Annotated in this window: 44 protein-coding genes and 1 pseudogene (1 of these 45 cut by a window edge); 24 read left to right on the top strand and 21 right to left on the bottom strand. The window is 68.5% G+C overall.

Going from position 1 to position 57,671, the window contains the following annotated elements; all coding sequences use genetic code 11:
- Window positions 1-58: 58 nt before the first annotated feature.
- The 3 genes from NF4_RS21405 to NF4_RS21395 all read left to right on the top strand — a co-directional run bounded on the left by NF4_RS21405 (window position 59) and on the right by NF4_RS21395 (window position 1,641).
- Window positions 59-442: an MFS transporter gene (locus NF4_RS21405; protein ID WP_063129132.1), complete on the top strand. Its 384-nt coding sequence runs from the start codon at window positions 59-61 to the stop codon at window positions 440-442.
- A complete protein-coding gene (locus NF4_RS21400) occupies window positions 432-1,241 on the top strand; it encodes an MFS transporter (protein WP_063129131.1) in 810 nt (269 codons plus the stop codon). The genes NF4_RS21405 and NF4_RS21400 overlap by 11 nt, the downstream gene beginning before the upstream one ends.
- 64 nt (window positions 1,242-1,305) lie before the next feature.
- Window positions 1,306-1,641, top strand: a complete 336-nt coding sequence (locus NF4_RS21395) for a hypothetical protein (protein ID WP_157120484.1) — start codon at window positions 1,306-1,308, stop codon at window positions 1,639-1,641.
- Between the two features lie 348 nt (window positions 1,642-1,989).
- Here NF4_RS21395 and xylB read toward each other — a convergent pair whose 3' ends face one another.
- From xylB to eltD, 9 genes are all read right to left on the bottom strand, one after another.
- Window positions 1,990-3,435, bottom strand: coding sequence for a xylulokinase (gene xylB / locus NF4_RS21390; RefSeq protein WP_063129218.1), 1,446 nt, complete (start codon window positions 3,433-3,435; stop codon window positions 1,990-1,992).
- Between the two features lie 71 nt (window positions 3,436-3,506).
- Window positions 3,507-3,968, bottom strand: coding sequence for a ribose-5-phosphate isomerase (locus NF4_RS21385; RefSeq protein ID WP_063129129.1), 462 nt, complete (start codon window positions 3,966-3,968; stop codon window positions 3,507-3,509).
- Window positions 3,965-5,683 (bottom strand): dihydroxyacetone kinase family protein, encoded by a 1,719-nt coding sequence (locus tag NF4_RS21380; RefSeq protein ID WP_063129128.1) that lies wholly within the window; start codon window positions 5,681-5,683, stop codon window positions 3,965-3,967. Before NF4_RS21380 ends, NF4_RS21385 begins: the two co-directional genes overlap by 4 nt.
- Window positions 5,684-5,693: 10 nt before the next feature.
- Window positions 5,694-6,815: an ABC transporter ATP-binding protein gene (locus tag NF4_RS21375; RefSeq protein ID WP_063129127.1), complete on the bottom strand. Its 1,122-nt coding sequence runs from the start codon at window positions 6,813-6,815 to the stop codon at window positions 5,694-5,696.
- Window positions 6,812-7,945 carry an ABC transporter ATP-binding protein gene (locus NF4_RS21370; RefSeq protein WP_063129126.1) on the bottom strand — a complete coding sequence of 378 codons (1,134 nt, stop codon included), beginning with the start codon at window positions 7,943-7,945 and terminating at the stop codon, window positions 6,812-6,814. The genes NF4_RS21375 and NF4_RS21370 overlap by 4 nt, the downstream gene beginning before the upstream one ends.
- Window positions 7,945-8,811, bottom strand: a complete 867-nt coding sequence (locus NF4_RS21365; protein WP_063129125.1) for a carbohydrate ABC transporter permease — start codon at window positions 8,809-8,811, stop codon at window positions 7,945-7,947. Before NF4_RS21365 ends, NF4_RS21370 begins: the two co-directional genes overlap by 1 nt.
- 3 nt (window positions 8,812-8,814) lie before the next feature.
- Window positions 8,815-9,774 carry a carbohydrate ABC transporter permease gene (locus NF4_RS21360; protein WP_063129124.1) on the bottom strand — a complete coding sequence of 320 codons (960 nt, stop codon included), beginning with the start codon at window positions 9,772-9,774 and terminating at the stop codon, window positions 8,815-8,817.
- 31 nt (window positions 9,775-9,805) lie between these two features.
- A complete protein-coding gene (locus NF4_RS21355) occupies window positions 9,806-11,212 on the bottom strand; it encodes an ABC transporter substrate-binding protein (protein WP_439956765.1) in 1,407 nt (468 codons plus the stop codon).
- 31 nt (window positions 11,213-11,243) lie between these two features.
- A complete protein-coding gene (eltD, locus tag NF4_RS21350; RefSeq protein ID WP_063129123.1) occupies window positions 11,244-12,320 on the bottom strand; it encodes an erythritol/L-threitol dehyrogenase in 1,077 nt (358 codons plus the stop codon).
- A gap of 118 nt (window positions 12,321-12,438) precedes the next feature.
- On the opposite strand from eltD, the gene NF4_RS21345 reads away from it, so the two are divergent.
- Together NF4_RS21345 and NF4_RS21340 are read left to right on the top strand one after the other, a co-directional pair.
- Window positions 12,439-13,431: a sugar-binding transcriptional regulator gene (locus NF4_RS21345; protein ID WP_063129122.1), complete on the top strand. Its 993-nt coding sequence runs from the start codon at window positions 12,439-12,441 to the stop codon at window positions 13,429-13,431.
- Window positions 13,428-14,189 (top strand): SDR family NAD(P)-dependent oxidoreductase, encoded by a 762-nt coding sequence (locus tag NF4_RS21340; protein WP_157120483.1) that lies wholly within the window; start codon window positions 13,428-13,430, stop codon window positions 14,187-14,189. Before NF4_RS21345 ends, NF4_RS21340 begins: the two co-directional genes overlap by 4 nt.
- Here the strand turns inward: NF4_RS21340 and NF4_RS21335 are convergent.
- Entirely contained in the window at window positions 14,182-15,660 is a 1,479-nt protein-coding gene (locus tag NF4_RS21335; protein ID WP_063129121.1) for an FGGY-family carbohydrate kinase, read from the bottom strand. The genes NF4_RS21340 and NF4_RS21335 overlap by 8 nt on opposite strands.
- A gap of 190 nt (window positions 15,661-15,850) precedes the next feature.
- Between NF4_RS21335 and NF4_RS40070 the strand changes: the two genes are divergently transcribed.
- Window positions 15,851-16,231: a transposase gene (locus NF4_RS40070; RefSeq protein WP_369690944.1), complete on the top strand. Its 381-nt coding sequence runs from the start codon at window positions 15,851-15,853 to the stop codon at window positions 16,229-16,231.
- Between the two features lie 86 nt (window positions 16,232-16,317).
- Here the strand turns inward: NF4_RS40070 and ligA are convergent, their stop codons facing one another.
- Window positions 16,318-18,309, bottom strand: coding sequence for an NAD-dependent DNA ligase LigA (gene ligA, locus NF4_RS21330; RefSeq protein WP_063129215.1), 1,992 nt, complete (start codon window positions 18,307-18,309; stop codon window positions 16,318-16,320).
- Between the two features lie 131 nt (window positions 18,310-18,440).
- Window positions 18,441-19,361 carry a zinc-binding dehydrogenase gene (locus tag NF4_RS21325; protein WP_232330585.1) on the bottom strand — a complete coding sequence of 307 codons (921 nt, stop codon included), beginning with the start codon at window positions 19,359-19,361 and terminating at the stop codon, window positions 18,441-18,443.
- 126 nt (window positions 19,362-19,487) lie between these two features.
- On the opposite strand from NF4_RS21325, the gene NF4_RS21320 reads away from it, so the two are divergent.
- Window positions 19,488-20,117, top strand: a complete 630-nt coding sequence (locus tag NF4_RS21320) for a TetR/AcrR family transcriptional regulator (RefSeq protein WP_063129119.1) — start codon at window positions 19,488-19,490, stop codon at window positions 20,115-20,117.
- A 124-nt stretch (window positions 20,118-20,241) separates the two neighbouring features.
- Here NF4_RS21320 and NF4_RS21315 read toward each other — a convergent pair whose 3' ends face one another.
- Window positions 20,242-22,074 (bottom strand): helix-turn-helix domain-containing protein, encoded by a 1,833-nt coding sequence (locus NF4_RS21315; RefSeq protein WP_232330584.1) that lies wholly within the window; start codon window positions 22,072-22,074, stop codon window positions 20,242-20,244.
- 190 nt (window positions 22,075-22,264) lie between these two features.
- On the opposite strand from NF4_RS21315, the gene NF4_RS21310 reads away from it, so the two are divergent.
- The 6 genes from NF4_RS21310 (at window position 22,265) to NF4_RS21285 (ending at window position 29,126) form a co-directional block, all read left to right on the top strand.
- Window positions 22,265-23,752 carry an aldehyde dehydrogenase gene (locus NF4_RS21310; RefSeq protein WP_084533305.1) on the top strand — a complete coding sequence of 496 codons (1,488 nt, stop codon included), beginning with the start codon at window positions 22,265-22,267 and terminating at the stop codon, window positions 23,750-23,752.
- A gap of 96 nt (window positions 23,753-23,848) precedes the next feature.
- On the top strand, window positions 23,849-25,258 hold the full coding sequence (locus NF4_RS21305) for an MFS transporter (RefSeq protein ID WP_063129212.1): 1,410 nt from the start codon (window positions 23,849-23,851) through the stop codon (window positions 25,256-25,258).
- Window positions 25,255-26,445, top strand: coding sequence for an FAD binding domain-containing protein (locus NF4_RS21300; protein ID WP_063129118.1), 1,191 nt, complete (start codon window positions 25,255-25,257; stop codon window positions 26,443-26,445). The genes NF4_RS21305 and NF4_RS21300 overlap by 4 nt, the downstream gene beginning before the upstream one ends.
- A 29-nt stretch (window positions 26,446-26,474) precedes the next feature.
- Complete coding sequence (locus NF4_RS21295; protein ID WP_063129117.1) at window positions 26,475-26,936, top strand: cupin domain-containing protein; 462 nt, start codon at window positions 26,475-26,477, stop codon at window positions 26,934-26,936.
- Window positions 26,933-27,919, top strand: coding sequence for an amidohydrolase family protein (locus NF4_RS21290; protein ID WP_063129116.1), 987 nt, complete (start codon window positions 26,933-26,935; stop codon window positions 27,917-27,919). Before NF4_RS21295 ends, NF4_RS21290 begins: the two co-directional genes overlap by 4 nt.
- Window positions 27,920-27,971: 52 nt before the next feature.
- Window positions 27,972-29,126 (top strand): NADH:flavin oxidoreductase/NADH oxidase, encoded by a 1,155-nt coding sequence (locus tag NF4_RS21285; RefSeq protein WP_063129115.1) that lies wholly within the window; start codon window positions 27,972-27,974, stop codon window positions 29,124-29,126.
- A 68-nt stretch (window positions 29,127-29,194) separates the two neighbouring features.
- Here NF4_RS21285 and NF4_RS21280 read toward each other — a convergent pair whose 3' ends face one another.
- Complete coding sequence (locus NF4_RS21280; protein ID WP_063129114.1) at window positions 29,195-29,842, bottom strand: LysE family translocator; 648 nt, start codon at window positions 29,840-29,842, stop codon at window positions 29,195-29,197.
- 59 nt (window positions 29,843-29,901) lie between these two features.
- The gene (locus NF4_RS21275) at window positions 29,902-31,005 is read right to left on the bottom strand and encodes a GGDEF domain-containing protein (protein ID WP_063814663.1); all 1,104 of its coding nucleotides are present in this window, start codon (window positions 31,003-31,005) and stop codon (window positions 29,902-29,904) included.
- 308 nt (window positions 31,006-31,313) lie between these two features.
- Here NF4_RS21275 and NF4_RS21270 point away from each other — a divergent pair, with 308 nt between their 5' ends.
- Window positions 31,314-32,180, top strand: a complete 867-nt coding sequence (locus NF4_RS21270; RefSeq protein ID WP_063129112.1) for a universal stress protein — start codon at window positions 31,314-31,316, stop codon at window positions 32,178-32,180.
- Between the two features lie 110 nt (window positions 32,181-32,290).
- On the opposite strand, the gene NF4_RS21265 is transcribed toward NF4_RS21270, so the two are convergent.
- Window positions 32,291-33,286 carry a zinc-binding alcohol dehydrogenase family protein gene (locus NF4_RS21265; RefSeq protein ID WP_063129210.1) on the bottom strand — a complete coding sequence of 332 codons (996 nt, stop codon included), beginning with the start codon at window positions 33,284-33,286 and terminating at the stop codon, window positions 32,291-32,293.
- Window positions 33,287-33,297: 11 nt separating this feature from the next.
- On the bottom strand, window positions 33,298-33,735 hold the full coding sequence (locus tag NF4_RS21260; protein WP_063129211.1) for a pyridoxamine 5'-phosphate oxidase family protein: 438 nt from the start codon (window positions 33,733-33,735) through the stop codon (window positions 33,298-33,300).
- Between the two features lie 446 nt (window positions 33,736-34,181).
- Here NF4_RS21260 and NF4_RS21255 point away from each other — a divergent pair, with 446 nt between their 5' ends.
- Window positions 34,182-34,826, top strand: coding sequence for a response regulator (locus NF4_RS21255; RefSeq protein ID WP_063129111.1), 645 nt, complete (start codon window positions 34,182-34,184; stop codon window positions 34,824-34,826).
- Between the two features lie 68 nt (window positions 34,827-34,894).
- A complete protein-coding gene (locus NF4_RS21250; protein WP_063129110.1) occupies window positions 34,895-36,634 on the top strand; it encodes a sensor histidine kinase in 1,740 nt (579 codons plus the stop codon).
- 446 nt (window positions 36,635-37,080) lie between these two features.
- Here NF4_RS21250 and NF4_RS21245 read toward each other — a convergent pair whose 3' ends face one another.
- Both NF4_RS21245 and NF4_RS21240 read right to left on the bottom strand, forming a co-directional pair.
- Entirely contained in the window at window positions 37,081-37,488 is a 408-nt protein-coding gene (locus tag NF4_RS21245) for a DUF302 domain-containing protein (RefSeq protein WP_063129109.1), read from the bottom strand.
- A gap of 349 nt (window positions 37,489-37,837) precedes the next feature.
- Window positions 37,838-38,254, bottom strand: coding sequence for a DUF7144 family membrane protein (locus NF4_RS21240; protein WP_063129108.1), 417 nt, complete (start codon window positions 38,252-38,254; stop codon window positions 37,838-37,840).
- 291 nt (window positions 38,255-38,545) lie between these two features.
- On the opposite strand from NF4_RS21240, the gene NF4_RS21235 reads away from it, so the two are divergent.
- Window positions 38,546-39,256: a class I SAM-dependent methyltransferase gene (locus NF4_RS21235; RefSeq protein ID WP_232330583.1), complete on the top strand. Its 711-nt coding sequence runs from the start codon at window positions 38,546-38,548 to the stop codon at window positions 39,254-39,256.
- Window positions 39,257-39,269: 13 nt separating this feature from the next.
- Here NF4_RS21235 and NF4_RS21230 read toward each other — a convergent pair whose 3' ends face one another.
- Window positions 39,270-40,877 (bottom strand): carboxylesterase/lipase family protein, encoded by a 1,608-nt coding sequence (locus tag NF4_RS21230; RefSeq protein ID WP_084533303.1) that lies wholly within the window; start codon window positions 40,875-40,877, stop codon window positions 39,270-39,272.
- A 241-nt stretch (window positions 40,878-41,118) separates the two neighbouring features.
- On the opposite strand from NF4_RS21230, the gene NF4_RS21225 reads away from it, so the two are divergent.
- The 3 genes and pseudogenes from NF4_RS21225 (at window position 41,119) to poxB (ending at window position 44,286) form a co-directional block, all read left to right on the top strand.
- Window positions 41,119-41,589, top strand: coding sequence for a MarR family winged helix-turn-helix transcriptional regulator (locus tag NF4_RS21225; protein ID WP_198165400.1), 471 nt, complete (start codon window positions 41,119-41,121; stop codon window positions 41,587-41,589).
- A 380-nt stretch (window positions 41,590-41,969) separates the two neighbouring features.
- On the top strand, window positions 41,970-42,302 hold the full coding sequence (locus NF4_RS21220; RefSeq protein WP_198165399.1) for a glycine zipper domain-containing protein: 333 nt from the start codon (window positions 41,970-41,972) through the stop codon (window positions 42,300-42,302).
- 247 nt (window positions 42,303-42,549) lie between these two features.
- Window positions 42,550-44,286: pseudogene (poxB, locus tag NF4_RS21215) on the top strand (ubiquinone-dependent pyruvate dehydrogenase).
- A gap of 72 nt (window positions 44,287-44,358) precedes the next feature.
- Here poxB and NF4_RS21210 read toward each other — a convergent pair.
- Window positions 44,359-46,149, bottom strand: coding sequence for a bifunctional 3'-5' exonuclease/DNA polymerase (locus NF4_RS21210; RefSeq protein WP_232330582.1), 1,791 nt, complete (start codon window positions 46,147-46,149; stop codon window positions 44,359-44,361).
- A 45-nt stretch (window positions 46,150-46,194) separates the two neighbouring features.
- Between NF4_RS21210 and NF4_RS40065 the strand changes: the two genes are divergently transcribed.
- The 4 genes from NF4_RS40065 to NF4_RS21195 form a co-directional block, all read left to right on the top strand.
- Window positions 46,195-46,692, top strand: a complete 498-nt coding sequence (locus tag NF4_RS40065; protein WP_084533301.1) for a TetR/AcrR family transcriptional regulator — start codon at window positions 46,195-46,197, stop codon at window positions 46,690-46,692.
- Window positions 46,577-47,062 (top strand): nuclear transport factor 2 family protein, encoded by a 486-nt coding sequence (locus tag NF4_RS21205; RefSeq protein ID WP_063129104.1) that lies wholly within the window; start codon window positions 46,577-46,579, stop codon window positions 47,060-47,062. The genes NF4_RS40065 and NF4_RS21205 overlap by 116 nt, the downstream gene beginning before the upstream one ends.
- Before the next feature lie 39 nt (window positions 47,063-47,101).
- On the top strand, window positions 47,102-47,530 hold the full coding sequence (locus NF4_RS21200) for an alkyl sulfatase C-terminal domain-containing protein (RefSeq protein ID WP_063129103.1): 429 nt from the start codon (window positions 47,102-47,104) through the stop codon (window positions 47,528-47,530).
- Between the two features lie 633 nt (window positions 47,531-48,163).
- Window positions 48,164-57,671 carry the 5' portion of a non-ribosomal peptide synthetase gene (locus NF4_RS21195; RefSeq protein WP_063129102.1) on the top strand. The gene runs 7,643 nt beyond the window's last position, so the window shows 9,508 of its 17,151 coding nt (coding positions 1-9,508); the start codon lies at window positions 48,164-48,166; the stop codon falls past the right edge of the window.

The following is a 57,671-nucleotide window of genomic DNA, read 5'->3' as shown; positions in this document are numbered from 1 at the left end:
GCGGTGTGGGATTCATCGGCAGGACGAGCAGCTGCTGGAGGATCACTCGGCGCTGTCGGTGTCGGCGTTCCTGTTCGCCAGTCTGGTGCCCGGTGTCTTCCTGGCTCCGCTGCTCGCGCCCGCGGTGGATCGTGTCGAATCGCGCCGGCTGCTCACCGTGACGCTGCTCGGTCAGGCGGTGATCACCCTGGGCATGGCGGCGTCCGGCTCGTTGCCGATCGTGGTGATCCTGGTCCTGGCGTTCACGGCCAGTTGCCTGGCGGCCTTGAACGCGCCGGCGATGATGTTGCTCGCCGAAAAGGCCGACGAGACAGCCGCAGCCAACCCGGCGCGCACGTACTCGACGCTGGACGCCGCACGCATGACCGGGATGCTGGCCGGCCCGGCACTGGGGGGGCGCCGCGGTCGGGTTGCTCGGGTTCTCGTTGACCATGGTGGTTGATGCCGCCGCGACCTGTGTGCTCGTCGCGCTTCTGGCGGTCCTGCGGTTGCGGCGCACCCCGCCCGAGAGCCGCGAGCAACGGCCTACCTGGTGGAAGCAGGTCGCCGAAGCGCCGGTGCTCCTCGCCTCCGATGTGGTGGTTCGGGCCGCGATGGCCTCACTGGCCGTGGCCATCGTCTTCACCGCGATCTTCACTGTGGCCGAGGTCTTCTACGTCCGCGACACTCTCGGCGCGACACCGCTGCTGTTCGGCGTGGTGACCACCGCGTTCGTCATCGGCAGGCTCGTCACCTCCTCCTGGATCGCCGGCCGGATCCCGCCGGGTCGGCAGGCCGAAACGCTGGTGTTCGCCGGCCTGTTGATGGGGTTGGGCCTGGCCGGTGCGGGGTTGTCGCATTCGCTGGCCGGTGCCACGATCGGATTCGCCGCGGCAGGCGCCGCGAACTCCCTGCAGGTCTCCGCCATCAGCGTCCTCATCAGCACCCATGTCCCGGCCGAGGTCAAGGGCCGCGCGTTCGCGGCGATGGGATCGTTCAACAGCGCCGCCACGGTACTGGGCACAATCCTCGGTGCGCCGGCCGTCGCCGCGGCAGGACCAGCCGGAGCGCTGGTGCTCGCCGGCGCAGGCACCTTCGCCGCGACCACACTCGCCACGCCCGTCCTGCTCCGCCGGAAACGCGGACCCCAAGACACGACGCACAGCAGCAGCGGAGTCGATCTGGAAAAACAGCCGCGCCGCGCGCACGAGTGGCCCTCGAAGGCGGAACCGATCGGGGCGAAGCAGCGTCCAAGCTCGTGACGGGCGCGCTTCGGGCTCGTCTTCGAAACACATCGAATCAGGGGGTACCGGAATGAATATGTCGATGAACCGGATGGTGATCAGAGCGCTCGCCGCAGTTGCCGTCGCTATGGCCGGTCTGGGTGTGATCGCCGTCGACCCGGGCCCCGCGGCGGCCACGGATGCCGACGGCGGAAGTTGCCTCGCCGACGCTGTCTTCGACCAAGGCAGTGACTCGAACCGGTACGAAGTGTATGCGTGCGTCACCGCGACCAGGGAAGAGTGCACGGCGTGGGCAGCGCGGACAGCCGCCGCGGTCGGTGGGCGGGTCGTCGACCAGACATGCGCACACGTCCGGGAAGGCCAAGGCGGGTGGGCGCACCCGGCCGGGTTCTACGGCGCTGTCACGCGCAGCAAGTAGCGAGGCGGAGACACCCCGTCGTGGCGTCGCTGGATCGGCTCGGTCGAACCTGAAGGACCGATCGTGGCCGACCCGGCAGCGCCGCGCGGTCATCAGGGCTTCCGGTCGGTAACCGGCGGGTGGATCGGGTTCGTGCACCTCGCGATCCCGACCGGCAACCGCGGCGGTTACATCGAAGCACGGCAGTGGTGCCCCGCGCACGCACTGACGAGGAACGACACAGCACGTTCACGAGCAGTGCGCCGCCCCGAACACAGGCACACCGACGACTTCGTCGTCGCGCTCGTGAACAACATCCGGGAAGGAGTCCGCCCGAAGCAGGGTGGTCCGACATCGCTCGACAACGCCCTAGGAACCGGCGACCTCGGCGGCCACTCGTCGATACCGGGCGAGCACCCCCGAGTTCCGCTGCGCGGTGTAGGTGCCGATGTCGGACACCGGCCAGGTCGGTGGTCGGTGCCCACCGGACAATATCCACGCCGCTTGCCGTGCGGCACCGTCGGCAACATATTCGCCGGGTTGCGGAACATGCACGGAGACCCCGAGTACGGACGGGGCGATCTCACGAACCGCGGCCGACCGGGCGCCACCGCCGACCAGAGTGATCTGCTCGATCGAAACGTTCTGCTCACGAACAGCTTCCAATGCGTCGGCCATCAAGCAGAGCAGACCCTCGACTGATGCGCGCGCGAAGTTCTCCCTTGTCATGGAGGACAACGTCATACCATCGAGCACGCCGGTGGCGTGGGGAAGGTTCGGTGTCCGCTCTCCTTGCAGGTAGGGCACATGGACCATGCCGCCCGCGCCCGGGGCGGCGCTCAATGCCAGCGCATCGAATTCGTCGTGGTTCACACCGAGTACCGCGGCCATGGCGTCGAGAACCCGCGTGGCATTGAGTGTGCAGGCCAGTGGCAGGAATTTGCCGGTGGCATCGGCGAATCCGGCCACCGACCCGGTGGGATCGGCCGATCGATGCTCCGAAACCGCGGCCACCACACCGGAGGTACCCAGCGAAAGGAAAACCCGGCCGACGTCCAGTCCGAGTCCCAACGCCGCCCCGGCATTGTCACCGCACCCGGGCCCGATCATCGTGCGGGAAAGGCCGAGTCGGGAACCTCCCATACCGGCCTGTTCACAGGGACCGTGGACGCGGGGCAGCACCAGGGAGCGGACATCTTCCTCGTGTCGCCGCAGAGCCAGTGCGAGCAGGTCACGTCGGTAGGTTCCGGACACCGCGTCGAAGTAACCGGTCCCCGAGGCGTCGGAGCGATCGGTCACCAGATCGTCCAGGGAGCCGGCGCCGCGCAGGCGCCAGGTGAGCCAGTCGTGCGGCAACGCCACCGCCGCGATACGCGCGGCATTGCCGGGCTCGTGGTCCGCCAGCCACCGCAGTTTGGCGACGGTCAGCGCGGCCACCGGCACCGTGCCGACAGCCTCGACCCAGCGGCGAGCGCCCAGCACACGGTCGCCGTCACCGAGTTCCCGGACGAGTGCGTCGGCCGCGTCGGCGGACCGCGTGTCGTTCCACAGCAGGGCGGGCCGGATGACCCGGCCGTCCTTGTCGAGACACACCATGCCGTGCTGCTGTCCGCCGACCGACACCGCGGCCACGTCGTCGAGCCCACCTGCTCGCTCGAAGGCGAGCTGCATCGAATTCCACCAGTGCTCCGGGTCGATCTCGGTACCTGACGGGTGTTCCGCGGCACCGTGGCGAACCAGCCGGCCGGAGTCGGCGTCGCGCACCACGACCTTGCATGCCTGGGTCGAGGAGTCCACACCGGCAACCAGCGTCATCTGTCGCGTCACGAACATCCTCCAATCAACAGATCGGTCGGCACCGGGGCCGCCGACCGGGCGAGCGCGGATCAGTATTTTTCGTAGCTGCCGATGGCGGCGACCTTCGCCGCCGATGCCGATTCGGGGTCGAAGTGGTATCCGAGCCATTCCTTGGCCAGCCGACGAGCCAGTTCGAGGCCGATGACGCGCTGCCCGAAGCACAGCACCTGCGCATCGTTGCTCAGTACCGAACGCTCCACCGAAAGGCTGTCGTGCGCGGTGACCGCGCGAATCCCCGGTACCTTGTTCGCGCTGATCGCCACACCGAGGCCGGTGCCGCAGATCAGCAGTGCGCGATCGGCGGCGCCGGCGGCGATCGTCCGCGCGGCGGTGACCGCAACATGCGGATAGGCGGTGTGCTCACCGTTTCCGATGCCCACATCGATCACTTCGGCGACCCGGTCGTCTGCCTCGAGATCGGCCTTGAGGGCATTCTTGTAGTCGAGCCCGGCGTCATCGCACCCGACCACGATCCTGAGCAATTCGGTCATCGGTGCGCTCCTTCTGTGACGAGTGGTTCGAAGAAATCGGCGACGACTCGCGCGCATATCGCCAGTGAGATCGCGCCCGCGTCGGGACTGCCGATACTGCGTTCTGCGAGCGGACGCGCCCGGCCGACCTTGGGACGCAATTCGGCCGTCGCGCGGGCTGCGGACTCGGCGGCGGCGGCCGCACTGTGCCAGGACGCACCGCTTTCGGCCACCTCGATGAGCGGCAGCAGGGCGTCGAGCATGGTCTTGTCGCCCAGGCGGGCTTTGCCCAGGCGAGCGAGCGAATCATAGGCGGCGCGCAGTCCGGCGACGATATCGGCGTCGGTAGGGCGGCCGGCATCACCGAGCCGGTCCCCCAGTGCGGTCAGCGCCGCCCCCCACAGCACGCCCGAGGTGCCGCCCGCCTGCGCAGCCCACGCTTCACCGGCCGCCCTGAGCACTCCGCCCTGGCCTGCCCCGCGTGCGACGGCCGCGTCAGCGGCAGCGCAGGCCGCGGCAGTGCCCCGGACCATGCCTCGCCCGTGGTCCCCGTCACCGGCGATCGCGTCGATGTGGCCCAGTTCCTCTTCCGCCTCGACCATTGCCGACGCGACAGCGTGCAGCGCCGCGGCGAGGGCGACGCCGCCCTGTCGTGCGGCGTCGTCTGCGGTCGCCGCGGTATCCGCGTGGTGGTGGGTGTGGGTGACGGCGCTGCGGCGAGCCGCCGGCGGATCCTCGACGAGGCTTCCCCGGCGATACGCCGGGGTATCCGCCGGCGCGGTCCAGAACCGCTCCAACTCCTCGTCGAGCCACATCACGGTCAACGAGCATCCAGCCATGTCGAGGCTGGTCACCAGCTCGCCGACCTCCGGCTGGACCACCGTGTAGCCTGCCGTGCGCAGCAACTCGGCCGCGGTCGCCCACACCACGAACAATTCCTCGTACTTGGTGCGCCCGAGCCCATTGAGAATCACCGCGATTCGTGAACCGGCGCCCGCCGGCTTCTCCTTCAGCACCCCGGTCACCAGTAGTTCGGCGAGTTCTCCGGCGCTCGGCATCTCGTGTGTGGCGACGCCCGGCTCGCCGTGGATTCCGAGACCCAGCCCCATTTTTCCCTCTTCGACGGTGAACAGCGGCGTCGAGGCTCCGGGCAGAGTACAGCCGTCGAAGGCGACACCGAGTGTCCGCGTGTTGTCGTTGGCCAGGGTCGCGACCCGGAACACACCGTCCAGGTCATAGCCCGCCTCCGCCGCCGCGCATGCGCATTTGAACACCGTGAAGTCACCCGCAATACCACGACGCGCGGCGATATCGTCGGCTGATCCGCTGGCGATATCGTCGGTGACGGCCACGTAACGGGCCGGGATACCCTCGGCGTTCAACTGCTCGACCGCCAAACCGAAATTCATCACATCGCCCGCATAGTTGCCGGTGGTCAGCAAGACCCCGACGCCGCCGTCGGCGGCTCTGGCCACCGAGGCCGCGGCGGCTGCCGAGGGGGAGGTGAAAATGTTGCCGACCACGGCGCCGTCGGCGAAACCGCGACCCACCAGCCCGCAAAACGCGGGATAGTGGCCCGTTCCCCCACCGACGACCACGGCGACTTTGCCCGGCGGCGTCGCAGACGCGCGAACCACCCCACCCGGAACACCGGTGACGTATCCCGCGTTGGCGTCGAGAAATCCGACCAGCATATCGTCGGTGAACGATGCCGGGTCGTTGTACAGCCGCGTCATCAGATGCCCTCTATCGCAATCGTTGTCCGGATTCGGGATCGAACAGGTACACCCGTTCCGGCGGTACCGTCAGCGCGACCTGCTGGTGCACCGCGAAGTTCTGCTGGGCTGGGGTCTCGACCAGTACGGGCTCCGCGACACCGGGTACATCCAGCGCCGCGCGGCCGAACTCCATCAAGTGTTCGAAGTAGCGCACCGACGCCGTCAGCCGGCCGGGGCCGGCCGGCTCGGTGGAGAGCCGGCTGTCCTGTGGCCGGATACCGACCTCGACCTGCTGACCGTCCGCGACCGTCGAGACAGCGACGGGTACCGTACCGCTGCCGATCTGGACGACCGTGCCCGCACTGTCTCGGCGGACCACACCGTCGACGATGTTGATCTGCGGCTCGCCCACGAATCCGGCGACGAAGCGGTTGGCCGGATCGTCGAAAACCTCGTCGGGTGTGCCGAACTGCTGGATGATTCCGCCGTCCATGACGGCGAGCCGGTCGGCCAGGCTCAGCGCCTCCACCTGGTCGTGCGTGACCACGATCGTGGTGTAGCCGAATTCCCTTTGCAGCACCTTCAATTCGCGCCGGACCTGCTGCCGCGCCGAGGCGTCCAGATGCGAGAGGGGCTCATCCAGCAGCAGTACCGGCGGATTCCGGACCAGCGCCCGTGCCAGCGCGACCCGCTGCTTCTGCCCGCTGGACAGGCTCGCGGGCCGCAGGTCGAGCACATCCTGCAGTTCCAGCCGCTGCGCGATATCGCTGACGAGCCGGTCGGCGTCCGCGACCTTGCGCGCCTTCAACCCGTAGCCGAGGTTCTGCCGCACCGATAGCGGCGGATACAGGGCATAGCTTTCGAATCCCACGCCCACACCGCGCTTCCCGGGCGGCAGGTTGGTGATGGTGCGGTCGCCGATGCGGATGTCGCCGCTGCTCACCGTCTCGAGACCGGCGATCATACGCAGAGTGGTCGTTTTCCCGCAGCCCGATGGACCGAGCAATGCGACGAGTTCGCCGGGTTCGATATCGAGCTCGATGCCCTTGACCGCCTGGAAGCTTTCCCGGCCGCGTGCGACGTAGGTCTTGGTGAGGCGCTCGAGGGTCAACCGCTGCGCCGTCGACCCGTTTCTGGTTTCGACTGTCATCGCCGCTCCTGGGAGTTGGATGCGGCAGCACCGAGACGGAGACTGTCGCTGCCGGGTTCGCCTGCTTCGAAGATGTGCACATCGGCCAGCGGTACCGTCACCACCACGGTGCCGCCCTCGCGAATATGCGGTCCGCCCGGGGACAGCGCGATCAGCGACGTTTCGCCGATATCGACGGAGACCTCGATACTGCGCCCGAGTCGTTCGGTCAGCGTGATCACGCCGGTCAGGTTCGCCACCCCGGGTGCGGTGCTTGCTACGGCGGCGAGGGTGATATCGCAGGGGCGGATGCCGAGCCGGACAGCGCTGCCCGTGCCGAGGCCGAGTTCGGTAGGCACCGGAATCTCGATACTGCTTCCGGGTACCCGCAGCGCGCCATCGTCGACGATCGCATCGACGATGTTGATCTCCGGCTGGCCGAGCGCTTTGGCCACGAAGGTGTCGATCGGCCTGCGCCAGATGGCGTCCGGCGCATCCACCTGCACCAGCTTGCCGTCGCGCAGGATGGCGATTCGGTCGCCCAGTGCCAGAGCTTCCTGGTAGTCGTGGGTGACGTAGACGGTCGTCGTATTCGACATCCGACCGAGCTCGCGCAGTTCCGCTCGCATGGCCGCACGCAGTTTCGCGTCCAGATGAGACAGCGGTTCGTCGAGTAGATAGACGTCCGCGGGCCGGATCAGCACCCGGCCCAGGGCCACGCGCTGGCGCTGCCCGTTGGACAGTTCCCGTGGAAACCGCTGCTGCAAATGGTCGATGCCGAGCGTCACAGTGACGGCATCGACGCGCTCCTGTTGCTGAGCCGCGGAGTACTTCCCGTTACGTCCGGAGCGCAGCGGGGAGGAAAGGTTCTGCGCCACCGTTTGCTGTGGATACAGGGCGTAACTTTCGAACGCCATCGCCACATTGCGGTGATAGGGCTCGATGTTCGTCATATCCGCGCCGCCGATATGTACCGAACCACCATCCACCTGGACCAGCCCGGCGATCGATTTCAGCGTGGTGGTCTTACCCGCACCCGAGGGACCGAGGATGACGAAGAATTCGCCGTCGACGATATCGAGCGATATATCGTCGATGCCGACCGTCTTACCGTAGTGCTTGGTGAGTCCGTTGACCGTCAGATCCGCCATCAGGATTTCACCGCCCCGAAGGAGAGGCCGCGCACCAGGTATCGCTGGATGGTGAGCGCCAGAATCAGTGGTGGTAGGGCTGCGATCACCGCGGCAGCAGCGGTGAGGTTGTAATACGCCTGTCCGCCACCGCCGAGATACTTCGTGATCGCCACGGTCACGGTGGCGGCATTGCTGTCGGCCAGGATCAGCGGGAACACGTAGTTGTTCCAGGCGAAGATGAACGCGAGCAGTGCCGCGGCGGCGATACCCGGCCGCACGAGCGGCAACGCGACCATCACGAAGGCCCGGCGGCGGGTGTATCCGTCCAGCAGTGCGGCCTGTTCCAGATCTTCCGGCAGATCTTGGAAATAGGACCGCAGGATCCACACCACCAGCGGCATCGTCACCAGCTGGAGCACCCACACCATGCCGACCTTGGTGTCGAACAGGCCGATCTGGTTGTAGATGACGAACAGCGGAACGATCACCATCAGTTCGGGAGCGAACCGGAACGAGAGCATGGTGAACATCAGGTCGTTGGAGCCTTTGTACTGCCACCGGCCCGCCGCATAGGCTGCGGGAATACCGATGACCAGGGAAACGATCACCGCGCCACCGCAATTGATCAGGCTGGTGACCAGCGCCGCCTTGAAGTCCACGCTGGTGAGTTCGGTGCCCTTCCCGCTCAGCACCGTACTGAAGTTCTCCAGGGTGGGGCTGAATGTGAAGTAGGTGGTGGTCTGTTGCGCCGGCGTCTTCAACGCCAGCAGGACCATCCACACGATGGGGAACAGCGAGAAGACGAACCAGCCGATCAGCACGATATCCGCGCCCACGGAGGCCGGGGTGAAACGGCGCTGCCCGGGTAAGAGTTCCTTGGCCATGATCTACGACTCCGCTCCGGCAGCGCGACGCTGCGCTTTTCCGAGCACGCTCACGAGGACGCGTGCGGTGATGAACACGATCACCCACAGCAAGAACATGTAGGTGCTGCCGCGGGAGTAATCGAGGTTGATGATGGAGTCCTCGAAGGCCCCGATCTGCAGGGTCCGCGTCGCTACGCCAGGACCCCCCGAGGTGAGGACGTAGACCGCGTCGAAAACCTTGAGGTTGTCCATGAAGCGGAAGATGACCGCGACCAGGATGTAGGGCCACAGCATCGGCAGCATGAGCTTGCGGAACATGTAGAACCAGCTCGCGCCGTCCACCGCCGACGCCTCGAACGGTTCCTTGGGCAGCGAACGGATGCCGGCGAGCACCAGGATCGCGACGAACGGAGTGAAGATCCACAGATCCACCAGGATCACCGACCACAGGGCATTGTCACTGCTGAGCCAGTCGAAGGTGGATCCGAGACCGAGGATGTGGTTGAGCACGCCGAACTGCGGGTTGAACATCAGCTTCCAGATGACGCCCGCGATCACCGGCGCGATCATCAGCGGCAGGATCAGCACCTTCTCGAAAATCCGCCCGATGATGCTGGAACGGTTGAGCAACAGGGCAATGCCGACGCCGACGAGCGTCTCGAGGGCGGTGGCCACGATCGCGAAGGTGCCGGTGACCCGGACACTGGTCCAGAATTCGACGTCACCCAGCACGCTCACGTAGTTGCGGATTCCGACGAAGATCGGATCAGGGTTCACCGCGGCGTAATTGAGCACCGAGTAGTACGCGCCGATCACGAACGGGTAGAGAATCCCCACTACGATCAGCACCGCCGGAATCGACAGCAAGTACGGCCGCAGCGACCGCCGCCATCGCGGCACCTCCGGAGGGTCGGTTCGCTTCGCTGTACCCGGCTTTTCCGGGTCGGCATGTGACGGTGGACGCACCGATTGAGTGGTCATGTCGACCTCCCTTTCTTCGACCCACGCCGGGTCAGAGATTGACCTTCGACGTACAGGTCTTGGCCAGGCTGGCCAGTCGGGAACGGGCGCTCGCACCGCCGTAGATGTCCTGCAGCGCGACGGACCAGTCCTCCGTGGTGTCGAAGAACTTCTTCTGCGGCGTGAACTGGATCTTCGAGCTGCCGATCACCGTCTCGAAGGCTTCCAGGTAGCCGGGCATCCCGCCGAGCTGCTGTTTGAACACGCCGTCGAAAACCGACTTGCGCACGGGATCGGCGAAGATCCCGCCTTGCACGGCTTTCGAGAGGGCTTCCTTACCTGTGACCCACTGGATGAACAACCAGGCCGCATGCTTGTTCTTCGACTGCGCGTTCATTGCCAGCGACCAGGTCCACAGGTTGGTGTTGTAATTGCCACCCGGTCCGGCGGGGCCCGGATACCAGCCGATATTGCCCGCTTGCGCACTGGCACCCGGCTTGTTCTTCGGGTAGGTCGCGCTGTCGGCGTCGTAGACCATCATCGCGGTGCCGTCACCGAGGTCGCCGGTGGCCTGGGGATAGTCGTAGGTGGTCCACGACGTCGGCCCGGCCAGACGCTGCATTTCGATCCATTTCTCGGTGAAGTCCACCGAGGCATCCGAGGCCATGGCGGCCTCGAGCCGGCCGTCGACGAGTTCGTAATCCTTCGCGCCCTCCCTGACGAATTGCGTCATGAAGCCGGGATGGATGGTGGCCCACGACTTGGATCCGCGGGTGGCGATGCCGTACCGGTGCTGGGAACGGTCGGTGAGATCGACGGCCAGCTGGATGAAATTGTCGAAGGTGTCCGGCAACGTGATCTTGCGCTGGTCGAAGTAGGCCTTGTTGTAGGCGACCACGTTGTTCTCGAAGCCCCACGGGATCGCCCACTGTCCGCCGGTACCGAGCGGACTGCCGAGTTCGAAGTCCCATCGGGTGGAGGTGCGCAGACCCTCGTAAATGTCCTCGAAGTCGTACGTGTCACTGGTGGCCGAGGAGTTGGCGATCCACGGGGCCAGATCCTCCAGCCAACCGGGGGGCCCGTACTGCCAGATGAAGTAGGCACCCAGCATGAAGACATCGTGTTTTCCGGTGCCACCGGCCAATTCGGTGTTCAACTTGGTGAAGTAGTCGGCCTCCGGTACCAGATCGGTGTCGACCGTGATGCCGGTCAGCCGGGTGAACTCGGCGAGCAGTGGTTGCAGCGACTGCTGGTACGGGTGCGGCGTCTGCAACAGGTGCAGAGTCGTCCCCTCCGCAGCGCGCCAGTCGAAGGGGCCGCTCACCTCGCCCGCACCGTTGACGGCCTCGAAACCGCCACCCACGCCGCAGGCCGAGAGCACCGGTAGCGCCGCGGCGGCCGCACCGGCCAGGCCCAAAGCCCGTAGCATGTCCCGGCGCGAGAACTGATTTCTGCTCATATATCTGTTCCTCATCGAACTTTTCGGCAGGTCAGGACGGAATCAGCGAAACCTTCACCGATTCGGTTCCGCTGGCCACCAGATCGAGACCTTTTTGAAAGTCGCTGAGCGGTAGCTGATGTGTACAGATCTTGTCCATCGGCAAGATGCCGGACTCGAGCATGCGGATGGCGGCCGGCCAGCAGTGCGGGCCCAGATGCGCGCCGCGCACATCGAGCTCCTTGTCGTCACTGATGATGCTCCAGTCGACGGAGACATCACTGCCGAAGACGCCGTACTCGACGTAGGTTCCCAGCTTGCGCAACAGATTCAAGCCCTGCGGCACAGCGGAGGGATGACCGGTGCCTTCCAGGTAGACATCGGCGCCATAGCCGTCGGTGAGTTCCATGACGATCGCCTGGGCGTCCTCGTCGCGGATGTTGATCACGATATCGGCGCCGCACTCACGAGCCAGCAGCAACTTCTCCGGCGCCATATCCAGGGCGATGACATGGGCAGGACTCTTCGCCCGCGCACCGGCCACCATGCCGAGACCGATCGGACCACAACCCGCCACCACCACGACATCGTCGAAGGTGATACCCGCCCGTTCGACGGCGTGCAGCGAACACGACAGCGGCTCGGTGAATGCGGCGTGTGCGGCCGGAAGGTCCTTGGACACCTTGTGTACCAGCGCTTCTGCGGGATAGACCATGAATTGCGCCATAGCGCCCGGGGTCCGGCGCTTGAAACCGTAGAGGTCGTGCGGTTTGCACATGTGGTACTGCCCGCGTAGGCAGTACCGGCATTTCCAGCACGGCACGATCTGCTCGGAAACCACTCGGTCCCCTACCCCGACGCCCCAGCGGGCTGCGCCGGCGGCGTCGATCTGCACGATTTCGCCGACGAATTCGTGGCCGGGGATCACCTCCGTCTCGGCCCACGCGGGGCGGTTCTCATCGCCCCAGAACTTCGGCGCCCCGTGGTAGCACTTCAGATCGCTCGCACAGATGCCCACTGCCTCGACCCGCACCAGCGCTTCGCCGGGCCCCGGTACCGGAACGGGAACCTCTTGCAGCCGGTAGTCCTCGGGACCGTGGCAGATCACCGCTTGCATCGTCTCTGTCATCACCACTGCCCTTCATCCCTATGTTCGCGATCACACTAACCCAGGTCGGCACATTGGTCCAGAACGAATGTTCACGGAATTATTGGCGTGAACTGATGTGCAATGCGATACTTCTGCCATGCACAGCAGCTCCGAAACTCGTGCGCTGACAAGCGCCGAGGGTGGCCGCTTCGCGCCGTCGCAGCTCTACGCGGCCGCGAAAATGTACTACGACGAGGACGCCACCCAGGCCGAAGTCGCCCATAAGCTGGGCGTGAGCCGGGCCACCGTGAGCAGGCTGCTGTCCGAAGCCCGCCGCCAGGGCATCGTCCACATCGAAGTGCGCGCACCCCATGCCGACGACCGCGGCGATCTCGCGGACACCCTCGCCGACGCGATCGGGTTGCGACGGGTGTATCTGTCCGCGCCGCTACCCGCGCCGACCCCGGCCAAGCCGACCGTGGAGGTGATGGGCAGCTACCTCGCACCCGCGGTCTCACGCGCACTTACGGAAGTCGGGCTGGTCCCCGGGGACGTGCTGCTGGTCTCGTCGGGACGCACCGTCCACCAAGTGGCGCAGTTCGACCTCGAACGCATCCCCGGTGTCCTCGTCACCCCCACCGTCGGTGGCAACGACCAGCCCGAGGAGTGGTATCAGACCAACGAGATCACCCGGCTCATCTCCAACAAACTCGGCGGCCGGCCGAACTACCTGTTCGCCCCCGCCCTCCCCGGACCCGAGCTCTACGACACCCTGCATGCCGATCCGTCCATTCAGCGCGTGCTGAATCTGTGGCCACGGGCGCGGTGCGCACTCATGGGCGTCGGTGCGCCGCCACTGCTGCGCGATGACATACCACAGTTCGTTCCCACCACCTCCGCATCCCTACGCGAAGCGGTGGGCGATGTGTGTTCGCGGTTCTACAACCGCGAAGGCGAACCCGTCGACTTCCCCGGCCGCGAACGGCTGATTGCCGTGGAATTGTCCGTGCTGCAGAAAATCCCGGTGGGGATCGCCGTGGCCGTCGGCGCGGACAAGGTGACGCCGATTCTCGCCGGGGCGCGCGCCGGATACTTCAACCAGCTCGTCACCGATCCATCGACCGCACAACAGCTTCTGGAGAGTCTGTGAACTCGATTCGTCTCGACGGTAAGCGCGTACTGATCACCGGTGCGTCGAAAGGCATCGGGGCCGATATCGCCGAGACTTTCGCGGATGCGGGGGCCTCGCTGGTGTTGTCCGGTCGCGACCACGGCACACTGGCCGTTCAGGCCGAAAAACTGGAAGAGCAGTACGGAGTCCCCGTTGCGGCGGTGGCCGCCGACCTCGCCGATTCGGGCGCTCCTACCAGGCTGGCCACGGAGGCCGCCGCGGTCTTCGGCGGGCTCGACGTGCTCGTCAACAATGCAGGGATCTCACATCCGGAGATGGTCACCGATCTGACGGCCGCATCGTTCGACGAGGTCCTCGCCGTCAATCTGCGCGCCCCCGCACTGCTCGCCGCCACCGTCGGTGCGGCGATGGCCCGGGCCGGCGGCGGATCGATCGTGACCGTCGCTTCCGCGGCCGCCCTGCGTGCACTGCCCGAGCACTACGCGTACTGCACGTCGAAGGCGGGCCTGGTGATGGCGACCAAGGTGCTCGCACTCGAGCTCGGGCCCGACGGCGTGCGCGCGAACTCCCTGTGCCCCACCATTGTGCTCACCGATATGGGCCGCAAAGTCTGGGGCGAGGAAGCGAAGGCTGCGCCGATGCTGGCCCGCATCCCGCTGGGCCGCTTCGCCGCACCCGCGGAGGTGTCCGCGACAGCGCTGTTCCTCGCCTCCGACCTCGCCTCGATGATCAACGGCGTCGACGTTCCGATCGACGGTGGTTACGCGGTCAGCTGAGCCGAGTCAGGGTATGCACCTGGTCCCGGGTGGCCGGATACAGCTGCAGCCATGTCTCGTACAGGGCGTCGTATCGCTCGCGGTATTCCGGGTTCGGCGCGATCTCGCGGGCGATCCGCGTCCAATCCGTCTCCGGTGCGACCAGTCCCACGCCGATAGCGGCCAGCAGGCCGTCACCGTAACTCGCGCCGATGGTCTGTTCCGGCTGCAGCTGGGTCAACCCGGTGATATCGCTGAGCGCCTGCGCCCACACCGGACTGCGCAGCCCCCCACCGACGCCGACGGCCCGCAAGACCGGCGAATCGGCGTTGTCGAACATCTCCAGGATCTGGCGGATCCCGAAAGCGATTCCCTCGTAGGCCGCGCGGAACAGATGTCCACGTCCGTGCCGCAGCGTCAGTCCGGCCACGACACCGCGCGCGTCCGGATCGAATACCGGCGTGCGCTCACCGGCCAAGTAGGGCAGCATCAGCAAGCCCTCCGAGCCCGCCGGCACGGCCGCCGCCTCGGCCATCAGTACGTCGAATGGGGCCCCGCCGGTCACCTTCTGCAACCAGTTGGCCAGCGTACCCGCGGTCGATGTTCCCGCCGCGAGCGCGAAAGTCCCCTCCTGGACACCCGTCGTCGTCCACAGCGCCGGGTTCGTATGGAACGATTCCAGCACCTGCACCAGGAACATCGTCGATCCGTACATCAGCATGAGGTCACCGGGATCGCGCACACCCACGCTGAATGCCTCGGCATAGGCATCCACGGTGCCCGCGACGACCGGCGTGCCCGCCGGAATCCCGGTCTCCGCGGCCGCCCGCGCGGTCACCACGCCGACCACCTCCGACGGCCACACGAGCCGGGGCAGCGGCAGCGCGCCCAGAACGCGCCCCGCCCATTCGGCGTTCCAGTCGAAGTCGCGAATCGAATACAGTGGATCGCATTGGCTGGCCGTGTGATGGTCCTGAACATACTCACCGGTCAGCTTCGCCACGATGAATGAATTCGAACCGTACCAGCGGCGGGCACGAGCGAACACCTCCGGTTCGTTCTTGCGCACCCATTCGATTTTCGGGCCGACCGCCTGACTCGACAGCGATTTGCCCGTCCGCGACAGAATCTGCTCCGCGCCGAACAACTCGGTGAGTTCGGCGATCTCCACCGACGCCCGGGTGTCGATGCCGTACAGAATGGCGGGCCGTACCGGCTCGAGCTCCTCGTCGCACAACACCAGGCACGGACCGACACCGCTGACGCACATCCCGGCGATCCGCGCCCCCGACGGTACGGCGGCCATCAGTGTGCGACTGATCGCGCACACCTCCGCCCACCACAAGCCCACCGCGTCGACCTCGGCCCACCCCGGCCGCGGCATCGACATCTCATGACCCACCTGATGCTCGGTCACAACCACTCCATCCGGGCGCACGAGCACCCCCTTACTACTCCCTGTCCCCATATCGATACCGACGAAGAGCTCCACAAACGTCAGCTTAGGGGCTGCTGCACGGAGAGGGACATCGATCCGGCTTGCCGATAGGCGAGCCTGGAAGGCAGCTATCGTGCCCAAGCCCTACCCGCAGGAGTTCCGTGACGATGTGGTTCGGGTCGCCCGCAACCGCGAAGAAGGCGTGGCGCTGGACCACGTAGCCGCCGATTTCGGGATCCACCCGATGACGTTGACGACCAGGCCCGACTGTTCTGACCGTCGCCAGGGATCCGGTAGACAGCACTGCAGGAAATTACGACAGCCGCAGCAGCGCGCGGTGGATCAACGTGGGGTTGGTTCCGCTGAAGCCGATGCAGCGGAACCCCGGCATCCGCGAACCATGTCAGCCCGACGCCACGCGATAACTCCGAAGATCGCCCGCCGCGGCGCTCCACACGGCTCCCGCTTGGGCAAGACTCGGTGGGTCGTAGAGCGCACCTTCGCCTGGCTTCACCAGTTCAAGCGCCTTCGCACTCGCTACGAGATTCGCGCCGATCTACATCAGGGGCTGCTCGAACTCGCCTGCAGCACCATCTGTTTGAGACGCCTCCGAATCTCATTCTGAAACGAGCAGTAAATCGGGCGATGACCTGGCCGGGCACCGATGCCGGCGCCCCCGGATCCTCGAGGCACGGACCGCCGGGTGCAGAGTCAAACGACTCCCGCGGAGACAAGCAGCTTCCAGATATCACCCTGATCGACAACCTCGACACCGAGCTTCGCCGCCTTGGCCAGTTTGCTGTCGCCGACTCCCGCACCGGTGATGAGCAGGTCGGTATTCGCCGACACCGAGGACGCCACCGTGGCACCCGCCTTCTCGCAGAGGCGTTGGAATGTCGGGCGGGCGACCTTCTCCCCCGAACGCGGGTCGCTGATCGCGCCGGTGATCACCACCGTTTTGCCGCCCAGCGGCGCACCCGCCGCGACGACCGGTGGTAGATCCTCGTCGAGCACGTCCAGACTCACGCCCGCGGCACGCAACCGCTCCAGTTCCGGACGCAGGCGGGTGAGGTGCTCGACCAGGGAAGCCGCCACTTTCGGGCCGATGTCCTCCACGGCCACGAGTCGTTCTTCGCCCGCGTCGGCGACCTCTTCCAGGGAACGGAATCCCGCGCGGGCCAGGCGGGCGGCGGTACCTTCGGAGGCCATCGGAATCGCCAGGCCGATCAGCGCGCGGCGCAGGCCCACCCGGCGGGCGGCGTCGACCGAGTCGATCATGCGCGCGGCCGAGGTCTCGCCGATACGGTCGAACTCGAGCAGGCGCTCGGTGGTCAGCGTGTAGAAGTCCGAAGGACGCTCCAGGATGCCCGCCTCGGCCAGGCGCTCGATCCACACCTGGCCGAAGGCCTCGATATCGGCGGCCGGCCGCGACGCCCAGTGGATGAGCCTGCGCACCGTCTGTGCGGGACAGGCGACGTTGGTGCAGAACAGTTCCCGGCTGTTGCCCTGTTCGGTCACCGGCTGCGCGCAGGACGGACAGCTGGTGGGCGGCACGATCTCGCGCTCGTCGCCGGTGCGTTTCGAGGCGTCGAGCACACCGGCCACGAACGGGATCACATCGCCGGCGCGGCGTACCAGCACGGTGTCCCCGACCTTGATATCGCGGGCGCGGATCACCTGCTGGTTGGCCAGCGTCGCCTTCGTGACCGTGGTGCCGCCCACGAACACCGGCTCCAGCCAGGCGACCGGGACGATCTTGCCGGTCTTGCCGACGTCCCAGACCACCTCGTTGAGCAGTGTGGTCTTCTCCTCGGCTGCGAACTTGAACGCCAGCGCGCCCCGCGGGCTGTTGGACCGGGTCCCGGCCGCGGCGTAGGCGTCGCGGTCGGCCAGTCGCAGCACCGCGCCGTCGATGTCGTAGTCCAGGTTGTTGCGCCCCTGTTCGATCACGGTGATCGCCGCCTGCGCCTGCTCGGCGTCGGCGCACACCCGCATCTGCGCCCCCGCGATCCCCAACGCCCGCAGCCCCTCGGCCAGGTCGGCCGCGGCGCCGCCGGCGGAGGTGTCGAGATCGAAGCCGAAGAACTGCAACCGCCTCTCGGCAACCGTGGCCGGGTCCTTCGCCCGCAGTGTGCCCGCCGCGGCATTGCGCGGATTGATCAGCGGCTTGTCCGGGTGCGCGGTGTTGTAGCCGAGGAAGGTCGACCGCAGCATCACCGCCTCACCGCGCACTTCCACCCGCCCCGGGACATCGATCCGGTCGGGCACCCCGTCGACCAAGGCGCGGACCAGTACCGTCACATCGTCACCGGTGGTGCCGTCACCGCGGGTCACGGCACGCAGCAACCGCCCGTCCTCGAAAACCAGGGCCAGGGACAAACCATCGAGCTTCGGCATCACCACCACCGACTGCCCGGGGAACCGATCGAAGAACGCCGCGACCTGATCCGGGGTGGTCGCCTTCTCGAGCGACAACATCGGCCGCGAATGCCGGATCGGGGCGTGCAGCACGGCGGGCGCCCCGACCTGCTCCAAGGGGTTCGGGTCGGGCGCGAGGTCGGGGTGCGCCTCGATCAGGCCCCGTAGCTCGTCCTCGATCGCGTCGTATTCCGCGTCGGCGACCAGCGGCGCGCCCCGGTAGTAGGCGTCGCGCAGCGCCACCACACGGTCCGCGAGTTCTTGGATGCGTTCACCGGTTTCCACGAGCCAGACGCTACCGAGCCCCACCGACACCCCCGTGGACCGAGTGGTGGCAGCGCACGCCCCGCCCGGCACGGCACACCTTCGGCGCGCGCACAGCGGTTCCCGTGCGACCGAGGCGTGCGGTTCACTGTTCAGGGAGTGAGGACGATCCGCCCGAACACCGTGCCGAGGTCCATTCGGCGATGGGCTTCGGCAGCTTGCTCCAGTGGCAGGATCTCGTGCACGACGGCGTGCAGTTCGCCGCGGGCGGCGGCGGCGAACTGTTCGGCCCGAACCGCGTCCCTGGCGGGCACCGGGACGGTATCGAGGCTGAACGTGGCGAACGAGCGGGACTGCTGGAACGCCCCCAGGAGTCGCATGCCGAAATCCGCCGGCGGCAGCCCCGCCACCACGCCGACCAGAACGAAACGTCCGTTCGGTGCGAGGTGGTCGAGGAACGTGGGCAGCTCCGCCCCACCGGCGATATCGATGATCACGTCGTAGGACGGCGGCGCAACCGGATCGCCTCCCCCGGACCGGTCCAGGACATGTGTCGCGCCGAGATCGCGGAGCCGGGCGCCGCGGTCCGGTGCCGAGGTCGTGACCGCGACCGCGCTCGCCCCGCCGCGCACCGCGAGCTCCACCGCCGCGATACCGATACTGCCCGCCGCCCCGCGCACCAGCACGGAATCACCGGGTGCGAAATGCGCGTGGGCCAGCCCGAAATGCGCGACGGGCGCCGCACTGCCCAGCGTCACCGCCGCGACCGGCGACAGGCCGGGCGGGAGCTCGACGATATCGCCGACCTGCGCGACCGCCTGCTCGACATAGCCGCCACCGGTACCGGTGAACGCCCACACCCGCCGGCCCGTCCACGACTCGTCGACACCGGCGCCGACCGCGGTCACCGTACCCGCGACCTCGCTGCCGGGTATCAGCCCCTCGGTGAACCCGTATCCCTCGAGTGTCCCGCGCCGGATCACGGCGTCGACGCCACCCACTCCGATCGCCTCGGTCTCGATAACCACCTGTCCCGCGGCCGGGACCGGTGCCGGGGTCTCTGTCACCGTCATACCGCTCGGGTCGCCGAATCGCCGAATCGCCACTGCTCGCACCGTCGTCTCCTTGTGCTCTCGTTGTCCGAGGTACCGTGGCCGAAAGTAACGGACGCCCCCGTCCACTTCCGTGAAGTGAGAAGCATGCCGGATCGATTGCCTCATATGCTCCGCGCCGACGCGCAGGACAACCGCGACCGGATCCTCGAGGTCGCCCGCGCGCTGTTCGCCGAGAAGGGGATCGGCATCACCATGCGCGAGGTCGCGCGCCGGGCCGAGATCGGGCCCGCCACCCTGTACCGGCGGTTCCCGGCGAAGCAGGCCCTGATCGATGCGGCCTTCGACGATGAGATGCGGTCGTGCCGGCAGATCGTGGAAGACGGCTGCGCCGATCCCGACCCATGGCGCGGATTCTGCTCGGTCATCGAACGGATCACCGTGCTCAACGGCCGGAACCAGGGCTTCGTGGACGCGTTCATGTCCGCGCACCCGGAGGCCGACGGCTTCGCCGCCCACCGTGCGGCACTGCTCTCGATGCTCGCCGACCTGGCCGGCCGCGCCAAGAAAGCCGGCCGACTGCGGCGCGACTTCGTCATCGACGACCTGGTGCTCGTCCTGCTCACTGGACGCGGACTGGCCGCGGTACCACCGGCCCGCCGGGAGACCTCGGCGCGCCGCTTCGCCGCCCTGGTCGTCGACGCGTTCCGCGAAACCGATACGAACGCGGACTCACCCCCGACGTCGCGACAGCTCTCCGCGCCACCTGCCGGATAGCCGCCGACCACCGGTTGTCAATGCAGGGCGGCCGGGAGATGGTGGACGGTCGAGACACACTCCCAGCGTGGACCGCCATTCGAAGGCAGGGGCGAGCGTTCTCACTCCGCCGCCGGGCAGCGAATCATCGGCCCGATCCGCCGACCGCCGCCGGTGCGGATTCGCGGCCGGCGTGCGCGACATCGCGGAGGGTGAGCGCGGTACCGAATTTCACGACCGTATCGAGGTCGGCGAAGTCGGAACCGGTGAGCTCCTCGATCCGGTGGATACGCTGTTTCACGGTGTTCACGTGAACGTGCAGCGCCGCCGCCGTTTCGGGTCGGTTCAGTTTGCACCGGAGATATGTCTCGAGGGTCTCGACGAGGTGGGTCCGATGTTTGCGGTCGTAACCGGTCAGCGGAGCCAGGACCCGATCGGAATAGGCCGCCAGCTGGACCGGGTCGTCGAGTTGGAGCAGCAGACCGGCCAGGCCGAGATCGCCCAGTTCCACCACCGCGCCCCGGTTTCCCGATCGGGCGGCGACTTCGAGTGCGCCCCTGGCGACGCGGTAGGACTGCGCACAGGTACCCCCGCCGTCGGCGAGGGCGACACTCGCGGTGACCGACCGCGACGCCGTCGTCAGCGCCGCCCGGACGCGCTCTGCCACCCGGCGGCCCACTACTTCGACAGCACCGGATTCCGTCTCGGCGCCGTGCGGCCACAACACAACGATATGCCCGCGGTGCATGGCCGCCAGCGGTCGCGGGCGGTAGCCGCGGACCAGTTGGGTCACCGCGGTGAGGGCGCGCGAATAGGTGCGGAGATCGGCTTCTGCGCCGTCGGCCCCCAGCGATCCCACGATCGCGCAGTGCGGGCGGGACAGATCGTGGCCGAGCCGGTGCGCCCTGCGCATCGCCTCCTCCGCGATCTCGCCGCCGGCGAGCAGTTCCGCGAGCAGCTCGCCGCGGAGGCGGTGCTCGACCTCTGTCCCCGTGCGGACACGGAGGAGCTCGAGCGAGATGACCAGCGCCGCATGCTCGACCGCGCGCTCACCCAGCGCGTCCAGCGGCCCTCGGTCGCCCGGATACCAGATCCGGGCCACCACCTCGCCGTCGAGCCGTACCACCGACACCCAGTACGGGCTCGGTCCGGCCGTTACCGCAACGGGTTTCGCCGATACGGGCGGCGGGATATCGATGTCGGTGCGGTACAGCAAATCGGGCAGCCGCGCGGTGTCTCCCGTCGTCGCGAGCACGGCGCCGCCGGCGTCCTCGACGAGCAGGGGACGGGCAATCAGCTCACCGAGGACCTCGGCGATACCCTGCAGTCCCCCGGATCGCAGCGTCACGTCGAGCAACCGCTCGTGGATCTGTTCCGATCTGGTCAGCACGTCACGCTGGGCGCGCAGTGACGCATTGAGCCGGCTCATCTCCGCGAGCCGGCGCGCGGACGTGAGGGCGATCGCCGCGTGGTTCGCGAGCAGCGACATCCGCTCCGTCTCGTAGTGGGTGAAGGTGTGAACCGGTTTGTAGTACCCGTTGAGGGTGCCGAGGACGTGTCCCGCAGCGACGAGCGGCACCGACACCATGGCACGGTATCCCTGGTCGCGCGCCACATCGCCCCACGGGCCGAACTGCGGTTCGGCCGCGATATCCCTGATCACCACCGGCCGTCCGGTCCGGAACGCGCGGGTGGAGGGGGCGGTGCTGTCCAGCCCCACCGGCCGGTCGGCGTTGATCCGGGCGACGTAGTCGTCGGACAGCCCGCTCCAGCCGGTGATGAGCAGACTCTCCTCGGTGGCGCCCGGCGTCAGGACTCCGCAGAAGTCGAACCCGAGCAGTGAGCGGGCCGTCGCGGCCACCAGATCGAGCACCTCGCGCAGCCCGTCGCCCGATACCGCGGCCGCACTGAGCGTGCGCAGGCTGCTCAACCAGGTCACCAACTCGGCGGAGTGGCCGCCGCTCTGTCCTTCGCTCACCGGCCCAGCCTGACACAATGTGTATTCATCGGACATACATACCGTTCAACTATGTAGTAGCAGACATTGATGTGGCTCACGCCGGATTCGATACTCGATTAGCGCCCACGTTGTGACGAAGTTCTCGATCCGAGCACAGTCGTCACACCAGGGTGCTCCCATCGACACGCGATACGAAGGGCACGGCGCCATGACCGACACCACGACCGACCTGTCCCTGGGCCGGAGCGCACAATCCACGCGCGAAATCCTGGATCCGTCCACCGGTGCGGTGATCGATATCGTGGCCGAACAGGGCGCCGCCGCCGTCGACGAGGCCGTCCGGGCCGCCCGCGCGGCATTCGAGTCCGGTCCGTGGCCGGCGCTGCCGCGCAGCGAACGCGCGAAACTGCTGCTGCGTATCGCGGATGCCGTCGAAGCCGCCTCCGACGAACTGTTCCGGCTCGAGACCCGCAACAACGGCCGGCCGGTCACCGAAACCCGCGCCCAGCTGTCCCGAGTGCCCGAATGGTTCCGGTACAACGCCGCGCTGCTCACCGCCCGGCGGGACGCCGTCCTGCCCGGCGACGGACCGTATCTGACCTATCAGCGCCGTGCCCCGCTCGGCGTGTGCGGCATCATCACGCCCTTCAATCACCCGATGCTGATTCTCGCGCGCAGCCTCTCGGCCGCCCTGGCGAACGGCAACACCGTGGTGGTCAAGCCCTCCGAGACCACCCCGCTGACAACCCTCGCACTGGCCCGGATATTGCGTGAGGCCGGACTTCCCGACGGGGTCGTCACCGTCGTGACCGGCGGCCGCGCGGCCGGCGAGCGGCTGACCCACCACCCCGACGTCGCGAAGATCACCCTCACCGGAGGCACCGAGGCCGGCCGTTCGGCCGCGGTCGCCACCGCGGCCCGATTCGCGCGCGTCACCGCCGAACTCGGCGGAAAGACACCGATCATCGTCTTCGACGATATCGATCCGGTCGTCGCCGCCGAGGGCGCGGCATTCGCGGCGTTCGTCGCCGCGGGCCAGTCCTGCGTCGCCGGATCCCGGTTCCTCGTCCAGCGCGCGGTCTACGACGAATTCGTCAGCGCACTCGCCGCGCGGGCCCGCGCCATCCGGATCGGCGACCCGGCCGCACCCGACACCCAAATGGGTCCGCTCATCAGCGCGCGCCAGCGCGACCGCGTCCGCGAACTCGTCGGCATCGGTATCCGGGAAGGCGCTCGCCTCGTCGCGGGCGGCGGCGTCCCCGACCTGCCCGCGCCGCTCCGGGGCGGGTTCTTCCTCGAACCGACCGTTCTCGCCGACGCCACCAATGACATGACGGTGTCCCAACAGGAGATCTTCGGTCCCGTCGCGGTCGTCATCCCGTTCGACAGCGAACAGGAAGCCGTCGCGATGGCCAACGACAACCGCTACGGACTCGGCGCCGGCGTGTGGACCCGCGATATCGCCCGCGGACACCGCGTCGCGGACCGGATCGTCGCCGGCATGGTGTGGGTCAACGACCATCACCGGCTCGAGCCGTCGCTGCCCTGGGGCGGAGTCAAGGAGTCCGGCATCGGCAAGGACGCCGGAACCGAATCCTTCGACGACTTCTCCTGGATCAAAACCGTGGTCGTGCGTATCGCCGACGACCACGTCGACTGGTACGGCAGCCCGGACGACAACACCCGCCTCAACTGACCCTTCGGCGCCGGAGCCACCCCGGCGAGCCCGCCCGGGGCGATGCCGCGCGCCCACCTCCCCTCTGACCACGCGACCTTCGCGGAAGGAGCGTCGATGACGACGCCACAGACCGGTGCAGGCACCGTACGCACCGAGATCAGCCGAATGCAGTGGCTGGTACTGCTCGGCACCACCCTCGGGTGGGGCCTGGACGGATTCGCCGGCAGCCTCTATGTCCTGGTCCTCGGCCCGGCCATGACCGAACTGCTGCCCCACAGCGGAATCACCGCCGATACCTCGGCGATCGGCTTCTACGGCGGCCTCACCGTCGCCCTGTTCCTCCTCGGCTGGGCGGTCGGCGGCATCCTGTTCGGCATACTCGCCGACTATTTCGGCCGCACCCGGGTCCTCTCCCTCGGAATCCTGACCTACGCGGTGTTCACCGCGGTCGCCGCCTTCGCCGATACCTGGTGGCAGATGGGCATCCTGCGCTTCATCGCGGGCGTCGGCTCCGGTGTCGAGGCACCCGTCGGCGCCGCGCTCATCGCGGAGACCTGGCGCAACCGGTATCGGGCCCGGGCGGGCGGCGTCATGATGTCCGGATACGCCGCCGGATTCTTCGTGGCCGCGGCCACGTACGCGCTGCTCGGCAGTCACGGCTGGCGAATGATGATGGCGCTAGCGGTGGTTCCCGCGCTGCTGGTCTGGTTCATCCGCCGCTATGTCCCGGAACCGCCCGAGATCGAAGCGAGCATCCGGGCGCGCCGGAACCGCAAGGACGGTGAAAACACCGCTACCGAAGACGTATTCGTGCTGCGGCGCCTGTTCTCGGGTCAGCTCCTGCGCCCCACCCTGGTGTGTACCGCGCTGGCAACCGGTTCGCTGATCTCCTTCTGGAGCGTATCGACCTGGTACCCGCAGATCATCCGGCAGATGACCGCGAGCGACGCGACCGCGACCGCGGGCACCGCCGACCACCGGGTGGCACTCGCCTCGATGCTCTTCAACGCCGGCGGGATCCTCGGCTACGCGTCGTGGGGCTTCCTCGCCGAAGCACTCGGACGGCGCCGCACCTTCACCGTGAGTTTCGTCCTTTCGGCCGTCGCGATCGGCTACGTGTTCCCCTTCGAACACAGCTATCTCGGCTTCCTCATCGCGATGCCGTTGCTCGGTTTCGGGCTGTTCGGCGCGCTGTCCGGCACCTTCATCTACGGTCCCGAGGTGTTCCCGCCGAGCGTGCGGGCCACCGCACTCGCTGTGGTGAACAGCGTCGGGCGCGTGATCACCGCGGCCGGGCCGCTGGTCGCCGGGGTGATCGCGACGTCCTGGTTCAGCGGCAACCTCGGCCTCGCCACCGCGGCGATCGCCGCACTGGGCCTCGTCGCCTTCGTCGGACTCGCCTTCGCGACCGAGACCCGCGGCAAGCCGTTGCCCACCGACCCTCCGTCTCCGGACTCCACCGGCGCACCGGAACCCTCCCGTCCCTCCGCACCGGCCGCGGGCCGAGAAGAGAGCCATTCATGAACACCTACGACGCCGCCCGGGCGATCGTCGTCGGCGGATCCATCGGCGGGCTGACCACCGCGCTGCTCCTGCGCGACCTCGGCTTCTCCGTCGATGTCTACGAACGCACGCCCACCGCGCTCGACGGGCGCGGCAGCGGGATCGTCCTGCAACCCGATACCGTGCGCTGGTTCACCGAGCGCAGCACCCAGCAGCTCGCCGACCTGAGCACATCGACCTCGTACGTGCAGTACCTGGACCGGGCGAACTCCATCGTCTACCGGGAGGAACGCACCTGGACCTACACCTCGTGGGGAACCTTCTACCGAGCGCTGCTCGCGGATTTCGGCACCGAGCACTACCATCTCGGCGAATTCGCCTGCGGCTTCGACCAGGACGACGACGCGGCCACCGTCCGGTTCGTCAGCGGCCGCACCGAGAGCGCCGACCTGGTGGTCTTCGCCGACGGCATCACCTCGGTCGCCCGCGCCCACTTCGACCCCGACGCGACGCTCCAGTACTCCGGCTACGTGGGTTGGCGCGGGACCGTCCCCGTCCGCGACGTCTCCCCGGCCACCCGGGAGCTGACCGGAGACGCCATCACCTACAGCGTGGTCCCGAACTCCCACCTCACGCTCTACCCGATCCCCGGTGACGAGGGCGCCGGCCCGGAACACCGGCTGATGAACTACGTCTGGTACCGCAACGTCCCCGCCGGACCGGAGCTGACCGAACTGCTGCTCGACAAACGCGGTTTCGCGGGTACGGTATCGGTCCATCCCGGCCAGGTGCAGAACCGCTACATCGCGGAGATGAAAGAGACCGCGGCGGCCGTACTGGCGCCGGCCGTCGCGGAGGTCGTCACCGCGACGGAGCAGCCCTACCTCCAAGTGGTTTCGGACTGCCGCTCCGCGAGCACGGCACGGGGCCGGGTGGCATTGATCGGTGATGCCGCCTGCAGCGCGCGTCCCCACGCGGCGGCGGGCACCGCGAAAGCCGCGGCGGATGCCTGGGCACTGGAATCGGCACTGGCCGACGCCGACGGGCATATCGCCGCGGCGCTGGCGAAATGGGAGCCCGGCCGGCTCGAACTCAGCGCGTCGCTGCTGGCCCGGGTCCAGGCGATGGGCACCCGCTCCCAGTTCACCAACACCTGGACCCCCGGCGATCCCGAGCTGCGCTTCGGCCTCTACGGGCCGGGTCACTGACCCACCACCATCTCGAGACAGGAAAAGATATGACGGACAACAGGTTCCTCGACGACCTGCCGATCGCGGGCGAACTCGTCGCCACCGATTTCGACAGCTGGCCGGACTGGCTGCGCACCGAGTTCGCCGATCACGCCTACGACGGCCACGTCGGCTCGGCCTTGCTCAGTGAATCGCCCCGGGTGCGGGTGTGGGAGATCCGGCTCGCCCCGGGTGAACGATGGCACGCCCACCGGCACGTCCTCGACTACTTCTGGACGGCCGTCAACGCCGGCCGCAGCCGCCAGCACACCCACGACGGCACCGTCCGGGAGGTGTCCTACGCGGCCGGTGAGACCCGGCACTTCCACTTCGGCCCGGGCGAATACCTGCTCCACGACATCGAGAACATCGGCGAGACCGACCTCGTCTTCACCACGGTCGAACACCTCGACAGCGCGAACCCGCCGCTACCGCTGATCCACGCCGGCACCGAGGGCGGCCGGGCATGATCGAATCCGATATCGCGCCCGGCGTTGTCGACGTCCACGCACACTGGCTGCCGCGTGAACTCTTCCACCTGCCGCCGGGTTCTCCGTTCGGGCCGATGCACGACCGCGACGGCGAGCTGTACCTCGGGACCGTCCCGCTGTCGATCCGGACCACCGCGATGAGCGATGTGCCCGCGATCCGCGCGGATATGCGCCGCGCCCGGGTCGGCGTCCGGGTGCTCTCCGCACCTCCGTTCGCCTTCCCGGTGCACGACGCCGACGGGGCCGAGGACTACGTCGCCGCTTTCAACACCGCACTGGCCGAAGTCGTCGCATCGTCGGAGGGCAACCTGGTGGGCCTCGGCATGGTCGCCTTCGGCCATACCGGCCGGACCACTGTGCAGCTCGAACAACTCGCCGGGACGCCGGGTATCGCCGGAGTCGCGATCCCGCCGCTGCTCGGCAGCGAATCCCTCGATCGAGGTCCGCTGCACCATGTGCTCGCCGAGGCCGCCCGGCTGGATCTGGCGGTGCTGGTGCACCCGATGCAACTCCCCCGGCCCGAATGGCCCGACTACTACCTGGCCAATCTGATCGGAAACCCGGTGGAGACCGCCACCGCGGTGGCTTCGGCCCTGCTCGGCGGCGTCCTCGAGGCACTACCGCGACTGCGCCTGTGCTTCGTGCACGCCGGTGGCTGCTCGGCCGGGCTGCTCGGCCGCTGGACCCACGCGTGGCACGCACGCTCCGATGTCCGGAGCGGATCCACGCGGCCACCGGCGGAGTCGTTCGAGAAGCTCTGGTTCGACACCGTCGCCCACGATCCCCCTCTGCTGACCCTGTTGCGCCGCCACGCGGGTGCCGGTCGGATCGTCTGCGGCAGCGACTACCCCTTCGATATGGCGGAACCGGATCCGGTCCGTTTCGCCCTCACCCACGGCGTCACCGAAGGCGAGCTGGTCGCCTCCGCCCGGGAATTCCTCGGGCTCACCTCTCTCCGATGAGCGGCGGACCCGGCTCCGGCACCACCCGGCCGTACACCAGGACAGGCAGACAATGAGTCAGCTCTTCACCCCGATCACCCTGCGAGAGGTCACCTTCGCGCACCGCGCGTGGATGTCACCGATGATGCAGTTCGCCGCCGTTCCCGACGGTCCCGAGGTGGGCACCGCGACCGACTGGCACCTCCAGCATCTGGGGTCCCGGGCGGTCGCAGGGGCGGCGCTGATCATGGTCGAGGCCACCGCCGTCACCCCCGACGGCCGCAGCAGCGACTACGACCTCGGCCTGTGGAACGACCGGCAGGCCCAGGTGCTGCGCCGCCACACCGATTTCCTGCGTGCCCAGGCCACGGTGCCGGGTATCCAGCTCGTACACGCCGGCCGGAAGGCGGCGACCGGGCGGCCGTGGTCCGACCCCTGCCGTGAGCAGCGGACCTGGCCCACGGTGGGTCCGAGCGCGGTGCCGTTCGGGCGGTTGCCCGCACCCACCGAGATGAGCATCGCCGAGATCGACGCTGTCGTCGACGATTTCGCCGCGGCGGCCCGGCGCGCCGCCGCGGCGGGATTCCAGGTACTCGAGCTCCACGGGGCCCACGGGTACCTCATCCACCAGTTCCTGTCGCCGCAGTCCAACACGCGCACCGACCGCTACGGCGGGAGTTTCGACAACCGCATCAGGTTCGCGCTCCAGGTGGTGGCCGCGGTCCGCCGCGCATGGCCGGCGCAACTGCCGCTGTTTGTCCGCGTATCGGCCACCGACTGGCTCGGCGGCGACACCGAGGACGCCCGGCCGGGATGGACCGTCGAAGAGTCGATCGCACTCGCGCGACATCTCGACCGGCTGGGAGTGGACCTGGTCGACGTGTCCAGCGGCGGCTCCGTGCCCGACGCGGCGATCCCGGTGCGGCCGGGATACCAGGTACCGTTCGCCGCGCGGCTACGCGACGAGGCCGGGGTCCGCACCAGCGCGGTGGGCATGATCGTCAGCCCCGAGCAGGCGGAACAGGTCATAGCGCAGGGGCAGGCGGACGCGGTCTTCCTGGGCCGGGCCCTGTTGCGCGATCCCGCCTGGATCCGGCAGGCCGCGGACCGGCTCGGCGCGCGGCTGCCGCACCCGCCGCAGTACGAGCGCGCCTTCCGGTCCACCGCACCCGCGGCAGGGTCGCGGGAAGACCGTGGGCGGCAGCTCACCGAAGTTCGTACGGTATGAACCCCGGGCGGTAGCGCCGGTCCTCGAACCGCACCGGCAATGCCGGCCCGGATCCGGCGCCGCCCCGCTCACCGGCGCGCGAAGGCGAGCCCGCCCGCAACCGCAAGCATGGTGACGCCCGTACCGCGATCCAGATAGCGCCGGGTGCGTGGCGGCATATCGAACGAGTTGAGGGCTCCGCCCACCCCTGCGTACACGATCGCCGCGGCGAACTCGACGACGAGGTAGCCGAGACCCAGTGCGATCAGCTGCGCGGGTACGGACCCCGCCGCGTGGTCGACGAATTGGGGCAGGAGCGCGGCGAACAGCAGCAGCGCCTTGGGATTGGTGAGCGCCACCGTGAACTCCTGCCGCGTCAGCTGACCACGCGTCCGGCGCAGCGACGACGCGTCTCGCGGCGGGCTGCCGGACGCGTCCGGTGTGCCGGCGGGGCGGCTCCGGTAGAGCATGGCCACACCGAGGTAGAGCAGATACGCGACGCCACACCATTTCACGGCCGTGAACACCGGCTCGGAGGTCACCAGCAATTCACCCAGCCCCACCGCTGTCGCGAGCACCAGCAACAGGAAAGCCGACAGCCGGCCGGACACGGCCACCAGCGCATCCACGGCGCCCTGCTGCACCGCGTTGCGCAAGGACAGCAGTTGGTTCGCCCCCGGAGTGAACGCGATGAGCGGAGCAGCGATCAGGAACGGCTGCCAGTGCGGAGTTGGCATGTCCCCCTGTATACAGCCGGTTGCCGAGCGCGGAAACCGGGCGGTTCACCGCACAAGCGTTATCCGGGAGTCGGATGGCGATGGTCCCGCGGTGGGGTGAGTTCGTCGACCACCACCAGATTCCCACCGGACTGTTTGGCCCGATACATGGCGGCGTCGGCGGATTGCAGCAGCCGATCCGGGGTCGGACGCGGCCACCCGGGACAGGTCGTCGCGTCGAAGACCGCGACACCCACGCTCGCGGTGACCTCCACCGCGGTCTCCGGCGGGTCGGCGACCACGCGGCGCAGACGTTCGGCCTCGGCGCGCGCGGCCGCCGCGTCCATCGGCGCGGCCACCACGAACTCCTCCCCACCCGTGCGCGCCACCACCGCCGTCTCCCCCGCGGCGGCGTGCAACCGCCGGGCGGTCCGCACCAGGACGGTATCGCCGACACGGTGCCCCCAGGTGTCGTTCACGCTCTTGAACCGGTCGAGATCGAAGCTCATGACGCAGATCGCGGGAAACCGGTCGACCATCAGCGGCAGCCGGATCTCCAGACCCCGGCGGTTCAGCAGTTCGGTCAGCGGGTCCGACAGCGATTCGGTCCGCAACAGCCAGTAGAGGAGCTGCAACGCGGGTAGCGCGCTGACCACCGAGACGAACAACAGCAGGCCGACCGCGTAGGCCAGCCGGATATCGCCGCCCCCGGTCGCGATCCGCACCGAGAACACGATCACCGACAGCAACGACCACGCCGAATGCGCTGCCAGGGCCCGCGCGCTGTGGAAGAAGCCGAGGTAACTGCCGGTGACCACGAGCAGCACCGCGCCCATCGCCCCGAACAGCCGATCCGGCACCTGGAGGAACTCCATCGTGAACAGCACATCCGCGCCGCCGATCAGCGCCAGCGATTCGGTCTTGCTCGGCCAGGACAGCAACCACCAGCGCAGCGCCCACAGCGTCCCGCACAGCACCCCGAGCGTCGAGGCGATGCCGGGATCACCGGCCGGCCCCACCGGTGTGCCCGCGATCACGGCACCCATCACCGCGATCGCCGCGCCCGCGACGCCGATCAGTACTTTCAGTGGGCCCAGCGCCGATCGCGCCGCCAGCGTGTGCACCAGCCAGCGGTAGTCGACCGGGTCGTTCCACCAGGCCCGCAGTGTCTTGCTGTCATTCATCGACTCACCCTTGGTCCCGACCGCGTTGCCCACCGTAGCCCGTACCGACTGCCAGAATCCCGAGAATCCAACCGGCTGGTCGGACCGGTCCAGACCGGACATTATTCCCCGCGCCGGAACGGCCGGAGCAGGAGACCGAGGTTCGCCGAAATCGACTTTGGTCTCTTCCGGCCGGGACCAACGCCCCCATCGTCCGCGTGGTCCGCGCTTTAACCTCGCAGTATCCGGAGGAACCGGATCGGCGGAGAAACCGTGGCCGGCAGGCCGGCGCGGATTCCGGAACCGATGAGCGAGAAGGTGAGCCCACCGTGAGCACACATACCCCAGAGCCCGTAGTCGTCGGTGTCGACGGCTCGGCCGCGTCGCTCGCCGCCGTCCAGTGGGCGGCCCGGACAGCGGCAGGCCACGGCGACCCGCTGAACCTGGTGTACGCCGTCGGGGCGCCGCTGGATTTCGGGCCCGGGCTCGGGGTCGTCGCCTTCGACAATCAAGCGCTGCGGGCCGACGGAGAGGCCGTGTGCGCCTCCGCCGCGAAGATCGCCCGCGAGATCGCCGGCGAGCTGGAGATCACCACGCTCGTGGTCGATCCGAACCCGGCGCCCACGCTGATCGAGAGATCCCGGGCCGCCCGCCTGGTCGTGGTGGGCACCTACGGCCGTAGCGCGATCGGACGAGGGCTGCTCGGTTCGGTGAGCACCTCGCTGGCGCGGCACGCGCACTGCCCGGTCGCCGTGGTTCCGCAGAGCTACGGTGAACACGGCGACCGCCCGGGCGCGCCCGTGGTGGTCGGGGTCGACGGGTCACCGCGCAGCACCGAGGCCGTCGATATCGCCTTCGACGAAGCATCGCGCCGCGGCACCGGTCTCGTCGCGGTCACCACCTGGTCGGAATTCTTCCGGTACCTGTCGCGGCCCGAGATGCAGGAGCAGGCCCGCGTTCTCCAGGCCGAGAGCCTGGCCGGGCACACGGAACGGTACCCCGATGTCCCGGTGACCCGTGTCGTCGTCGAAGACCGGCCCGCACGGAGGTTGCTGCACGAGGCCGAGAGCGCCCAGCTGGTTGTCGTCGGCAGTCACGGGGGCGGCGGTTTCGCCGGGATGAGCCTGGGCTCGACCAGCCAGGCGGTGTTGCACGGGGTGTCCGTACCGCTGATCATCGCGCGGACCCGCGCCTGAGCGGATCGGTCACGAGGAGGCACAACGCGGTCGGGGAGGCCCGGACGGCCCGACCGCGTCGGGCGCCACCTCGCATCCGACTCCGGAGACCGGACATCGCCCTCCCGGAGTCAGGGCAGTAGCACGGCAGCACCGTCGAAGCGACCGTGCGCCAGATCGGACAGCGCCCGGTCGGCCCGCTCCAGTGGGTAGGGATGGGTCGTCACCCGCAGCCGATGGCGCGCCGCGAAGGCGAGAAAATCGCGGGCGTCGGCGCGCGTATTGGACGTAACGCTGCGGATCTGCCGTTCGCGGAACAAATGGCGCCGATAGTCGAGCGGGGGGATATCGGTGAGATGGATTCCCGCCACCGCCAAGGTGCCGCCCGCTGCGAGGGCTTCCAGCGCCGGCGGTACCAGCTCGCCCACCGGTGCGAACAGAATGGCCGAATCCAGGCGCTCCGGCGGTGGATCCGCGGCGTGCTGTACCGACGCGACACCGAGACCGAGCGCGAGTTCACGGGCCGGGGCGCCCCGGGTCATGACATGGACGCGAGCGCCCCGGGCGAGAGCGACCTGAGCGGTCAGGTGGGCGCTGCCGCCGAATCCGTAGATACCCAGTACCCCGCCCTCGGGCACGAGGGCCCGGGTGAGCGCCCGGTAGCCGATGATGCCCGCGCACAACAGGGGCGCCAGCTCCCGGTCCGCGTACCCGGCCGGCAGCGGCAATGCGAAATCTACCGGGACGGTGACATATTCGGCATACCCGCCGTCCGCGTCCCATCCGGTGTACCGCGAGTCCGGGCACAGGTTCTCCGCGCCTTTCCGGCAGAAGCCGCACACACCGCAGGTGTGCCGCAACCACGGGATCCCGACGCGATCCCCCACTGTGAAGTCATCCCGTTCCGCGGTGGCGACGACCTCGGCGACGACCTCGTGACCCGGTACGACATGCGGCCGGTGCACGGGCAGATCACCTTCCACCACGTGCAGATCCGTACGGCACACACCGCAGGCCAGTACCCGGGCGAGCAGCTCGCCCGGACCCGGTCGCGGGAGCGGCTCCCGTCGCGCGATGATCGGTTTCCGGTCGATACCCCTGGGCACGTCCACCCGCCACGCCCGCATGGTCACCGGGTTCACACCGGGACCTCCTCGATCAACCTCGTCCCGGTGACCAGAGTGGGTTCGATACCGATGACGACGCCGCCGTGCGGATCTCCCCAGGGGCCGAGCCGCCGCGCGTACTCCGCGGCGAGTTCAGCGGCGGTGACCAGCCGCGCCGGCCCGGTGACCAGCACCGACCAGCCGGTCCGCCGCACCGGGTCGATCTCGTCGGCGTGATAGGCGACGATGGCCGGGCGGCCGAACGCTGCCCGGGCCAGCCCGGCGAACGGCTGGGTCCGCACGATCACCTCCCCGCCGTCGCCGATGAGATGATTCACCGGCCGCACCGCGGGCAGCGCGTCGGCGGTGAACACAATGCGCCCGAACGGCGCGGCCGCGAGCAGGCGCAGGGCTTCGGCGCGCTCCAGCGGCACGGTTCGCCGCGGAGTTCCGCCGCGGCCCGGGGACAGTTCGGGACCTGGCACCTCGTTTTCCCGCTTCCTCTGTCGGCATTTCCCCTCAGATCACCACCACGACAAGGAAAGAGACAGGGCCGAATGCCCTCTGCCACCGCTCACCAAGTACCTTCCGGCGCACCGCGGCGGGTACACCGGCAGATCCGAACAGCACTTCCCCGCCGCCGCGCCACGGAAACCCATGCCTTCGGACGGGGCCGAATGTCTCCGGGACGGGAGCCGAGCGCCTCTGGGGACACCGGGGCGGCCCATATCCCGCCAGGGATCGTTGTGTGCAGCGAGAGAAGGAAGCGAGTCCGGCGCCGGCGCGGCCGAGCACCTGCACAGAACGATCGGCCGGTCAAGTGCCGTTCGTCGTCGAATGCGAGGCCCATGCCGCCGCCCCGCGGGCGCTGAACTCCGTACGCTGAGAACAACTCATCCCCGAGAGAGGCGAGACCATGGTCAGGGTGTTCCTGGTCGACGACCATGAGATAGTACGGCGCGGGGTCGCCGACCTGATCGAGGCGGAGACCGACCTGGAGGTCGTCGGCGAGGCGGCCGATGTCTCCCAGGCGCTGGCCCGGATCCCGGCACTGCGGCCCGATATCGCCGTCCTCGACGTCCGCCTACCGGATGGCAACGGCATCGAGTTGTGCCGGGAACTGCTCTCGGCGAATACGGGGCTCCGGTGTCTGATGCTCACGTCCTTCACCGACGATCAGGCCATGCTCGACGCCATCCTGGCCGGCGCCGGCGGCTACGTCGTCAAGGACATCACCAGCCTCGAACTCGTGCGCGCCATTCGCGAGGTGGCGGCCGGCAAATCCCTGCTGGACAACCGGGCAGCGGCGGCGCTGATGGCGAAATTCCGGGCCGAGGCCGAAACCGCGACGGGTCCGCTCGCCGGACTGACCGAACAGGAACGCACCCTGCTCGCGCTGCTGGGCGAGGGGCTCACCAACCGGCAGATCGCCGGTCGCATGTTCCTGGCCGAGAAGACCGTCAAGAACTACGTCTCGCGGTTGCTCACCAAACTGGGTGTCGAACGCCGGACCCAGGCCGCGGTTCTCGCCACCAAGATGATCCCACCCGACCGCAGGTGACCCGTGAACCGACCGTGACCAGGCCCGACGCTGGCGTCGGACGACAGGCCGGTGGAAGAATGCCGCGTATGGAACGCCAGGTGCCCGCGACGAGTGATCGGCCGCCGGTGACCGAAACGCTGTCCCACCTGCGGCTGCACGAACTGCTGGAAGAAGTGCAGGACCGTATCGCCCAGATCGTCGATGTGCGTGACCGGATGGACCGGCTGATGGAGGCGATGCTGTCCATCACCGCGGGCCTGGATCTGGACGAGACCCTCCGGTCGATCGTGCACACGGCCATCGAACTGGTCGACGCCGGGTACGGCGCTCTCGGTGTCCGCGGCACCGATTCGACCGGCGACCAGTTGGCCGAATTCGTCTACGAGGGTATCGACGATGCCGCCCGGCACCGGATCGGCGACCTGCCCCGCGGTCACGGGGTACTGGGGGTGCTCATCCAGCAACCCGAACCCATCCGGCTCACCAATATGTCCGAGCACCCGGCGTCGGTCGGTTTCCCGGCCCACCACCCGCCCATGCACAGTTTTCTCGGGGTACCGGTCAAAGTGCGCGACGAGGTGTTCGGCAACCTCTACCTCACCGAGAAGATCGGGGCCGAGGAGTTCACCGAGGACGACGAGGTCGTGGTGCAGGCCCTGGCGGCGGCGGCCGGGATCGCCATCGAGAACGCCCGCCTCTACGAACAGTCCCGGCGGCGCCAGCACTGGCTGGAAGCCATCCGCGATGTGGCCACCGAACTACTGGCGAGCGGCGAACCCGAGGACATTCTCGACCTGGTCACCGAGCGGGCCCGCACCCTCACCGGCGCCGCGTGCACATTCGTGGCGCTGCCCGATGATCCCGATATCCCCGGTTACGAGGTGCGCGAACTGACCATTGCCGCGGTATCCGGTGCGCAGGCCCGCCGATTACGCGGGCAACGGCTGCCCCTGCACGGTTCGCAATCGAGCAGGGCGTTCCGGCACGGGCAGACGATCGCCGTGGAGCAGCCGGCCGCCGATGTATTACCGGGCATCTCCAGCGATTTCGGCCCGGCACTCGTGCTCCCGTTGCGCGCCGAGGACACCATCATCGGTGTCCTCGCCACCGTCCAGCCTCCCGGCGGCAATACCTTCGATCCCGCCGTCCGGGCCATGATGGCGGTGATCGCCAATCAGGCCGCCCTGGCGCTGCGGCTGGCGGAGACACAGCGCCGGATGCGGGAACTGGATGTGGTCGCCGACCGCGACCGGATCGCCCGCGACCTGCACGACCACGTCATCCAGCGGCTTTTCGCCCTGGGTCTCGGTCTCCAGGGCACCCTGCAGCGCGCCCGCAGCGACGACGTGCGGGCACGACTGGGCGAAACCATCGACGACCTGCAATCGATCATGCAGGAGATCCGGCACTCGATCTTCGATCTGCACAGCACCACGACGACCGAATCGGCCGGCTACCGTCGGCACTTGCACGGTATCGTCACCGAGCTGACCGCCGAGACCGAACTGCGCACGACGATCCGGCTCAGCGGGCCGGTCACCGTCCTCGCCCCGCCTCTCTCCGACGATATCGAGGCGGTTCTGCGCGAGGCGGTCAGCAATGTGGTGCGGCATGCCCGGGCCACCACACTGTCGGTCGAGCTGCGCGTGGGCGACGAGGTGACCCTCGAGGTGGCGGACGACGGCGTCGGGCTGTCGCCCGACAATCGGCGGTGTAGCGGGCTGGCCAACCTCCGGGTCCGCGCGGAGCGGGCCGGCGGGCACTGCGCGGTGAGCCGCAAACCGACCGGCGGCACCGTCCTGCGCTGGAGCGCGCCACTGCCCTGACCCTACGAATCCGTCGAGCCCGGCACATAAGGTACGAGGCCCCGATACCGGTTGCGCCTGCGCCGGCCACAGCCTCGCCGACATGATCATCCACGTGGTGATGCGTTGACCGATTGAACCCCAGGGTCTTGTCCGCGCGACCATCGACCACCCGGGCCACTGACTGCCGCACTCGTACCCGCGCAGCGTTCGAATGCCGATGGACGTTGAGGCTGCCGCGCCGAACTGGGCGGTGCGAGTCCGGGGCCACAGGAGTGGCCGAGCGTGGGGCCCTGGTCTTCAGGGGTGCACAACGATACGTGGCGGCCCCTGGCCTCTACGCAATTGGTCGAAGGCTTCGGGGACGTCGTCGAGGCCGATACGTTTCCGATGCCGGGCATCGGATCGAGACGGCCGTCGAGGACCGCCCGAGGGTCGCCTGCGCCGCGGTGGGCAATCCGCATCGATCAGTTCTCGCCGGAGTCCAGCGATTCGAGGGCCGCCCGCAGTTTCACGGTAGCCTCTTCGGCTACCGGTTCCAGCGCTTGCTCCTCGGTCACCTGAACCATGACCTGCGGATTCATCGCCTCGACGACAATGGCGGTATCGGAATCGAGGTCGCGGCGCACCACCACATTGCAGGGCAGCAACAGGCCGATCCGGCGGTCGACGCCGACGGCTCGGTGGGCCAGCGGCGGATTGCATGCGCCGAGAATCAGGTAATCCTCTATCTTCTCGCCCAGTTTGGCCTCGAGTGTGGCGCGCATATCGATTTCGGTGAGCACCCCGAAGCCTTGCTCGGCGAGGGCGGCACGGGTGCGCTGGACAGCGTCTTCGAAGCTGGTGTGCAGAGTAGTGGACAGACCGATTTCCATGTGTCGGCTTCCTTTCGCGTGCTCTCGGTGGTCAGGCCGGGTGAGGAGCAATTTCTCCAGTTCGTCGACCGTTGCGCGTACGAAAGAACGCCACTGCCGGTCCCAGGAGCTTTCCGGGTCGGCCCTCCTTCCATGCTCCCGCCTATGGGCGTCACAGATCAGAGAAGAATGTCACCGGGTCCATGGGCTCAATGCCCGGCTCGGCCGGCCGAGCACGCCGGCGCCGGGCAAGTGGGCGCTGACCGGTTCGGGATACTCGGCCCGCATCGACGAGTGCCATTGCCGCAAGAACGGAGCCGGACCCGACCCACCTCCGGCGTGGCGCTGATGAGAGCCGTACCGGCTCGTCCTACATCTGTTCCGGCCGCCAGGTGGATACCGCCCAGATGACCACCAGATCGATCGCGATGACCACGATCGACCACCACGGGTAGTACGGGATCCACAGGAAGTTCGCGATGATCGACAGCCCGGCCAGCACCACCGCCGTGATCCGCGCCCACAGCGCGCCGGACATCAGGGCGACCGCCGCGATCACCAGCAGGATGCCCAGCACCAGGTGGATCCAGCCCCAGGTGGTCGTGTCGAACTGGAGAATGTAGTTCGGTCCGGTCACGAACAGCTCGTCGCCCGCGATCGCCGAAATACCCGCCAGAATCGACAGCACACCCACTGCGAGCAACAGGACCGCGGCCGCGATCGAGGTCACCGCCGCCACGCCCTGCTTCACCGGAGAGCCACCGGTTTCTGTCCTGTAGGTCGCCATATCCCGCCTCCCGAAAAGTGATCGGATCCCACCCAAGTCCGACCCGCCACTCGACGCCTCACCCGTTACGTATTAATCCGGTCCACCCCTGCGTTGTTGCGTGAACCGGAGGCTTGGATCTCCGGCTCTTCCGTTCTCCCTCGCAGAACATTAGTTAATTCGCATATCTACGTATCTACAGTTGAAAAGACCCTCCGGTCAAGGCGGTTCCCCTGGTCGGCCTGCTGGACACTTCGGACCTCTACCGGCATTCGCGTGCGCAGCGACGGCCCCGGGCGTACGGTCGAACCTGTGAGCAGCGGCGCCGGATCGGCGGCAGCGGTGGAGGGCTCGGGCCTGTGGGCACGAGTGTTCGCGGCGCTCTACGACCCGTTGCTCTGGTGGGGCGAGAGGTCGGGTATGGCCGATCGTCGGCGCGATCTACTCCGCCACGCGAGGGGGCGAACCGTCGAACTCGGCAGCGGTACCGGTCTCAACCTGCGGTACTACCCCGACGGCCTCGACGAGCTGACCCTGACCGAACCGGAAGCCGCGATGCGTACCCGGTTGGCGCGAAGGCTGGGCCGCGGTGGAGACCGGGCACGCGTCGTCGATGCCTCGGCGGAACGGCTGCCTTTCGCGGATGAAACCGTGGACACCGTCGTCTCGACGCTCGTGTTGTGCACTGTGGCGGACCCCGATCCGGTGCTACGGGAGATCGAGCGCGTGTTGGGCCCCCGGGGACAGCTGCTGTTCCTCGAACACGTGCGTGCCGAATCGCCGCGGCTCGCCCGGTGGCAAGACCGACTCGCCGGCCCGTGGCGCCGGTTCGCGGAGGGCTGCCATTGCAATCGTGCGACCCTCGAGCTGATCCGGGCGCGCGGGCTGGAGCTCGCAGACGTGCGGGAAGCATCGTGGCGGCGCATGCCCCCGATTGTTCGGCCGCTGATCATGGGAGTGGCCACCAAGGCGGTATCCGACGAGGGCCCACGCTCCCCCATCACCCGACTGTCACCAACCTGACGGCCGAGTACAGCTAGCCGATGTGGTCGATACCGGCCCACAGGTCACAGTGGTGCTGTGCCGCGAAGGTGCCGGCCGGCCCGACGTGGTCGGTGCCGAGTTCGAGGGTGGTGTCGGCGCCGGCGTTGGACCATGGGGTGAAGGCCGGTGTCTCGGGATCACCGGTGTGGGCGAATCGAGCCCAGCTGTCCTGAATGTTCTTCGAGAGCCGGTCGGCAGCAGATGACAACGGGATGGGTAGGCCCATGAGCGCGGAGAACACGTAGGGGACTTCGGCACCGTGGAACGCGCCCGGCAGCACTGGATTGGGGGGTAGAGGTGCGTCGTTGAACTGGTATCGCCACACATGTGCGCCACCGCGGCGGGCGGCTTCGGCCGTGAATTGCGCCGGGCAGGCGAAGAATCCGTCGGTGAGGACGCGCTCCTTGGCAGTTGCGGCTGTGGGGTAGGCGGAGGCGGGATAGCGCTGGAGCAAGCGACCGGCATTGTCGCCGAACAGTTCTCGTGCCCAGTGCGTGTACTCGGTGACGGTGGGTACGGTCCCGCGTGCATAGTCGAGGAGTGCGAGGAAAGTCGCACCCTCGTCGGCGTTGCTGCCCACGATCAGCGGGATGCCCCGCACCGCACCGCCGGACAGGGCGTTCTCGGGCGTGTCGGTCACCACGATCCCGTCGCGTACAGGGGCCCAGGTGACGGCCATGGTATTCAGTTTCGTCGTCGGAGAGTCGAGTAGCCGATCGACGGGCAATGCCCGCAGGCAGGCCGACCGGGTAGCGGGGTCGGCACAGCCCAGGCCGGACGCGTAGTCGGCGGATCGCTGGTAGGCAACCTGCGTGGTAGGCGGGGCGAGCGGACTCCGCGCGCAGGAACCGCTTTGGACTATGGCTTTGGCGTAGAGGCCGCGGGCCGAGGGGGAGGCGAGCTGGGTGCATACGCTCATGCCTCCGGCGGATTCGCCGAACAGGGTGACGTTGCCGGGATCTCCCCCGAAGGCTGCGGCGTTGTCATGGATCCAGCGCAGGGCGGCCTGCTGGTCGAGAGTCCCGTAGGTGCCGGTCGCGCCGCCGTTTTCGGCGGCCAGTTCGGGCAGCGCCAGGAAGCCGAACGGTCCCACACGATAGTTCGGGACAGCGACGATGACCTGCCCGTCGCGGACGAGTCGGGCGGGGGAATCGTATTGGGCATTGGATCCGAGGACGAATGCGCCGCCGTAGAGCCAGACCATCACCGGCAGCGTGGGAGAGGCGGGGTGTTCGGGGACGTAGAGGTCGATGCTGAGACAGTCTTCGCTCGACGGCTGTAACGCCACCCCGGGCACGGGAGACGACTGTGGACATTGCGGGCCGTGGGCAACCGCTGGACGGACACCCGGCCAGGGCGGTGCGGGCCGCGGCGGCGCGAACCGGCCGGCCTGCGCGAACGGTACACCGAGATATCGAACGACCCCGTCAGCTCGCACACCGCGGATCTCCCCGCCCGTAACGCTCACCACCGGCTGCGAGCTCGCGTCCGGTGCGGCGTGCGCCACCGGCGCCATGGCCGCCGCCGCACCCGCCACAGCGCTGAGCAGTATCGATGACAACCACCGCGCTCGTGCGCGAAGGGCGGTGCGGATCGGCATGTGTGACTCCCGGCCTCCATTTAATTTTGCAGCAAAAGCACTGTAGGCCGGCGCGACTACCGGGCGCAACGTTTTCGTCGAAGTGGTCGCCCGTTCGGGTGCGTAGTCGATTCACCCTGCGCCGCATGGCTTTCACAGACACACTTTTGCTACACAAGTAGCAATTGTCAGGAACAACGTCGCTACGATAGCCCGCCATCCCGCAAATGGACGTCGCCGGGAACGAGGGCAGAATGTGGGTGTGGAAACCCCGGCCCCGAGAACCGATCCGACATCGCAAGTGCCGGTGGAGGCCGAGCTCAGTTCTCTGCTCGGGCCGTTGCGCCGGGCGGTCCTGCGTCGTACGCGGGCGGCCGAGGGATTGCCGGACCTTCCGGAGGCGCAGATCGAGTTGCTCCGGCTCCTTGTCGCGACGGGCGGGCTGCCGCCGAGCCGGGCGGCCGCCGAACTGAACGTGGCGCAGTCCACCATCAGTAATCTGCTGCGGGCGATGATCGCGGAAAAACTCGTCGATCGGTTGCCGACGCCGGGGGACGGCCGTGGGGCGATGCTCGTCGCATCGCCACGGGCGCGCGTGCTATTGGATCGGTACGACCGCGCGAGTGCGGCGATGCTGCGCGAAGCGCTGGCCGGACTGCCCCCGACGGATCGGCGAGCGGTGGAATACGCCGTGCCGGCACTGCGGCGCTTACTCGCGGCACTGAGCGGATAACCTCGCGATCGCTCGCCCCGCCGAGTCGGCCAGGGCGGGGCGGAGTCGCGGCGAGAGGCTGATCCGGCGGCTCGTCAGCCCTTGGCGGACAGGTCGTCGGGCATCGAAGGCCGACGCCGGGAGTGCTTGCCGGGCTTATCCGGGCCGGGCGAGCCACACAGGAGCCCAGACGCCGTTCAGGCGGAGCGGAGCACCGTATCGGCCGGAGGAAGCGATCGAACCACGACCGATCACGAATTCCACTGCAGCGCATTATTATTGATCACATTACTGCTTCGGATCCCGCGCCGAGCTGCCTATGATTCAGGCGACCGGAGTGCCTCCGGCCCATGTACCACGCCCTCGCCTGTTCCGAGGGCCGGAGAGGTGAGCAGAAAATGATGGGAAACAGCCTGGTCAAGGCAACAGGCATGGTGGCCTTCGGTGCACTACCCATGGCCGCGACGATTGTCCTCGCGGGTCCGTCGGCCGCTGAAGTCACTACCCGAGCCACACCCGTGGCCGGCATTCCGCTGCAGAAGAGTGAGGACATCGCTACCAACCCACACGCGCTGATTCCCGATCCGGTGCTGAACGGCTCGTCCGCCGGGGGCTCGGTCGGTTCCGCCGTCGGGTCGGCCACCGGGTCCGGGGCCGGCTCCCTCCTCGGCTCCGCGATCGGCGCCCTCGTCGGCTATTTCCGCCCCGACGTGATCCCGCAGGTTCTGCCCTGACCGTGATCCGGGCATGCCGGTCGTGGGCATGCGGCGGACGGTCGGCCCGCTGCAGCCCGCCTGATCACCCGCTCGACCGCCGCGCCGGCACCGATCGGCGCGGCGGTTCTCGTCGCGGGGACAGCAGGCCTCGATCTCCGAGCGAGCGAGAGCCGGGCGTTTCGACGACAGCATCCGAGAGAGCCCATCCACCTACCCGCTCCGCATGTCCGGCTACATCCCGGCAATCACCGCGTAGGGTCGGGCCATGGCGACTGTCGCTCAGCATATGATCACGGCATTGCAGGTCAGCGGCGTTCGCCGGGTCTACGGGTTGCCCGGAGACAGTCTGAACGGGTTCACCGACGCGATACGGCGATCCGACGGCATCACCTGGGAGCACGTGCGGCACGAAGAGGCCGCCGCGTTCGCGGCGACCGCGGAGGCGGCGCTGACGGGCCGGCTCGCCGTGTGTGCCGGAAGTTGCGGGCCGGGCAACCTTCATCTGATCAACGGACTCTACGACGCCCAGCGCACGCGGGTACCGGTGCTGGCCGTGGCCGCGCACATCCCGATCGGCGAGATCGGATCCTGATACTTCCAGGAAACCCATCCCGAGGAGTTGTTCCGCGAGTGCAGTGTGTACTGCGAGCTCATCAGCAGCCCGCGGTCGGCGCCGCGTGTCGTGGAGATGGCGATGCGGGCGGCGGTCGAGGAGAACGGTGTCGCCGTCGTCGTGATTCCCGGAGAGGTCTTCCAGAGCCGCCTGTCCGGCGACCGGTGGAGCAGCCGGCCGGTGGTGCCGGCGCGGTCGGTGCTGCGGCCGGACGACCCCACCCTGCGCCGCGCCGCGGACATCCTGAATGCCGGGTCGCGGGTGACGATTCTCGGCGGCGCCGGTACCGCCGGTGCGCACGCCCAGGTCATGGCGTTGGCCGATACGCTGAACTCGCCGATCGTGCACGCGTTCCGCGGCAAGGAACACCTGGAGTACGACAACCCGTACGACGTGGGGATGACCGGACTGCTCGGGTACGCCTCGGGATACAAGGCGATCAAAGAAGCCGATGTGCTGCTGATGCTGGGCACCGACTTCCCGTACACGCAGTTCTATCCCGAGGACGCCGCGATCATCCAGGTCGACATCCGCGGTCGCCACCTCGGCCGCCGCACCCCGGTCGACCTGGGCATGGTCGGCAGCGTGCGGGACACGATCGACGCGCTGTCGCCCTTGCTGAAGCAGAAGACCGACCGAACGCATCTGGACCGATCGCTGCGGCATTATCGGCGCACCCGGGAATCGCTGGACGCGCTGGCGGTCAACGACCGCGACCGCACGCCCATCCGGCCGGAATACGTCGCCGGAGTGGTGAATCGACTGGCCGCCGACGACGCGGTGTTCACCTTCGACGTCGGATCGCCGACGATCTGGGCGGCCCGCTATCTGACCATGAACGGCCGGCGACGGCTCACCGGCTCGTTCACCCACGGCACGATGGCCTGCGCCCTGCCGCACGCCATCGGTGCGCAGACGGCCCACCGGGGACGCCAGGTGATCGCCCTGGCCGGAGACGGCGGATTGACGATGCTGTTCGGCGAGCTGATCACGCTGCCGCAGAACGACCTACCGGTCAAGGTGATCGTGTTCAACAACTCGTCGCTGAACTTCGTGGAATTGGAGATGAAGGCGGCCGGGGTGGTGAACTTCGGCACCGACCTGTCGAACCCCGACTTCGGCGCCGCCGCCCGGGCCATGGGGATCTGGGGGCGCCGCGTGGAACAGCCCGCCGACCTGGAACCCGCCATCGCGGAGGCGCTCGCACACGAGGGACCCGCACTGATCGACGTCGTCGTGGCACGGCAGGAACTGACGATTCCACCGGCCATCTCGGCAGAACAGGCCAAAGGGTTCACCATCTATGCCATCCGCACCATCCTCGCCGGCCGCGCCGACGAGTTGCTCGACCTGGTCACCACCAACGTCGCCCGGCGCATTCTCGACTAGCCACGCCGCGACGCCCAAGGCCTCCCGGCCGCTGACGGATTTGCCGCTCGGCATCGTCGACGAGGCGGAGGCCTACTTCGCGTCTCCGTAGCACTCCACCACCGCCGTGGTGAAGGGGAACCGCACCGGGGTCGGCCCGAAAGCCAGCCGGCCCGCGGTATCGGCCGCGGTGGTGATCATTTCGGCGACCTGCGTCGCCTCCTCCGCCGGACAGTGCACGATCACCTCGTCGTGCTGGAAGAACACCAGCTCGGCGCGGAGCCCGGCACGAGATATCGCATGACGCAGACCCGCCAGGACCAAGAGGGCCCAATCGGCGCCGCTGCCCTGCACGACGAAGTTACGTGTGAAGCGGCCCCGGGCGCGCACCGCCGAGGTACTGCGGTATTCGCCCGGATTCTCCCGGGACAGTTCCTCCTGGTCCGGTGGCACGACCGATACCGGTGGGCACGTCCGCCCCAGCCAGGTGCGGACCAGACGACCCTCCTCACCGGCCCGCGCCGCGTCGTCGACATAGGCCACCGCGGCCGGATATCGCCGACGCAGATCGGCCAGGTGGGTCAGGGCGTCGCCGGAGGTCTGGCCGTAGATGGCGCCCAGCAGGGCGAGTTTGGCTTGCGCGCGGTCGCCACCGAAGCCCCGGGCGGCCAGATCCGCGTACAGATCCGCACCCCGGCCGGCCACCTCCATCAACCCCGGATCGCGCGAGACGGCGGCGAGTATCCGCGGCTCCATCTGGTCGGCGTCGGCCACGACCAGGGTCCACCCCGGGTCGGCACGGATCGCCCGGCGGATCACTTTCGGGATCTGCAAGGCGCCACCACCGTTGGTGGTCCACCGGCCGGTCACCGTGCCACCGGGCAGGTATTCGGGACGGAATCGGCCGCCGTGTACCCACTGTTCGAGCCAGGACCAGCCGTGGGCGGTATACAGGCGGTACAGCGATTTATAGGCCAGCAGGGGCGCCACCGCGGGATGGTCGATGCGCTGGATTTCCCATTTACGCGTGGAGGACAACAGGATTCCGGCGCGGGAGAATGCCCTGATGATGTCGTTGGGCAGGTCCGGACGGACCCGCACTCCCTCCCCGAATGCCCGCGACACTTCCTCGGCCAGCTCCGCCAGCCGGCGTGGTTCCGCGCCACCCGGAAAGCGCTCCCCGAGCATCGTGTCCAGCAACTCGCGGTGCACGTCCGCGCGCCACGGGATGCCCGACCGCGACATCTCCGCGGCGACCAGCATGCCCGCCGATTCGGCGGCGAGCAGCAACCGCATGCGCTCGGGATGCTCGGTGGCCGCGGTCCGGGCGAGCTGACCCGCGTAGACCTCCACCAGGGCGGTGAATTCGTCGGTGCCGGACGGCAGCGGTACCGGGCCCGACTCGAACAACGACGGCTGGCTCTCGGCGGCGCGCGCCGGGGCGTCCGGCGGAACGGGCAGGTTGTGCAGCCGAGCCCACGCGGCCGCCAGCGAACGGGGCTGACCCGACTGTCCCTCCTCGTACCCGATCAGCAGCGCCTCCGCGGCCTCCACGTCGTAGCAGCGCTCGACCCGCACACCGGCCGCCGACAGGGATCGATGGATCTCGGCGGTGGACCGCCACACCCACCGCTCGACGTCGGGGCGTGACCGCACCGCCTCGGCGAGCGAAGGCTCGTGGACCACCGCGGCGGCGGGCCGGCCGGCCGGATCGAGTGGACACAGGTATACGCCCCCGTCACCCGACTCCGCCACCGCCCACCGCACGTCCCCGAGTCTGGCACCAGGGTCCGACATCCACAGCGACGGTCCCTCCCACAGGGAGTTCGACACGACCGGCCCGGATATCGGGACTCCGTGCACGGCTCCGCGGACTGTGCTCATCCACGCGACGGGCCGCGATATTTCCCCGGAGGCAAGGGAGACACGATGGCCGAGGCGCCGGCACCCCGTGACGAGCGGATCACCGCCGCGACGTTGGAACTGCTGCGCGCCAAGGAGCCGAAAGCAGTCACCGTCGAGGCGGTCGCCGCGCTGTCGGGGATGGCGAAGACGACGATCTACCGCCGATACAGCAATCGCGGCGATATGCTCACCTCTTCGTTGAGTTCGATCGCCGAGCCGGAATTACCCCCGGATACCGCGACCCTGCCGGCGGTGATGCGATGGGTTGTCGAACAATCCCTGCACGTCGTCGACGCGAGCATCGGACCGGGGGAGCGGAAGGCTCGAGGTTCGCCGCTGACGATGCCGGTAGAACAGGAGGCCGGGCCGCCCGCACAGGTGCCCGGAGGCTTCGGAGAGTATCGATATGACCGACACCGCAGATCTGGTGGCCACTCTGCTCAACCGGGTGCAGGCCCTCGAGGACAAAGCCGCTGTCCACGAGGTGCTCACCGCCTACGGCCCCGCCGTCGACGCCGGTGACGCCGACGCCGTCGGCCGGTTGTGGACCGAGGACGCCGTGTACGACATCGACATCCGCGTGATGGAAGGGCGCGACGCGATCACCGAGATGGTGCGCACCGCGCCGCATCAGGACTACCTCCACGAAGGCTGCGGGCACCTGCTCGATCCCGTACACATCCGGGTCGACGGCGACACCGCGGTGGCGACCTGCCATTCGCTGCTGCTGCGCCGCGACGCCGATGCCGATTCGTTCCGGGTGTGGCGGGTCACCGCCAACCGCTTCGAACTCGTCCGCACCGACGGCACATGGCTGATTCGGCGCCGCACCGCGCGGCTGCTGGACGGCAGTGCCGCTGCGCGGGGCCTGCTGGGCCGCGCGGGCTGTTGAGCCGGCCGCCGGGCCGCCGTGGGGGCAGAGTCGGCGCCGGTGCGTCGCCGTACGGGCGCCGGTCCGGCCTACACGCCGACCACCTCGGACAACGCGGGACTGCGCACGGCCCTCACCGTCGACATGGTCTTCGACGCGCTCGCCGTGCGTCTCGACGGCCCCGCGGCCGGGGATCGGCGGATGATCGTGGATTGGCTGATCAGCGACGAACAGCGCATGCATCGGATGGAACTGCGCCACGGTGTCCTCGTTCACTACGATCTGCCGGCCGGGCACCGCAGACCCGCGCCCGACGCCTCGTTCGCTCTCACCAGGGCAATGCTGCTCGAGGTGCTGCCGGCGGGCCGGGACGTCGGTGAGGCGGTGCAGTCCGGGAGTATCGGCGTTACCGGAAACCCCGGGGTATTTGCACAGTTGAAGGAATTGCTGGACACTCCCGACCGGAACTTCTCCATCGTCACGCCCTGACCGGGCCCGCCGGGTACGCGCATGCAAGGTGATCGGTGCGGCACCGCAGCCGGACAATCGCTACGAACTTCGCATTTCGGGTGCGCGATACCGCGGAGCGCCTCGCGGTAACCGTTTTCGAATTTGTCTCACAGCTGTCCTGTCATTCATTCGATGAAATCCCGGCCGGACCGGCGAACCAGCCGGACCGGTGAAAAAGCAACAATGCGCGGCGCGAATCAGCACGCCGGGTCGACCCATAGCCATCCGGTCGACCGCCTGGGAACTCCGTGACGAAAGCCCCTGTTCTGCCGAGCGATTTACCGGATTCCGGCGCGCAAAGTGTTGGCAAGGTGCAATGAATTACCTCGATGTCGTTTATTCGAACGTGACGTCTGCCGATATTCAGCGCGAACCTCGACCCGGTCGAGACCTTGAAGACTGACTTCGGTTACGGCACTCCCTGCCGATTTCGGAGGGCGGGCAAAAAATCCGGCCGCGAAGCGAGATTTCGGTCTGTACTCGGGCAAAAACCTCTGCTTACACTGAGGGCGAGGGTTACGGAGGAGAGCTATGGAACGCTCGTACCCCTGTTTTGAGCCAAGACTGGAAGAAAACAGTCCGGCCCGATCCGGGACTACGGTCGGAAATCCGGTGCCCCTGTCCGCCGGACAGCGAGGACTGTGGCTCGCGCAGCACTTGCGCCCGGATATTCCGATATCCGAGGCGCAGTATATCGAACTTCACGGGGACCTCGATATCGAGCTGCTGCGCCGTAGTTTGATTCGAGCGGGCCACGAATTCCAATCCGGATACCTACGCCTGGTGGAGAACGGCGGTGAACCGCAACAGCTGTACGACCCGTCACTGGAGTCGACAGGGCCGATCCTCGATATGCGGGGCGAACCGGATCCGCTGGCGGCGGGCCTGCAGTGGATGCAGCGCGAATACACGGCACCTCTCGATATGGTCCGGGACCGTCTGATCGCCGCGGCGCTGTTGCAGGTCGGCGACAGACATTACCTCTGGTACAACCGGGTTCACCATGTCGCGCTGGACGGCTACGGCGCGATGACCATGGTGAACCGGATCGCGGCGCTGTACACCGCGGCGGTGCGGGACGGGACCGCGGAGCGCGGCGCCCCGGTGGAGCCGTGCCGGGCGGCGGACCTGCGCACTCTGTACGAAGCGGATCGCAGCTATCGGGAGTCGAAGAGGTTCACCGACGACCGCGCGTATTGGCTGGACAGGCTGGCCGGTGCCGGGGAGGGCTCGAGTCTCGCGACCGGTTACGCGCCCGCCCGCGCGGAAAGTGTGGCCGTGCTCGGCGAACTGGCGCCCGGGACGGTGGCCCGGATCGACCAGGCCGCGACAGCGCTGGCCGCGAGCCCGGCCGCCGTGGTGATCGCCGCTTTCGGGTGCTATCTGGCCCGGATGACCGGCCGGGACGACGTTCTGGTCGATATCCCGGTATCGGGGCGCACCACCGCCGTACTGCGGCGCTCCGGGGGCGTGTTCGTCAATGTCGCACCGTTCCCGATCGAACTCGGCAGCGGCGAAACGGTGGCGACGCTGGTGCGGCACGTACAATCCGACCTGATCGGCGCCCTGCGGCATCAGCGCTGCGGCCTCTACGATATCCGCGCCGCCGCCGGGAGCAACGGACAGCGTCGTTACGCCGGCCCGATGGTGAACGTCATGTTCTTCCCCCAGAAGATTCGGCTCGGGCCGGTCAGCGGGGAATTCCATATCCTCAGCTCCGGGCCGGTCGACGATCTGCTCGTCGATCTCTACCAGACCGGCGATCCACCGCGGACGATTCTGCACCTCATGGCCAACCCGGACCTCTACACCCACGCCGAACTCGCGGCACATCGGACCGGATTCGCGCGGTTCCTGGACGCGTTCGCGGCCGCGGGGCCGGGCACCGCCCTCGGACAGGTCCACCCCGACAGTGCCCGGACCGGCGCCCGGATCCGGCGGCGCCGCGAAATCCTCGCGTTCTGGCAGGCCACGCTCGCCGACCTACCGGAGGAGCTGCCGCTACCGTTCGACAGGCCGCGTCCGGCGGTGGGATCGGACCGGCGCGGGAACCGCCGGTTCGGATTGGGCGCGGACCTGGTCGGTGCGCTGGAAGGAATCGCACGGGACCGTGGCACCTCGTTGTTCGCGGTGGTCCATGCCGCGACGGCGGTGCTGCTCGCCCGGTTGAGCGGTTCCGGTGATATCGCGGTCGGCACCCCCGTGGCCCGGCGCGGTGCCCGCGCAGCGGACGGGGTGGCCCCGGAGTTCGCCGATGCGGTGGTACTGCGGACCGGAATAGATCTCGGTGAATCGTTCACCGGGTTTCTCGACCGCGTAGCGCGGGTCGATTCGACCGCCTTCGACCATGCCGGTATCCCGGTCGCGCGGTTGGTCGAGGAACTGCACCCATCCCGGTCACCGTCGCGGCATCCGCTCTTCCAGGTGATGGTGGCTTGCGGGAACCCGCCGCCCGCGGAACCGGACCCGAGCGATCCGGACGCCGCGGCGACGGACCTTCTCGATGCACCCGGGCTCGATCTGCGGATCGCGGTGTCCGACGCCGGCACCGCCGGATCGACCGTCACTGTCGACTACTCGGCGGACCTGTTCGATGCGGACACGGTCGACTCCCTGATGGACCGCTGGATTCGGATCCTGGAATCGGTGGCCGCCGAACCGGAAGCCGCGGTGGGATCGATAGACATCCTGGACGCTACCGAACGCGCGGGATTGCTGAACCGGTCCGGCCCCGGCGCCCCGGCTCCCCATACCTTCGCCGAACTGCTGACCGCGGCCGCCGCCCGGGACCCCGGCGCGCCGGCGCTCGTATGCGGCGATACCCGGATCGATTACCGGGAGTTGGACGAGCGCTCCAACCGATCGGCCAGGGCGCTCATCGCACGGGGCGCGGGGCCGGAAAGCGTCGTCGCCGTGGCGATTCCGCGCTCACCCGATTCCGTTCTCGCCCTCTGGGCGGTGGCGAAGACCGGCGCTGCATTCCTGCCGATCGACCCGTCGTATCCGGCTGCCCGGATCACCCATATGATCACCGACTCCGGGGCCACACTCGGTCTCACGGTCGACGCGGTGCGCGAGAAACTACCCGGCACCGTCGACTGGCTGCTACCCGGCGCCCACGACCCGCCCGGCGACACCCGGCCGATCGCCGACCGCGACCGGACCACCGTGCTGCGGCCCGGGCATCCGGCCTACCTGATCTACACCTCCGGTTCCACCGGCACGCCGAAAGGCGTGACCGTGACACATGCCGGGCTGGCCGCCCTCGCTGCCGAACAGCGCGAACGCTATACGGTCACCGGCGATTCACGCACCCTGCACCTCGCCTCACCGAGCTTCGACGCCTCGGTCTGGGAATTACTTCTCGCGGTGGGCTCCGGCGCCACGATGGTCATCGCCGAGCCCGGTACCTACGGCGGCGCGGAGCTCGCCGATCTGGTACGCCGCCATCGGGTGACGCACGCGGTGGCGACCCCGGCCGCCTTGGCTTCGGTGGATCCGGCCGGGCTGGACAGCTTGCGTGTCGTCGTCGCGGCCGGTGACGCCTGCCCGCCGGAGCTGGTGCGGCGCTGGGCCGTCGGGGGACGCGAGTTCTTCGATGCCTACGGGCCGACCGAGGTCACGATCATGGCGAACCACAGCGCCTCGTTGGCGCCGAGTGACCCGGTCACCATCGGCGGCCCGATTCGTGGTGCCACGGAGTGGGTACTGGACCGGCGACTGGAGCCCGTCCCGGTGGGCGTGGCCGGTGAGTTGTACATCGCGGGCGCGCTGCTCGCCCGCGGCTACCACCACCGACCGGGAGCGACCGCCGCGCGCTTCGTCGCCTGCCCTTGGAAGCCCGGTCAGCGGATGTACCGCACCGGGGACATGGTCCGCTGGACCGCCGCGGAAAGCATTCAGTATCTGGGCCGGTCGGATTTCCAGGTCGAGATCCGCGGTGTGCGAATCGAACTCGGTGAGATCGATACCGCCCTGGCGGCCTGTGAGTCCGTGGCATTCGCCGTCACCGTCGGTCACCGCACCGGCTCCGGGACCGTGCTGGCTTCCTATGTCGTCCCCGCCCCCGATCATTCGATCGATATCGCATTACTGACCGAACACCTGCACGGCCTGCTGCCGGCCTATATGGTCCCGCCCTCGATCACGGTGCTCGAGCATGTTCCACTCACACCGGCGGGCAAATTGGACCGCAAGGCGTTACCGGACCCCGTCGTCACCGGCACCGTGCCGTTCCGGCCGCCCGGGACACCGGTCGAACGGACTGTCGCACGGGTTTTCGCCGAAGTGCTCGGCCTCGGCCCCGTCGGTCTCGACGATTCCTTCTTCGCGCTCGGCGGCGACAGTCTGACGGCGACCCGGGTCGCCGCCCGGCTCGGAACGGCACTGGGAGCGGAGATCCCGGTGCGGTTGTTGTTCGAGGCGCCCCGGGTGTCGGCGCTGGCCACCCAGGTGGAGGGGCAGATGCGCACGGGGCGGCAACGCCCACCGCTGATCGCCGGACCCCGCCCCGACCTCATACCGCTGGCGCCCGCCCAGCAGCGGATGTGGTTCTTCAACCAGTACGACACCCGCTCCGGTGCGTACAACATGCCGATCGCGGTCCGGCTGCGGGGCGAACCCGACCTCGGCGCCCTGCGTGCGGCGATGACCGACGTCCTGGACAGGCACGAATCGCTGCGGACGCGTTATCCGGAACGGAAGGGAACGCTGACCCAAGTGGTCGAATCGGTCGACGCCGTCGATCGTGAGTTGATCCCGGTGCCGGTCGAGCCGGACCGGTTGATCGCCGCGATCACCGACTTCGTCCACGAAGGATTCGACGTGAGCGCCCGGGTCCCGGTGCGCACCCGGTTGTTCCGCATGACCGGCGGTACGGAGACCGAGTACGTGCTGGCCGTGGTGGTGCACCATATCGCCGCGGACGGCTTCTCCATGGCGCCACTGGCCCGCGATGTGGCGACCGCGTATGCCGCCCGTGCTCGTGGCGAGGCGCCGTCGTGGTCGCCGCTACCCGTCCAGTACGCCGACTATGCCCTGTGGCAGCGCGCTGTCCTGGGCGACCCCGCCGACCCCGGATCGCTGAGCGCCCGGCAGATCCGGTACTGGACGGAAACGCTCGCCGATCTACCGGAGGAGCTGCGCCTGCCGTTCGATCGGCCGCGGCCGGCGGTGCGGTCCCACCGGGGTGCGAGTCACCGGTTCGGGCTGAGCGCGGACCTGGTGGCCGAGCTGCGCGCGTTCGCCCGCAACCGCAGCTCGTCGTTGTTCATGGTGATCCACGGCGCGCTCGCGACAACTCTCGCCCGGTCGAGCGGTTCCGGTGATATCGCGATCGGAACGCCGGTGGCCGGGCGGGGCGCTGCCGTCCTCGACGACGTGATCGGAATGTTCGTCAATACGGTGGTCCTGCGGACGGAGGTCGACCTCGGCGAGTCGTTCACCGCATTCCTCGACCGGGTCGAGCGGATCGATCTGGCCGCGTTCGGGAATGCCGACGTTCCCTTCGAGCAGTTGGTGGACGAACTCGCTCCGGAGCGGTCACAGTCGCGGCATCCACTGTTCCAGGTGCTGCTGGCCTTCCAGAATCTGGCCCGCGCCGATCTGGAACTGCCCGGACTGGACGTATCGGTGCTCGACCTACCCGAGGACGTGTCCCGGTTCGACCTGCAGCTGATGCTGGCCGACGACGAGAGCGGCGGGCTGGCGGTGACGGTCACCTACTCGACGGAGCTGTTCGACGCGAGCACGGTCGAATCCCTGGTACGCCGCTGGGTTCGGATACTGGAAGCCGTGGCGGTCGATCCGGCGGTCCCCGTGGGATCGATCGAGGTGCTCGAACCCACCGAACATGCCGATCTGCTGACGCGTTCCGGGCCGCCCGGTGTCGCGCCCCGCACCCTGGCCGAAATGCTGGCCGCCGGCGCCGCCCGGGATCCCGCGGCGACGGCGCTCGTCTGCGACGGTGCCCGCATCGATTACCGGGAACTGGGCGAACGCGCCGGCCGATTGGCCAGGACGCTCATCCGGCGGGGCGCCGGCCCCGGTGACATCGTCGCGGTGGCGATGCCGCGGTCCGCGGATTTCGTGCTCGCGGTCTGCGCGGTGGCCGGGTCCGGTGCCGCGTTCCTGCCGATCGATCCGGCGTATCCGACTGCCCGGATCACCCATATGACCACCGATTCCGGCGCCGTACTCGGTCTGACGATCGACTCGGTACGCCACCAACTGCCCGACACCATCGACTGGCTGACCCCGGACGACACCCCGGAGCAGGGCGGCGACACCGGACCGATCGCCGACGCCGACCGGGTGCGCCCACTGCATCTCGACGATCTCGCCTACGTCATCTACACCTCCGGGTCGACCGGCCTGCCCAAAGCCGTCGCGGTAGCGCACCGTGGGCTGGCCGACTGCGCGAGCGAGCACCACGACGGCCTGCACATCGGGCCCGGTTCGCGCGTCCTGAGCCTGTCCTCGCCGAGCTTCGACGTCTCGATACTGGAACTGATGTCGGCACTGGTCGCGGGCGCGACAATGGTGATCGCGCCCGGTGACGTCAACGGTGGCGACGCGCTCGGCGAACTGCTCGACCGCGAGCAGGTCGGTCACGTATTGATCACCCCCTCCGCGCTGTCCACCGTCGACGCCACCCGGTGGCCGCTACCGCACCTGCGCACGCTGATGGTCGGTGGGGAGAGCTACGGGACCGAATTGGTCCAGCGCTGGAGCCACGGTCACAAGGTGCTCAACACATACGGGCCCACCGAGGTCACAGTCGCCGCGACCCGCCCCACCCTGATGGTGCCGGGCGAACCGGTGACGATCGGCGGTCCGATCCGCGGTGCCACGGTGTGGATTCTGGACCAGCGGCTGCAACCCGTCCCGTCCGGGGTCACGGGTGAACTGTATATCGCGGGCGCGCTGCTCGCCCGCGGCTACCATCGCCGGCCGGGCACGACCGCCGAACGCTTCGTCGCCTGCCCCTGGAAAACCGGTCGGCGGATGTACCGCACCGGAGATATGGCCCGGTGGACTGCGCACGGAACCATCCAGTATCTGGGCCGGTCGGATTGCCAGGTCAAGATCCGCGGCCTGCGTATCGAACTCGGGGAGATCGACGCGGTACTGGGCGCGCACGAGTCCGTCGGATTCGCCACCACCGTCGGTCACCGCAATGCCGCCGGCGTCATGGCACTGGCCTCCTATGTCGTTCCCGCACCGGGCCGTTCGATCGATACCGCACGGTTGATCGCGTTCCTCGGCAGTCGCTTGCCGACCTATATGATCCCGCCGTCGATCACCGTGCTCGACCACATTCCGCTCACACCGGCGGGCAAATTGGACCGTAAGGCGCTGCCGGACCCGGTCCGCGCGGACAGCACACCCTTCCGGGCACCGCAGACGCCGCTCGAACACACCATTGCCGGGGCATTCGCCGATGTACTGGGTGTCGACACCGTCGGGCTCGACGATTCGTTCTTCGCGCTCGGCGGCGACAGCATCATGTCGATCCTGCTGGTGACCCGGGCCAGGACGGCGGGCGTACTGTTCTCCGCGCGCGAGGTGTTCGACCACCGGACGGTCGCCGGGCTGGCCCGGGTCGCCGTCCGGGCCGACGAGGCCGCGCGGGCTTCCGGTTCGGTGGAACTACCCGGCGCAGGGGTGGGACCGATCCCGCTGACGCCGGTCATGCACTGGTTCACCGAGCACACGCGATCCGGAACAGGCCGCCTCGCCCAGGCCGTGATGCTGGCTCTGCCCACCGGAACAGAGCGGCGGCGGCTGGCCGAGACCGTGCAGGCGGTCCTCGATCGGCACGATATGCTGCGCTCCCGGTTACGCCCGGCCGGCGACGGAAGCTGGATCTGGGAGACCTTGCCGGTCGGCGCGATCCGATCCGACGAGATCATCCACCGGGTGGCCACCGAGGCGGCGCCGGGCAGCCCCGGGTTCCGCGCCGTGGCCGCCGCGGAATCGGCGGCCGCGGCGAACCGGCTCGATCCGGGCGCGGGCATCGTGGCCCAGGTGGTCTGGTTCGATCCGGTGGACCCCGCGGTGCCGGACCGGATGCTGATGCTGGTGCATCATTCGGCGATCGACGGTGTCTCCTGGCGGGTGCTGGTGCCGGACCTCGCGATCGCGTGGGCGCGGAAGGAGGCCGGCGAACCGCCCGACCTCGCCCCGGTGGCGACATCGATGCGCGGCTGGGCGCACGGACTGATCGAGGCAGCCCACCGTCCGGAGCGAACCGCGGAACTCGGCCGGTGGCAGGCCGTGGCCGCGGAACCCGATCCGGTGATCGGGTCCCGCCCCCTCGACCCCGCGGTCGACGTGGCCGAGACGGTGCGCACGGTCGAGGTCGAGCTCTCGGCCGAGGTCACCGCGGCGCTGTCGACCGAGGTGCCCGCCGCGTTCCACGGCACCGTGGCCGATGGCCTGCTGGCCGCGCTGGCGCTGGCGACGACGAAGTGGCGCCGCGAGCGGGAATCCGCTGCCGGCACCGGCCGACCCGCGGCAGCGGTGATCGGTCTCGAGGGCCACGGCCGCGAGGACGAGGTCGTCCCGGGCGCGGACCTGACGCGGACAGTCGGCTGGTTCACCACGAGTTTTCCCGTGCGACTCGACCTTTCGGCTATCGACGTCGACGACGCGTACGCCGGGGGGCCGGCGCTCGGCGCAGCGGTCAAAGCCGTCAAGGAACAGCTGCGTGCCGTCCCCGACCACGGCATCGGCTACGGCCTGCTGCGCTACCTGAACGAGGACACTGCGCCGGCGCTGCGCGCGCTGCCCACGCCGCAGATCGGTTTCAACTATCTCGGCCGCATCGTCGCCGGGACCCGCGGGCAGGCGCAGCCGTGGCAGCCGGTGGACGACGGCGGCGACTTCTCCGGCGCCGTACTCGCCCGTGCCGTGAATCCGGATATGCCGGTGACAGCGGCGCTCGATATCACCGCCCGGATCGTCGACGACGGGGTGCGGCAGCGTCTGCGGGCGATCTGGTCGTATCCCGCCGGAGTGCTGGACGCCGCGGAGGTCCGCCGGGTCGCGCAGTCGTGGTCGGACGCGCTGACCGCGCTGGCGGCATACGCCCGGGATCCCGGGGCCGGGGGATGGACACCGTCGGATCTGGATCTGGTCCGGCTGGGGCAGTCCGAGATCGAGCGGCTCGAGCAGAGATATCCGGCAGTGCAGGATGTCTGGCCGTTGACCCCGTTGCAGGAGGGTCTGCTGTTCCACGCGCTGGCCGCCGAGGAATCGACGGACGCGTATGTGGTGCAGCTGGTCCTCGAACTACGGGGCCGGGTCGATCCGGAGCGGCTGCGCCGAGCCGGACAGCTGCTGCTCGACCGGCACGCGAATCTGCGCACCGCATTCGTCACCGATATCGGACCGGTCCAGGTGGTCGACAGCGGTGTGGCGGCGCCCTGGTCGGAGGTCGACCTGTCCGGGCTGGACGAGGACGCGCTCGCTCGCGAATGGGAGCTGCTGACGGCCGCGGACCGGGCGACCCGGTTCGACCCGGCGCGCGCCCCGCTGTTGCGCTGGACGCTGGTCACCACGGGGCCGGACAGCTACCGGCTGGTGCTGACCCAGCATCACCTGCTGCTCGACGGCTGGTCCACCCCGCTGCTCCTGCGCGAGTTGCTGGTGGTCTACGCCACCGACGGGGACGTCACGGTGCTGCCCCCGGTCCGGCCCTATCGGGACTTCTTGGCGTGGCTCGGCGCGCAGGACCGGACCGCGGCGCTGGATGCCTGGGCCCGCGTATTCGACGGCACCGACGAACCGACCCTGGTGGCTCCGGCGAACCCGGGACGCGGCTACACCGGATCCCGTGAGGTGACCGGCGAACTGACCGAGGAACAGACCGCGCGGCTGACCGGCCTCGCACAGGCCCGGGGGGTCACTCTCAACACAGTGATCCAGGGCGTGTGGGCGATCATACTGGGCCTGTTGACATCCCGCGACGATGTGACATTCGGTTCGACGGTCTCCGGGCGTCCCCCGCAGATACCGGATATCGAATCGATGATCGGGTTGTTCGTCAACACCCTGCCGGTGCGGGTCCGTCTCGACCCCGCCGAGAGCGTGGGACACCTGCTGGAGCGGGTCCAGG

This window comes from Nocardia fusca NBRC 14340 (assembly GCF_001618425.1).
GTDB lineage: Bacteria > Actinomycetota > Actinomycetes > Mycobacteriales > Mycobacteriaceae > Nocardia > Nocardia fusca.
Note: the sequence above shows the minus strand (reverse complement) of the source record. Positions and strands in the feature narration are given on the sequence as shown.

Excerpts from the sequence above, each read along its gene's own strand:
- NF4_RS21305 (WP_063129212.1), top strand. The coding sequence starts at position 23,849 with ATGACGACGCCACAGACCGGTGCAGGCACCGTACGCACCGAGATCAGC.
- NF4_RS21345 (WP_063129122.1), top strand. The coding sequence starts at position 12,439 with ATGCACAGCAGCTCCGAAACTCGTGCGCTGACAAGCGCCGAGGGTGGC.
- NF4_RS21400 (WP_063129131.1), top strand. The coding sequence starts at position 432 with ATGGTGGTTGATGCCGCCGCGACCTGTGTGCTCGTCGCGCTTCTGGCG.
- NF4_RS21320 (WP_063129119.1), top strand. The coding sequence starts at position 19,488 with ATGCCGGATCGATTGCCTCATATGCTCCGCGCCGACGCGCAGGACAAC.
- NF4_RS21250 (WP_063129110.1), top strand. The coding sequence starts at position 34,895 with ATGGAACGCCAGGTGCCCGCGACGAGTGATCGGCCGCCGGTGACCGAA.
- xylB (WP_063129218.1), bottom strand. The coding sequence starts at position 3,435 with ATGACGCTGGTTGCCGGTGTGGACTCCTCGACCCAGGCATGCAAGGTC.
- NF4_RS21280 (WP_063129114.1), bottom strand. The coding sequence starts at position 29,842 with ATGCCAACTCCGCACTGGCAGCCGTTCCTGATCGCTGCTCCGCTCATC.
- NF4_RS21355 (WP_439956765.1), bottom strand. The coding sequence starts at position 11,212 with ATGAGCAGAAATCAGTTCTCGCGCCGGGACATGCTACGGGCTTTGGGC.
- NF4_RS21285 (WP_063129115.1), top strand. The coding sequence starts at position 27,972 with ATGAGTCAGCTCTTCACCCCGATCACCCTGCGAGAGGTCACCTTCGCG.
- NF4_RS21245 (WP_063129109.1), bottom strand. The coding sequence starts at position 37,488 with ATGGAAATCGGTCTGTCCACTACTCTGCACACCAGCTTCGAAGACGCT.
- NF4_RS21290 (WP_063129116.1), top strand. The coding sequence starts at position 26,933 with ATGATCGAATCCGATATCGCGCCCGGCGTTGTCGACGTCCACGCACAC.
- NF4_RS21365 (WP_063129125.1), bottom strand. The coding sequence starts at position 8,811 with ATGGCCAAGGAACTCTTACCCGGGCAGCGCCGTTTCACCCCGGCCTCC.
- NF4_RS40065 (WP_084533301.1), top strand. The coding sequence starts at position 46,195 with ATGGCCGAGGCGCCGGCACCCCGTGACGAGCGGATCACCGCCGCGACG.
- NF4_RS21205 (WP_063129104.1), top strand. The coding sequence starts at position 46,577 with ATGACCGACACCGCAGATCTGGTGGCCACTCTGCTCAACCGGGTGCAG.
- NF4_RS21240 (WP_063129108.1), bottom strand. The coding sequence starts at position 38,254 with ATGGCGACCTACAGGACAGAAACCGGTGGCTCTCCGGTGAAGCAGGGC.
- NF4_RS21360 (WP_063129124.1), bottom strand. The coding sequence starts at position 9,774 with ATGACCACTCAATCGGTGCGTCCACCGTCACATGCCGACCCGGAAAAG.
- NF4_RS21255 (WP_063129111.1), top strand. The coding sequence starts at position 34,182 with ATGGTCAGGGTGTTCCTGGTCGACGACCATGAGATAGTACGGCGCGGG.
- NF4_RS21385 (WP_063129129.1), bottom strand. The coding sequence starts at position 3,968 with ATGACCGAATTGCTCAGGATCGTGGTCGGGTGCGATGACGCCGGGCTC.
- NF4_RS21370 (WP_063129126.1), bottom strand. The coding sequence starts at position 7,945 with ATGGCGGATCTGACGGTCAACGGACTCACCAAGCACTACGGTAAGACG.
- NF4_RS40070 (WP_369690944.1), top strand. The coding sequence starts at position 15,851 with ATGACGTTGACGACCAGGCCCGACTGTTCTGACCGTCGCCAGGGATCC.
- NF4_RS21295 (WP_063129117.1), top strand. The coding sequence starts at position 26,475 with ATGACGGACAACAGGTTCCTCGACGACCTGCCGATCGCGGGCGAACTC.
- NF4_RS21230 (WP_084533303.1), bottom strand. The coding sequence starts at position 40,877 with ATGCCGATCCGCACCGCCCTTCGCGCACGAGCGCGGTGGTTGTCATCG.
- NF4_RS21380 (WP_063129128.1), bottom strand. The coding sequence starts at position 5,683 with ATGACGCGGCTGTACAACGACCCGGCATCGTTCACCGACGATATGCTG.
- eltD (WP_063129123.1), bottom strand. The coding sequence starts at position 12,320 with ATGACAGAGACGATGCAAGCGGTGATCTGCCACGGTCCCGAGGACTAC.
- NF4_RS21310 (WP_084533305.1), top strand. The coding sequence starts at position 22,265 with ATGACCGACACCACGACCGACCTGTCCCTGGGCCGGAGCGCACAATCC.
- NF4_RS21275 (WP_063814663.1), bottom strand. The coding sequence starts at position 31,005 with ATGAATGACAGCAAGACACTGCGGGCCTGGTGGAACGACCCGGTCGAC.
- NF4_RS21375 (WP_063129127.1), bottom strand. The coding sequence starts at position 6,815 with ATGACAGTCGAAACCAGAAACGGGTCGACGGCGCAGCGGTTGACCCTC.
- NF4_RS21395 (WP_157120484.1), top strand. The coding sequence starts at position 1,306 with ATGAACCGGATGGTGATCAGAGCGCTCGCCGCAGTTGCCGTCGCTATG.
- NF4_RS21265 (WP_063129210.1), bottom strand. The coding sequence starts at position 33,286 with ATGCGGGCGTGGCGGGTGGACGTGCCCAGGGGTATCGACCGGAAACCG.
- NF4_RS21220 (WP_198165399.1), top strand. The coding sequence starts at position 41,970 with ATGGGAAACAGCCTGGTCAAGGCAACAGGCATGGTGGCCTTCGGTGCA.
- NF4_RS21300 (WP_063129118.1), top strand. The coding sequence starts at position 25,255 with ATGAACACCTACGACGCCGCCCGGGCGATCGTCGTCGGCGGATCCATC.
- NF4_RS21325 (WP_232330585.1), bottom strand. The coding sequence starts at position 19,361 with ATGACGGTGACAGAGACCCCGGCACCGGTCCCGGCCGCGGGACAGGTG.
- NF4_RS21210 (WP_232330582.1), bottom strand. The coding sequence starts at position 46,149 with ATGAGCACAGTCCGCGGAGCCGTGCACGGAGTCCCGATATCCGGGCCG.